Source organism: Cupriavidus sp. GW822-FHT03E04, from assembly GCF_058801495.1.
Window position 1 is genome coordinate 54,706 of the sequence record NZ_JBXANI010000031.1, and the last position, 40,671, is coordinate 95,376.

Here is a 40,671-nt window from a genome sequence, read left to right on the forward strand (position 1 = left end):
TTTGTTGGGCGGAAGCCATGGAATCCTTGCTTGATAAGGTTGTTCAGGTAGGCAAGAAGCCGTTCCGGTCAGGACTGGGACGCCTGGGCGTCGCCATCGGTAGCCTGGGGCTTGGGCGCCTTGGCGAGCGACTGCAGCAGCGCGGGGTCCTGCAGCAGTTGATTGATCAGCGATTCGGCACCCGACTTGCCATCCATGTACGTCTGCAGGTTCGCGAGTTGCGTGCGGGCTTCCAGCAATTGCCGCAGCGCATCGACCTTGCCGGCCACCGCCGCTGGCGAGAAGTCCTCGATGCTCTCGAACGTCATGTCGACCATCAGTTGGCCGCCGCCGGCCAGCGTATTGGGAACAGCGAACGCAACACGAGGCTTCATCGCCTTCATGCGCTCGTCGAAGTTGTCGATATCGATCTCGAGGAACTTGCGGTCGGCGACCGGCGGCAGCGGCTCGGCGGGCTTGCCCGACAGATCGGCCAGGACGCCCATCACGAAGGGCAACTCGATGCGCTTCTCCGAGCCATAGACCTCAACGTCGTACTCGATCTGCACACGTGGCGCGCGATTGCGCGCGATGAATTTCTGCGAACTGTTCACAACAGACATAGGTCTCCTCAACGGGTGACAAGAGGGGTTGCAAGGACGTGCCGCACGGCGTCAGGCCGCTTCGGCTTCGGGATATTCCGGCCCAACAGCGTCGTGGCCGGCACGGTACTCGGTGTGATAGGTCAGTGCGGGCGCATCTGGCGGCTCTCCCGCCAGCCGGATGTCGATCGCGGCCAGCTGGCGCTTCTCCGATATCGCCGACAGCCACAGGCGAGCCAGTTGCGGCTGGACGACCTGCTCGATAAAGCTGATCAAACGGCGAGCTCCGGTTTCGCCAACCGGGCAGCGCACCACGATGAACTCGACCACGGCGTCGCCATAGGTGAGCGCAATGCCGTGCTGGTCGTGCATGCGGGCCACGACGCGGCCCAGGTGCAGGCGCACGATGCGGCCGAGGTGTTCGGCGGCAAGCGGCAGGTAGGGCACGATCACCAGGCGGCCGAGGAACGCCGCCGGAAAGACTTTGCGCAGCGCCGGCATCAGCGCGTCGCGCAGCGCGGCGGGCTCCGGCATCAGCGCCGGGTCCTCGCAGAGATTCGCCAGGAGATCCGAGCCAGCGTTGCTGGTGAGCAGCAGGATGGTGTTCTTGAAGTCGATGTGGCGCCCTTCGCCGTCTTCCATGTAGCCCTTGTCGAACACCTGATAGAAGACTTCGTGGACGTCGGCATGCGCCTTCTCGACCTCGTCAAGCAGCACCACGCTGTAGGGCCGGCGGCGCACCGCTTCGGTCAGCACGCCCCCTTCGCCGTAGCCGACATAGCCTGGCGGTGCGCCCTTGAGGGTCGACACAGTGTGCGGCTCCTGGAATTCGGAGAGGTTGATGGTGATGAGGTTCTGCTCGCCGCCATAGAGGACATCGGCCAGCGCCAGGGCCGTCTCGGTCTTGCCGACGCCGGAGGGGCCTACCAGCAGGAACACGCCGACCGGCTTGCCGGGATCGGTCAACTGCGCACGGGCGGTCTGGACACGCTCGCCGAGCTGGGCCAGCGCGTGGTCCTGGCCGATGACGCGAGTGCCAAGGGTCTGCGGCAACCGCATGACCGTGGCCACCTCGTCCGCGACCATGCGCCCAACCGGGATGCCCGTCCAGTCGGCGACAATGGCCGCGACCACGGCTTCGTCCACTTCCGTGTACACAAGCGGCGCCTCCCCTTGCGCCGCACGCAGGTCGGCTTCGAGCTCAGCCAGAGACTGCTGAGGCTGCGCCGTGCTCGCTGGCTCGATCACCGGCTCGATCGCCGGGGGTTGGACCAGCGCCTGCCGGCGTGCGACCAGGTCGCTCGCCAGGCTTCGTTCGCGCTCCCAGCGCGCTTCGGCCTGCGCCAGGTCGGCATCGATCTGCGCGCGCCGGGCATGTACGCCGGCTATCCGCTCGGCATCTGCTTTGCCGAAGCCGGCATCCTTGGCGAGCAGCGCGCATTCGGCGTCGGCAGCGGCCAGTTGCTGGCGCAGGTGCTCGACTTCTGCCGGTGGGGCGTGCAGTGACAGCGCCACGCGGGCACAAGCCGTGTCGAGCAGGCTGATGGCCTTGTCCGGCAACTGCCGGGAGGGGATATAACGATGGGAGAGCTTGACGGCGGCACGCACCGCTTCGTCGCGGATGAACACCCGGTGGTGCGCCTCGAAGGTGGCGACCAGCCCCCGCACCATGGCGACAGCCTTGGCTTCTTCTGGCTCCATCACCTGCAGGACCTGGAACCGGCGCGTGAGCGCCGGATCCTTCTCGATGTGGCGCTTGTATTCGCTCCAGGTGGTAGCACCGATCGTGCGCAGCGCGCCTCGCGCCAGCGCCGGCTTGAGCAGATTGGCAGCGTCGCCCGTGCCGGCCTGGCCGCCGGCGCCGACCAGCGTGTGGACTTCATCCACGAACAGGATCACCGGCTTCTGGGACCTGGCGGCTTCCTCCAGCACGCCTTTCAGCCGCGCCTCGAATTCACCTTTCATGCTGGCGCCGGCCAGCAGCGCCCCGACGTCGAGACTCAGGAGCCGGATATCTTTCAAGCTCGGCGGCACCGTGCCCGCAGCGATGGCCTGGGCGAGTCCCTCGATGACGGCGGTCTTGCCAACCCCAGCCTCTCCCGTCAAGAGCGGATTGTTCTGGCGGCGGCGCAGCAGGATGTCCGTCATGGTGCGGATCTCGTGCTCGCGGCCAATCACCGGATCCAGCCGGCCGGCGCGGGCCTCCTCGGTCAGGTCGAGGCAGTACTGGCCAAGGGCAGATTTGCCGGAACCCGTGGGCGCCAAGGCGCCGCTGGCCTCGCCAGGCGTGGCCGGTGCGAGGCCACTGCCGTCGTAGGCCGCTTCCCGGCTTTCGGGCGACTGCGCGACCAACGCGGGAACGGCTTCGACCAGGTCATCGGCACGTACCTTCGCGAACTGATTCGAGATGCCCAGCACCGTACGGCGCAATTCCGGCGTCTTGAGCAGTGCGCTCAGCAGGTAGGCGCCGCGCACGTGGTCATCGGCGAAGGCCAGTGTCGCGTAGACCCACGCCCGCTCCATGGCGGACTCGATCTGGAACGAGAAGTCGCTGATCGACGTGGCGCCGGCTGGCAGCAAGCCCAGCGCGCGCGTCAGGTCGGCTTCCAGGGCGGGCAGGTCGGCGCAGGCATGGCGCAGGATCCGCTGCAGGTCGCCATCGGGGGCCTGCAGCAACTGGTGCAGCCAATGCACAAGCTCCACGTACGGGTTGCCGCGGAGTTTGCAGAAGGCGGTCGCGCTTTCGATCGCCTTGAATAGGGTGGGATTGAGTCGGCCGAACAGCGCCTGACGCGAAATGTCCATTTGATGCCTTGCTCTTTTTTTGAATGATCGACTGCGATCGACTGCGCTTGCCCGATGGAGTTCTTGCGATGGAGTTCTTGATTAACCCCTTTTTAGGATATGGCAAAAACATTAGATGCGTAAACCCCTTCCGTGATCATCGCAGTGCGGCTTCCGTGACCAGACAGGAAGCCTGATCGCCGTGGATCCTTGGTAGTCAAATAGCCCAAAGTGACCAATACGTGTGCGTCTATCACGTCCAGCATGGAGGCGCAGTAATTTACGACGCTCACGAACCGAGACATGAAAGATTCGGAAATTTCCCAATATTGATTCCGAAAAATTTCGGCGTTTTATAGGACAATAGCGGCTTTTTTATAGGACAAGTCCTAAAAACATTAGGACAACGGATCCTTAATTCAAAGCCATCGCGCAGACCGCAATTAATGACATCCGTTTGCATTTTGTCTAGCCGTGATTTTCGATTATCATCGGGTCCATTCCTGAACCTATCACTAGCGAGGCAAGGTCATGAGCGACTCGCAGCCCCTCCCGGCAGGGACCGGCGCCACCGACCCCGGATTCGACCGCGATAGCGATACGCCCTGGCCTTGGGATGCGCTCGGCGGAATGCACCCGGGCACTGCCGATCCGTTCTCGGTGCTGAGACCAGCCGCTGGCGAGCGCACAGCGCAAACTGCTGCCCCCGATCGGACTGACGTGATCGAGCAGCTCAAACGCGAGGCCGAGGCGGCGCTACGCGATCCCGACTACCTGAGCGCCCACCCGGGGGCCACCACTGGGGCGGCATCGGTTGTACCGGCGGAGACCGCTCGGAACCCGCTGCAGAGGCTCGCACGCGAGGCCGACCATACCCACAGCTTGATGGACATGCTTGCCACCGCCGGCCACATCAACGCCCTGATTGGCTCCCCGCAGACCCTGGATGACTACCCGTTCTTTGTGATCCCGCCTGCGCCGGACGTGCTCTGGCTCTTCGCAGGGGACATCGTGCCCACCAGGCGCCGTGACGTCGCCGCTCCCCTTACCCGCCGCGAACACCACCTCATCTCGATGGATAGCGCCTACCGCCCTGCACAGGCACAAACGCAAAAGCCAACGCCAACGCCGGAGCCCGATCATGGCGCTTGATACGCAAGCCCCCGAAAGCACACGCGACGCCGGGCTATCTTCAGTCCTGCGCCGAACCGGATCGGCCGCCGGCGCGCTCTGCGCAGCGGAAGGCCTGGTGCGCCTGCAGCCCGGCTCATTTGACTCCCGTTGGCAGCTATTCCAGTGGCTGTGCGTGGTTGGTGACTGGACGCGCGCGCTCCGGCAACTGCAGGTGGCCACGCAGCTCGCACCCGACTTTGCGCAAACCGCGCATGTCTACCGCGACTTGATCCGCGCGGAGGTGTTCCGGCGCGAGGTCTTCGCAGGCCGGCGCGCCCCCGGCACCCTGCTGCCGGCCCCGGCCTGGATGCCCGGGCTGCACGTCGCGCTCGTACAAACCGAAGCCGGTGACATCGCCGCCGCCGATAGCAGCCGCAACCTGGCACTGTCGGAGGTCCCGGCCTCGCCCGGCATGCACGACGGTGTGCGCTTCGCGTGGATCACCGACACCGACACGCGCCTGGGCCCGACCTGCGAAATCGTGGCGGCGGGCCGCTACGCCTGGCTGCCTTTTGCCCAGATGCACAAGCTTGAGCTGGCCGAGCCTGCCGGCTTGCTCGATCTGCTGTGGCGCCCGGCCACCGTGACGCTCTCCGACGGTGTGGTCAGCCGTGGCTTCATGCCGGTGCGCTACCCCAACTCTGAGCAGGGTAGCGACGCCATCCGGCTCGCCCGCGAAACCAACTGGGCCGAAGTGGGCGAAACCGGTGTCATCGGATTCGGCCAGAAGACCTGGATGACGGATGCGGGCGATGTGGCCATGCTCGATGTGGCGACCCTCACTCTGGTAGCCGGGCATGGCTGACCACCGCCCGCCGCGGGTACCACGCCGCCCGAATACGCAGCTGCTGCCGACGCTCTTTGACCGGCTGCGCGACGACGCGCCCCAACGGCAGACCGAAAGCGCGAACGAATACACCGTCACGCGCGCCCAGATGCGCGAGATCATCCAGCGCGATCTCACCTATCTGCTCAATACCACCAACCGCGAGGATGAGATTGACCGCGAGCGCTATCCCGCTGCCGCGGCATCGACGATCAACTACGGGGTACCACCGGTCGCCGGCAGTTACCTGTCCGAGCACAAGTGGAACGACATCGTCAACATCGTCAGGCGCGCCATCCTGGACTTCGAGCCCCGGCTCATTCCCGGCTCGCTGGACGTGAAGCCGCTTTTGAAGGAAGACGCGCCGCAGCGCTACAACACCCTGGTTTTCGAGATCAAGGGCCTGATCCATATGGACCCGTACCCGATGGCATTCACTGCCCAAAGCTCGCTCGACCTGGAAACCAGCCGGATGAGCGTCCAATCGATTCACACCACCTGACGCCATGGATCCGCAACTGCTCGACTATTACAACCGCGAGCTCGTCTACATGCGCGAGCTGGCCGGGGAATTCGCCAATCAGCACCCGAAGGTGGCGAGGCGCCTGGGCATGCATGGCACCGAGGTGGCCGACCCCTATGTGGAACGCCTGATCGAGGCGTTCTGCTTTCTGTCGGCGCGCACCCAGATCAAGCTCGATGCGGAGTTTCCGCGCTTTACGCAGCGGCTGCTGGAGGTGGTCTACCCGAACTACGTTGCGCCGACGCCGTCGATTGCTGTCGCACAGTTCCGCCCCAGCCGGATCGCGGGCAATCTTGCCCGCGGCGTGGAGGTGCCGCGCGGCGCGCAGCTCGATGCCGCGCCGGCGCCGGGCGAGAAGACGGCCTGCCAGTTCAGGACCACGCAACCGCTGACGCTGTGGCCGCTCGAAATCACCGAAGCCCGGCTCACTGGCATTCCACCGGACATTCGCGGGCTGGAGCGCTATGTGCCTGCCCACCTGACGGTACAGGGAGCGCTGCGCCTACGCCTGCGCTGCACGCGCGAGGCCAACTTCGATCAATTGCCCGGCCTGGACCAGTTGCCAGTCTATCTGTGCGGGGACGACCAGATCGCCTCGCACCTGTTCGAGCTCTTGCACAGCGCCGGCGTCGCCACGCTGATTGGACTGCCCGGCGCCATGAGCGAACGCCCCTACGCGGTGACAGAGGATGCCGTCAGCTATGTGGGTATGGGTCCGGGCGAGGGCGCGCTGCCGTTGCCGTGGAACAACTTCTTTGGGCACAACCTGTTGCATGAGTATTTCGCATGCCCGCAGCGCTTCTACTTCTTCGGCCTCAACAAGCTGGCACAAGGGTTCGGCCGGATCCGCGGCAAGGAGGCCGAGATCGTCGTGTTGCTGTCAAAGCCGCCTGGCAATCTGACCAGCCAGGTCGACCGGGATCAGTTCGCGCTCTTTTGCACACCGGTGGTCAATCTGTTCCCGAAACGCACCGATCGCATCGAGATCACACCCGGGCGCACCGACTTCCATTTGGTCGCCGACCGACAGCATCCGCTCGACTACGAAATCTACACCGTCAAGCAGCTATCCGGGCAAAAGTCCGAGCACAGCGCCAGCATCGCCTTTCAGCCGCTCTTTGCCACGCTGAACAGTGACGAGGGTAATCACGGCCGCTACTTTTCCCTGCGGCGCGAGCGCCGGATGCTCTCGGAGCAGGCTCGCAAGTACGGCACTCGCACCGCATACGTCGGTACCGAGCTGTTCGTGTCGCTGGTGGACCAGCACGAGGCCCCTTACCCGGACACCTTGCGCTACCTGTCGGTGGAGTCGCTGGCCACCAATCGCGACTTGCCTAATCTGGTACCGCGCAATGGCCTGCACGACCTGACCCCGGCGGCATCCATCCCCGTGGACGGGATCGGCCTGATCCGCGCGCCGTCGGCACCTCGGCCACCTTATGCGGACGGCGAAATGGCCTGGCGGCTGATCCGGCTATTGGGCTTCAACTACCTGTCGCTGACCGACCTGGAACATCGCTCGGGCGGCCAGGGTCTGCGTGACATGCTGCGGCTTTTCGTGGCGAGCGACGATCTGGCGCACCAGGCGCAGATCCAGAGCCTGATCGGCTCGAAGGTGGAGCCGGTCATGCGACGGCTGCCGGGCAACGGCCCGTTGATCTACGGCCGTGGTATCCAGTGCCAGCTTACCGTGGACGAAGCCGGCTTCTCCGGCATCAGCCCATACCTGTTCGGCGTGGTGCTGGAGCATTTCCTGGCGCGTCACGTGTCAGTCAACGTCTTCACGCAGACCGAACTGCACTCGATGCAACGCGGCCTGGTGCATCGTTGGCCCGTGCGCATGGGCGGCCGTAGCGCCGTGTAGCCATGTACAAAGGACACGACGACAACGCGCCGCCAGCGCTAACGGCCCCGGCGCCGCTAGGAAGCTACGCCGGCCAGGCGCCGTGGAAGCTGAGCTTTCTGGGACTCCTGCGGCATCTGTCCGCCCGGCACCCTGACTTGCCCCCGATCGGGCAGGCCAGCCGGCCGCGCGACGAGCCATTCCGGGCTGGCCAGCAGGCCGCGCTCACATTCGCGCCCCGCGAGATCGCGCAGGTGCAGCCGCTGCCTGGCCGGCTCAAGGTGCAGTTGTTTGGCCTGGGCATGCTGGGGCCGAATGGGGCACTGCCGATCCACCTGACGGAAATCGTACGGGAGCGCAGTGAAACACACCGGGACAGCACCACCGCCGATTTTCTGGATCTGTTCCACCATCGCGCTTTCACGCAGTTCTACCGTGCCTGGGCAGGCTCGCAAGCCGCAGCGGGCCTCGATCGGCGCGACGACGAGGTGTTCTCCCGCTATATCGGCTGGCTGACGGGCAACGAAGCCGAAGAGATCGCGCACAGTCCCCTGCCCCCGCACGCGCGGCTCGCCGCCGGTGCGCATCAGGTGCGCGAAGCACGCAATCCCGATGGCATTGCGGCCACGCTCTCGCACTTCTTCGGGGTATCCGTCAGACTGGAAGAATATGTGCTGCACTGGATCGCCATCGATCCGGCCGAACACAGCCGCCTGGGGCATCCGGGCGCCCCCAGCGTCATGGGGCAAGGCGCCATGCTTGGCGAGATGGTACCGGACCGGCAGCACAAGTTCCGCCTGGTGATCGGTCCGCTCGGGCTGCAGCAGTACCTGAACTTTACGCCCAACGGCCGGGACCTTCCGACGCTCATTGAATGGGTGCGCGCCTTCGTAGGCCATGAATTCGTTTGGGAAGCCGAGCTGCAGGTGATCCCTGACTCGGCGCCACCCGCCATCCTGGGCTCACAGGAACGCCTGGGCTGGTCTACGTGGCTGGGCGAACCGGATCGCAGCCGCGCCATCACCGGCATGGTGTTCGAGCCCGAACACTACGCGACACATTGACTATGAAAGCCAAAACCAAGCCCGTGCCGGCGCCAAGACCTGAATTTCCCTTCCCGGAGCTGCTGGAACCGGTCTCTCCCGACAGGCCATGCGGCGATGACCTGGAGTACGACCCTGAATTCGTCGTGCTTCTGGCCAAGGCCGCTCCGAAGGCGGACGCACAGTACGGCGACTTCGTCAGTGAGCCGGAAGCCTGCAACTGGGCCGAGCTGGAGCGCGACTGCCAGCGCCTGCTCTTGCGAACGCGCGACATCCGCATTTTGGTGCTGCAGCTGCGGTGCCGTACTCGGCTAGCCCAGACGGCCGGGCTGAGAGACGGCCTCGAGGCGCTGGCGCAACTGCTGACGAAATGGCCGGATGCGATCCATCCGCAGTTGACGGTCGATGGCGAAGCCGATCCTGCCATGCGCGCCAACGCACTGGCCGCACTGGCCGACCCGGACGGGCTGATGCGGGACGTGCGGGCGTTGACGATCACGGGCAATGCCGCACTACGGCTGCAGGTCCGGGACGTCGAGCGTTCGCTCGGTGTGCCACGGCCCGTGGACGCCCCGGCGCCGGAATCGGTGCGCCTGCAATTGCAGGATTTGCGCCAGCAGCACAGCCCCGCCCTCCTCGCATTGGACGAAGCCGCAGGATATGCCGCTGCCATCGACGACTGGGCAAAAGCCAACCTCCAGAACGACCGCCCTGACCTGAGCCCGCTGCTCAAGCTACTCGGCACGATGACGGGCAATGTCGTGGCCGCCGCCGCGCCGCGGCCCGATTTGAGCGTCGCGGCCTCGACAGGCGACGGTGCCGCAGGTGGTCTTTCCCCTATAGCGACCACCGAGCATGCCGCCGCCGCCATGCCGCGGGACCGCGATGCCGCCTTGGCCGGCGTGCGCACCGCTCGTCAATGGTTCGAACTACATGAACCCAGCAGCCCCGTGGCGCTACTGCTCAGGCAAGCCGAGCGGCTGACCGGCAAGCGCTTCGATGAAGTGTTCCAGGCAATCCCCGCCGAGCTGGTGGAGCGCTGGGCGCAGGACAATTCGTGATCTTCCAACCGTTCGGGGAGCGCATCGTTCCATGCATCTTTAAGTATGCTCGGAGACACCAGAACGTATTGTTTCGAGCGACTGCCGCGGTCGCCGGCATGGGTAGCGCCCCCAACGCTGGCACGTGTCCGCCATCGAGACAAAAAAAAGCCCCTGAATCCCAGGGGCCATTTTTCAATGTCTTGTGCAGCGGCAACCGCTCGCCAGATCAACCAGCGAAGTTCTTGCTGGCGAAGTCCCAGTTCACGACGTTCCAGAATGCCTCGACATACTTCGGGCGGGCATTGCGGTAGTCGATGTAGTAAGCGTGTTCCCACACGTCGCAGGTCAGCAGCGGCTTGGCGTCGGTGGTCAGCGGGGTAGCGGCGTTGGAGGTCGAGACCAGGTCCAGCGAGCCGTCGGCCTTCTTCACCAGCCAGGCCCAGCCCGAACCGAAGGTGCCGACCGCGGTCTTGGTGAATTCTTCCTTGAACTTGTCGAAGGAGCCGAACTTGGCGTTGATGGCATCGGCCAGCGCGCCGGTCGGTTGGCCGCCGCCGTTGGGCTTGAGCGAGTCCCAGTAGAAGGTGTGGTTCCACACCTGGGCAGCGTTGTTGAAGATGCCGCCGGAGGACTTCTTGACGATCTCTTCGAGCGTCGAGTTTTCGAACTCGGTGCCCTTGATCAGGTTGTTCAGGTTGGTGACGTAGGTCTGGTGGTGCTTGTCGTGGTGGAACTCCAGGGTCTCCTTGGAGATGTGCGGAGCGAGCGCATCATGAGCGTAAGGCAGCGGGGGGAGAGTATGTTCCATTGTTCTGTCTCTTTCTGTGGGGTTGAAGATCAGGAATTGTCGATTGTAGGGGACTTGCCATACCCGCGCAAACGCGGCAAACAAAGCCCCTTCGATCATATTAGTTTGATCGATATGCAAGCGCTGTCGGCGGTCCGCCGACGCGCGCCGGGCTTAGCGTTCCACCAGCCGGGGCTGAACGCTGGCGAGGCTGGCATCGGCCACGCCTTCGGCCAGGTGGACTTCGATCACGGTGCCCGCGCGCAGCTCCGACGGTGAGCGCAAGGCGCGTCCGCGCTGGTCCAGCAGCACGGCATAGCCGCGCTCCAGGGTGCGCTGCGGCGCCAGCACCTCGAGCGTGCCGGCGGCACGCTGCCAGCGCTGGCCGGCGCGCTCAACCTGGCGCTGCGTGGCGTCGCGCAGGCGCAGCGCGGTGCGGCGCAACTCGGCCTGGGCCTGGGCCAGGTCGGGCCGGCCAGCCGCCCAGCGCATGGCCAGCACCTGCTGGCGGTGCCGCTGGGCGGCCACGGTATCGCGCAGCGCGGAGCGCAGGTGACGCATGAGGTTGTCGACCTGCAGGCGGCGCTCCTGCAGCTGCGCTTGCGGGCTGCGCAGGCGGCGGGCCAGCCAGTCGAGGTTCTGGGCGCGCCGGTCGAGCTGGCGCTGCATGCACTGGGCCAGCGCGTCGCGCGCGCGGCTGGCTTGCATCAGCATATGGCTGCGGTCCGGGCTGACCAGCTCGGCGGCGCCGGTGGGCGTGGGCGCGCGCACGTCGGCGACGAAGTCGGCGATGGTGAAATCGGTCTCGTGGCCCACGCCGGAGACCACCGGCACGGCGCAGCGCGCAATGGCCTGCGCCACGCTCTCCTCATTGAACGACCACAGGTCCTCGATGCTGCCGCCGCCGCGGCACAGGATCAACACATCGCATTCGTTGCGCTCGCTGGCGGTGTCGATCATGGCGGCGATCTTCGCCGCAGCGCCGGCGCCCTGTACCGGCACCGGGTAAACCACGACGGGCACATGCGGGGCGCGCCGGCGCAGCGTGCTGATCACGTCGCGCAGGGCCGCCGCCTGCAGCGAGGTGATCACGCCAATGGTGCGGGCGTGGACTGGCAGCGGCCGCTTGCGCTCGGGCGCGAACAGCCCGGCCTGCGAGAGCTTTTCCTTCAGGCGCAGGAATGCCTCGTACAGATTGCCAAGGCCGGCGCGGCGCATGCCCTCCACGCCGAGCTGCAACTCGCCGCGCGCCTCGTACATGGATACGAGCGCCCGCACCTCGACCGCCTCACCCTCGCGCGGCGTGAAGTCGACATGCTGGTTGCGCCCGCGGAACATCACGCAGCGGATCTGGGCGCGCGCATCCTTGAGCGAGAAATACCAGTGGCCGCTGGCGGCGCGTGTGAAATTTGAGATTTCGCCCCGGACCCAGGTCAGCGGGAAACTACGTTCCAGTACCTGGGCGATCGCGTGGTTCAGCTCTCCGACGGGAATCGCCTCACGCGCCCCGGGAGGGGCCATAGGCTGGGTTTCACGCGAAAAGTTCAGCGGTTCTGACATGGCGCACGGCCGGGCAAGCGGCGTGGAATTGACATGTCCACAGCATAACTGGTCTGTCAAGTCTCTTGGGGTGGGGGAGGCAATAACCCCGCAAAGCCCCATGACTTGACACAAGCCTTTGATTCTTATGCGCTTTCGGCTGTCTTATTTTTTAGGCAATGTAAGCAAACCCCTTATGCGTCAAACACTTACCGACCGCACCCCCGGCTTGTTCACAAAGTTATCCACAGGAACTCTGGACAACCTTGGGTAGAACGCGCTGCCTGTGGAGAACTATTTCCTGCCCGCCGGAAACGCCCATCCGGCAGCCAAAAGAGATCGCAAGGCCTCCTTGTCGCGACATGGCATGGCCATGTCCTGAGCATGAGCACGGAGACTGGAAAACACCGTACAAATGGCTGTTGCCCATTTTTTAATCAGCACGTATGAAGCGCTTTTCAATCAATGACTTAAGTAGCTTCTCAGATAGTTTTCCACAACCCGTCCACAAGACTGTCCCGGCGGAATGTGGAAAGGGGGAGACATGGCGGGATTTTTTCATTCACGGGGCGTTGGAGGCCCCCGCGAAGCCCATCTGGCGTGCCCTGCACATTATTTAGGCACTATGTATACTCACCTTTCCAATCAATGACTTAGCATTCTTTTCAGGCGTCTGTCCACAAACGGTCCACAGCACTGTCCTGTTTTAATGTGGATAGAGCGGACTCCGGTTTTGCGCGGTTCGCGCGCGCGCGGAGGATGTCCTCGTCACCCGCCGTTTGCCCGTTTTTTAAGCGGCACACAATTTTTCCTTATCAATCAGTGACTTGACCGCCTTGTCAGCCCTCTGTCCACAATTCATCCACAGCACTGTCCCTGTTCCATGTGGACATCCCGCCAGTCGCCGCCTCCAGCGCCTTGCGCGCACGATGCGCGGCAGACACACCGCGATGCTGCGTCTTGCCCCGCCCGGTGCTGCGGGTTAGAGTGGCGCCTGATTTTTTCGAACATTTTCGAACATAGCCAGCGCGCGCACGGCCGCGGCGTCTGGCATGAGCACACAAGCCGTTGACTCGGGGTTCCACGTGTTTTCCATCATTCAAGCTGCCGGCTGGCCGATCTGGCCCTTGTTGCTCGCCTCGGTCATCGCCCTGGCGCTGATCGTCGAGCGTTTCCTCAGCCTGAAGCGCAGCAAGGTGCTGCCGCCCAAGCTGTATGACGAAGCTCTGTCGGTGGCGCACCAGCGCCGCGCCACGCCGGAGGTGGTCAACACGCTGGAGCAGAACTCCCCGCTGGGCCGCGTGCTGGCCGCTGGCCTGCGCCATGTGGTGTTGCAGCCCCAGACGTCGCGCGATGCCGCCAAGGAAGTGGTCGAGGAAGCCGGGCGCGCCGTGGCGCACGAGCTGGAGCGCTACCTGAACGCACTAGGCACGATCGCCTCGGTCGCACCGCTGATGGGCCTCCTGGGCACCGTGATCGGCATGATCGAGATCTTCGGCAGCCAGGGTGGCGCCGGCGCCAGCCCCGAGCAGCTGGCACATGGCATCTCGGTGGCGCTCTATAACACCGCCTTCGGCCTGATCATCGCGATTCCGGCACTGATCTTCTGGCGCTACTTCCGCCGGCGCGTGGACGATTACGTGGCTGAGCTGGAATTCCGCGCCACCGCCTTCCTGGATGCCATCCTGCCGCAGCGCCGCGCCTGATACGCCATGCACTTCCGATCCCGCCAGCGGCGTGAAGAACCGGAGATCAACCTCATCCCGTTGATCGACGTCCTGCTCGTGATCCTGATCTTCCTGATGATCACGACCACGTACTCGCGCTATACCGAGCTGCAGATCCAGCTGCCGACCGCCGACGCCGAAAAGGCGCAGCAGCGCCCCGGCGAGATCGTGGTATCCGTATCCGCCAAGGGTGTCTATTCGATCAACAAGCAGGTCATGGACCAGCAGGACGTGACCAGCCTGGCCCAGCGCCTGCGCGAGGTAGCCGGCCCGGCCGATGGCCAGCCGCCCGTGCTGATCGTCAATGCGGATGCGCAGGCCACGCATCAGTCCGTGATCAACGTCATGGAAGCCGCCCGCCTGGCCGGGCTGCCCCGCCTGACCTTCGCCACGCAGAGCTCGCAGGCGCGCTGAGCGGCCCGGCGCGGGGATGCAATCCCCCGCTGCGAGCCGCACCTTGCGGCGGGCGCCGCAAGGTGCCCATAATGACTGGGTAGCTCGCTTGCGCGGCCTCGCGATGACGCGATGAGGCCATCGTGCCGGCGCGCCGTGCTACCGTCCCCGGCCCCACGCCTGCTCTTTTCAACGCAGCATTACCGCCCAGCCCTGCTTACCACGCCCATGCCCGCTCCCCGCAACACACTTGCCGACTTCGTGACCGCCCAGTGGCAACGCCGCGGCTGGTTCGCCTGGCTGATGCTGCCGCTGTCGTGGGTGTTCGGCCTGGTCAGCGGCTGGCGGCGCCTGGCATACCGGCGCGGCTGGTACAGCTCGACGCGCCTGCCGATGCCGGTGGTGGTGGTCGGCAACGTGACCGTGGGCGGCACCGGCAAGACCCCCGCGGTGATCGCGCTGGCCCATGCACTGGCCGAGGCCGGCCTGCGCCCGGGCGTGGTCTCGCGCGGCTACGGCGTCAAGCTCAAGCATCCGCGCCGGGTCAAGCCCACCTCGCAGGCCAAGGACGTGGGCGACGAGCCGCTCTTGATTGCGCGCGCCACCGACGTGCCGGTCTGGGTCTTCCCCGACCGGGCGCTGTGCGCGCAGACCATGCTGGTCTCGCATCCCGGCGTCAACGTGCTGCTGCTCGACGATGGCCTGCAGCACTACAAGCTGCAACGCGACTTCGAGATCGTGATGTTCGATTCGCGCATGGGCGGCAACGGCTTGCTGCTGCCGGCCGGCCCGCTGCGCGAATCGCTCTCGCGCCGTCGCGACGCCACCCTGATCAACGACCCGGACTTCCGCCCCAGCCCGAGCCAGCCGGATGTCTATGGCATGCGCCTGGTGCTGGACGATGCCTGGCAGCTGGCCGACCCGACCATGGCCAAGCCGCTGTCGGCGTTTGCCGGGCAGCGCGTGTTGGCCGCGGCCGGCATCGGCAACCCCGAGCGCTTCTTTGCCAGCCTGCGCGCAGCCGGCCTCGCGCCGGACACCATGCCCCTGCCGGACCACTACGACTTCGCCGAAGACCCGTTCGCCGGCGATCCTGTCGCGCAGGCGGCCGATGCGATCCTGATCACCGAGAAGGATGCCGTAAAATGCGAGCGCCTCAGTGACCCGCTGGACCCGCGGATCTGGGTCGTCCCCACCACGCCCGTGATCGACGCGGGCCTGATCGAAAAAATTCGCCGCGCCGTCGCCGCGCATGCCCAGGCCGCTCCCACAGCGCCGGGCGCCGCGACCGCCGCCGGCCACACCAAGGAAACGCAAGATGGACAACCGGCTGCTTGAAATCCTGGTCTGCCCGCTGTGCAAGAGCAAGCTGGAACATGACCGCGCCGCCCAGGAACTGATCTGCCAGGTCGACAAACTGGCCTATCCGATCCGCGACGGCATTCCCATCATGCTGGCCGATGAGGCACGCCAGACCGTGCCGGGCCGGCTGGTCTCGCCGGAATAAGCGGCTCGCACCATGTCGCTGCCCGCTTTTACCGTCGTCATCCCGGCGCGCCTGGCCTCCACCCGACTGCCCAACAAGCCGCTGGCCGATATCGGCGGCAAGCCCATGATCGTGCGCGTGGCCGAGCGCGCCCATGCCTCGTCGGCGCAGCGCACGGTGGTCGCCACCGACGCGCCCGAAGTGGCGGCAGCCTGCGCGGCGCATGGCATCGAAGCCGTGATCACGCGTGCCGACCACCCCTCGGGCACCGACCGCCTGGCCGAAGTGGCAACATGGCTAGGCCTGCCGGACGACGCCATCGTGGTCAATGTGCAGGGCGATGAGCCGCTGATCGAGCCCAGCCTGATCGACGAGGTGGCGCTGCACCTGGCGCACCATGCCGATTGCGCCATCGCCACCGCCGCGCATCCGATCAGCGAGATTGCCGAGGTGTTCAACCCCAATGTGGTGAAAGTGGTGTGCGATGCCGCCGGCCGCGCGCTGTATTTCTCCCGCGCGCCGATCCCCTGGGCCCGCGACGCCTGGGCCGGCGTGCCGGCCGCGGCGGCAGCCACCGCCCAGGTGGCATTACCGGCCATGCCGGTATTGCGCCATATCGGCCTGTACGCCTACCGCGCCGGATTCCTGCGGCGCTTTCCCACGCTGGCGCTGTCGCCGGTGGAGCAGACGGAAGCCCTGGAGCAGCTGCGTGCGATGTGGCATGGCGAGCGCATCGGCGTGCTGGAAACAGCGGCTGTGCCCGCGCCGGGCGTTGACACGCAGGCCGACCTGGACCGCGTGCGTGCGCTTTGGGCGCAGGCCATGGCGCAGGAAGGCCCCTGAGCGCACTTGGCGATGGCCGCCGGCTGCGGCGGTCATCGCATGACTTACGACATAAGTCATGACAGATGTCACCGCAGCGGCAAGCCGATTTCGCGCCGCCTCATGGCATAATGCTTGACGATACAGAGCCGTCGGGCGCCCGGGCGTCCGGCCAAGGCTCGGTGGGGAGATGAAAAGTGAGCCCGATCGGTACCCGCCCGCCGCCAGCGGCAGAGGCGTCAGCATGCCGGTCGTCAACAGACCAGACTCCGACCTGAGGCGCGCCGTCCCGACGGCGTTGGTAAGCCTCGCGTCAAGTTTCGGCGTTACCCTCCTTCCATTCCCCCTGCCATACAAGATTCAAAACTCTGAGGACCCGTAATGCGTTTGATCCTGTTGGGCGCGCCTGGCGCCGGCAAAGGCACGCAAGCCCAGTTCATCTGCGAGAAGTTCGGCATCCCCCAAATCTCCACTGGCGACATGCTGCGCGCCGCGGTGAAGGCTGGCACGCCGCTAGGCGTGGCCGCCAAGAAGGTGATGGACGCAGGTGGCCTGGTGTCGGACGACATCATCATCGGCCTGGTCAAGGACCGCCTGCAGGCGGCCGATTGCAAGGACGGCTATCTGTTCGATGGCTTCCCGCGCACCATTCCGCAGGCCGAGGCCATGAAGGAAGCGGGCGTGGCGATCGACTACGTGCTGGAAATCGACGTGCCCTTCGATGCCATCATCGAGCGCATGAGCGGGCGCCGCGTGCACGTGGCATCGGGCCGCACCTACCACGTCAAGTACAACCCACCCAAGGTGGAAGGCGTGGACGACATCACCGGCGAAGCGCTGATCCAGCGCGACGACGACAAGGAAGAGACCGTCAAGAAGCGCCTCGACGTCTACTCCCAGCAAACCCGTCCGCTGGTGGATTACTACTCCAAGTGGGCCGCCAATGGCGACGCCGCCGCCAAGGTGGCACCGCCGCAGTACCGCAAGATCGCGGGCGTTGGCAGCGTGGAAGATATCACTTCGCGTGTGTTCGAAGCACTGAAGTAAGCCGCGCATTCAGCGCTGCAGGTAAAAAAGGCGACCCTCGGGTCGCCTTTTTTATTGCCGCCGCCATCCGCGGAGATAGCATCGCCGAATTGACGTTTACGTAAACGTTATGCCAACATGCCGTATCTGCAGCGCCAGAAAACCATAAGACCACACATCCAAGCGAGGAAGACAACGATGGAAATCCGCGACAACGTATTTATCGTCACCGGCGGCGCCTCCGGGCTCGGCGAGGGTAGCGCCCGCATGCTGGCCGCCGCGGGCGCCAAGGTGGTGATCGCCGATCTTAACGAAGCCGCCGGCACCGCGCTGGCCGCCGAGCTGGGCGGGAAGTTCGTGCGCTGCGACGTTAGCAGCGAGGCCGACGGGCAAGCCACCGTGGCGGCAGCCACCGCGCTGGGCCGCCTGGCCGGGCTGGTCAATTGCGCCGGCATTGCCACCGCCAACAAGACGGTGGGCAAGAACGGCCCGCACCCGCTTGACGCCTTCGACAAGACCATCCGCGTCAACCTGATCGGCACCTTCAACATGATCCGGCTGGCTGCCGCGGCCATGGTGCAGAACACGCCCGACGCGGAAGGCGAGCGTGGCGTGATCATCAATACGGCATCGGTGGCGGCCTTCGACGGCCAGATCGGGCAGGCCGCCTACGCAGCCTCCAAGGGTGGCGTGGTCGCCATGACGCTGGCCATCGCGCGCGACCTGTCGCGCGACGGCGTGCGCTGCATGACGATTGCCCCGGGGCTGTTCGAGACGCCGATGCTGCTGGGCATGCCGCAGGAAGTGCAGGACGCGCTCGGCAAAATGGTGCCGTTCCCGTCGCGCCTGGGCCGCCCGGCCGAGTATGCGAAGCTGGTGGGGTCCATCATCACCAACCCCATGCTCAACGGCGAAGTGATCCGGCTCGACGGCGCCATCCGCATGCAGCCGAAGTAACGCCGTCCCGGCCTTTGCCGGCCGCCCTTCACGCCGGCATCAGCATCACCAGCGTCAGGCCAGGCGCGGCAGCCGGCACCAGCGTGAGCTGCTCGAAATGCAACAGCCCGCGCACTGGATGCCGAAAGCCGCGGCGCCCGCCCTGCCGCTCTTCCACATCCTGCGACAGCCAGTCGACCCGGAACACCGGGCTCTGGGCAATGAGGCCCTCCACCAGCGCGCGCATCGGCGGATCGTCGGCATGGCGGATGCTGTGCGCGCGAAACTCCGACACCAGCCGCGCCGCCCGGTGCGGCCAGTCCTCCACCAATGCCTGCAAACCCGGCGATAAAAACATGCTGCGCAGCAGGTTGCGGTCTTCGCTGGCGGGATCGAGCCAGCCCACGAACAGGTCGGCGGCGGCGGCATTCCAAGCTAGCGCGCTCCATTGCCGGTCCAGCAGGTAGGCCGGGCCGTTGATGGCCTCCACGCTCGCGAGGACAGCTGCTGGCGCGTGTTCGTCCTGCGCCTGCATAGGGTCGCGCCGGCCCGCCAGCTCGAACAGGTAGGCCCGTTCCGCGCGCGACAGCCGCAGTGCGCCGGCCAGGCTGGCCAGCGCGCGGGCCGATAGCGCCACCGGCCTGCCCTGCTCCAGCCACGTCACCCAGGTGGCGCTCAGGCCGGCGAGCTGCGCCAGCTCCTCGCGGCGCAAGCCGGGCGTGCGCCGCCGCCGGCCGGGGGCCAGGCCAACTTCGGCCGGGGCAAGGCGCTCGCGGTGCGCCCGCAGGAAGCGGCCCAGCACAGCTTCGCGCGTGAGTTCGTGTTGCTTGGCGGGATCGGGGGGCGCGTATTCTGTCATGGAGGGCTGAGCGGGCAATGCAGATAGCCAGGCAAAAGCTCAAAAACTTAAAAACTAAAAAGCTGGTGCGTTTTATACCAGGATAAAACCCTGACTTGTACCGGGAAAACAGGCTGCTACAGTACGTCGAACCCGTTACGCGGGCAAGCCCCCGTCACCAATCCCCCGGTCCCCGGTCACCAGAACCCACTAGCGGCCATTGCCGCCAGGAGAGCCACATGCAACAACAAGAACTCGTTGCCGCCCAGTTCGGCGCCACCGCCAGCGCCTACCTCACCAGCGCGGTCCACGCCCAGGGCGCGGACCTGCAGCAGCTTGCACAGGAACTGGCGGCGCTGCCGGCGGCGCAGGTGCTCGACCTGGGTTGCGGCGCGGGCCACGCCAGCTTTGCCGCAGCGGGGGTTGCAGCGCAAGTGACGGCTTACGATCTGTCGGCGGAAATGCTGGCGGTTGTGGAAGGCGCAGCGCGCGACAAGGGGCTGGCGAACATCCGCACCCGCCAGGGCGCCGCGGAATCGCTGCCCTTTGACGATGCCAGCTTCGACGCGGTGATCTCGCGCATGAGCGCTCACCACTGGCGCAATGTGCCGGCGGCGCTGGCGGAGATGTACCGGGTGCTCAAGCCGGGCGGCAAGGTCGTGCTGATCGATATCGCCGGCTCGGACGACCCGCTGCCCGATACCTGGCTGCAATCGGTGGAGTTGCTGCGCGACCCGTCGCATATCCGCGACTACACCGGTACCGAGTGGAAAGCGATGCTGGAGGCTGCGGGCTTCACGGCCAGCGTCTCGCCGGCCTGGCGCATCGAGCTGGAGTTCGCCACCTGGGTGCAGCGCATGCGCACGCCGCCCGTGGCGGTAGCCGCCATCCAGCACCTGTGGCAACTGGCGCCGGCGGAAGTACGCGACCACTACCTCGTCAAGGCCGACGGCAGCTTTGCGCTGGAAGCGGTGATGGTCACGGCAACGCGCAGTTAAGCAGTTAAGCCGTTAAGGAGCTAAGCAGCTAAGCGGCTAAGCGGCTAAGCGGCTAAGCAGCCAAGCCAGGCGGGTGCCCGTCATTGCGCCATGGCCGGCTCGGCCGGCAATGGCAGGCTCTGTACCATCTGCCACACGGCGGCGGCCGAAGGCGACAAGGAGCGGTCCTCCCGGCAGACCATGACGATGCGCCGCTCCTCGCGCGGCGTGAGCGGCCGCCAGACCAGAGGAGACGCCGCCGGCAACGGCAGCGAGAACGAGGGCAGGACCGAAGCGCCGATGCCGGCCTCGACCATGCCAAACACGCTGGCCGAATGCCCCAGCTCCTGCACCACGCTCGGCGCCACGCCATGGCTGGCGAAAATGCGGTCGATCAGGGGCCGGCTGCCCGAGGCGAAATCCAGCAGCACCAGCGGCATGCCGTCCAGTGCGGACCACGGCACCGAGTCGGCATTGGCCAGCGGGTGATCACGCCGGCACACGAAGCAAAACGGATCGGTCGCCAGCGGCGCGATGGTCAAGCCTTCCGGCGCCAACGGATCAATCAATACGCCAAAGTCCACGGCCCCCGCGCGGATCTGCTCGAGGCCGTCGGCCTGCACGTTGTCGCGCACGCTGAGGCGGATATCCGGATATTGGCGCGCGCAGGTCGACACGTACAGCGGCATCAGCCGCGCGGAAATCGTGGGTGCACTGGCAATCACAACCCGGCCGCGATAACGCTCGCCAAGCTGGCGCGTTTCTTCCAGCGTATCGTCCAGCTGGCCAAGCAGGCGCTCGATGGCAGGCGCCAGGGCCTGTCCCGCGTCGGTCACCACCACCTCCCGCGTGGTGCGGTCTAGCAAGCGCACGCCAAGTGCCTCTTCCAGCTCGGCAACGCCCCGGCTGACCGCGGGCTGCGTCAGGCCAACAGCGTCCGCGGCACGGCTGAAACTGCCATGCCCGACCACGGCGAGGAAGACCCGCAACTGGCGCAACGTGTAATTCATGCGTCTATGAGATGAATGGATGCGATAAATGAATTTGCATTCTAGGCGTCACTGACGTCCAATGCTAGGCGAAACCCTAATCCAACCTTGCCGTCATGTCCGCCATCCTCTCACCCTTCAAGAAAATCTACGACCTGATCGACGGGTTCGTGCTGATCATGCTGAGCGCCATCGGCATCGCGCTGCTGGCCCCGCAAATCGGCGCCGGCGACGGCCCGCTGCACCTGGGCATGGTCACCAACCTGGGCGTGGCCCTGGTGTTCTTCCTGCACGGCGCCGCGCTGTCGCGCGACAAGCTGGTGGCCGGCGCGCGCCACTGGCGCCTGCATGCCTTCGTGCAGAGCTTCACCTACATCGTCTTCCCGGTGGTCGGGCTGGCGTTGATGTTCGGCCTGCGCAACATGCTGCCCGCCGAGCTGCTGCTGGGCGTGTTCTACCTGTGCGCGCTGCCATCCACCGTGTCGTCGTCCGTGGCGATGACCTCGATGGCGCGCGGCAACGTGCCCGGCGCGATCTTCAATGCCACCATCTCGGGCCTGATCGGCATGGCCGTCACGCCGCTGCTGATGGGCCTGGTGATCAGCGCCAGCGGCGCCTCGATGCCGCTGGGCAAGGCGCTGACCGGCGTGGCGCTGCAACTGCTGCTGCCGTTCGCGCTCGGCCAGCTGGCCCGCCCGCTGATCGGCAGCTGGCTGGCCAAGAAGAAGCAGATCACCAACAAGATCGACCGCGGCGTGATCGTGCTGATTGTGTATTCGTCGTTCTGCGACGCCACCGCCGCCGGCCTGTGGCACAAGTACAGCTGGGAAACCATTGGTGCCGTGATGGCGCTCGCCGCCGTGCTGCTGGTGGTGATCCTGGCCACCACCACCTTCACCGCGCGCCGCCTCGGCTTCTCGGTGGAAGATGAGATCACCGCGGTGTTCTGCGGCTCCAAGAAGAGCCTGGCCAACGGCATCCCGATGGCCAAGATCCTGTTTGCCGGCCATCCGGCGCTGGGCCTGCTGGTGCTGCCGCTGATGGTCTACCACCAGTTGCAGCTGATCGTGTGCTCGGTGATTGCCTCGCGCTACGCCAGCCGCGACGCGCTGCCCGACGGGGCTACCGCCCGCGCCTGAGTGTCAGAGTGTCAGCGCGCTGCATGGCAAACGGCCGGCAACGATGTTACCGGCCGTTTTGTTTTCAGGCGCCGCCTCTTACTCTTACACCGACGGATTCTTCGCCAGCGGCGGATTGCGCGCGAAGTAGTTCTTGATGCCACGCAGGATGGCGTTGGCCAGTTGCTCCTGGTGGCTCTCGTCGTTGAGCTTGCGCTCTTCCTCGGGATTGCTGATGAAAGCGGTCTCGACCAGGATCGACGGGATATCCGGTGCCTTCAGCACCGCAAAGCCCGCCTGCTCCACACTGCCCTTGTGCAGCCGGTTGACGCCGCCGATCTCCGCCAGCACCGCCTTGCCCACCTGCAAGCTGTCATTGATCTGCGCGGTCGTGGACAAGTCCAGCAGCACCCGCGCCACCTGCGCATCCTTGTTGCCCATATTGGCGCCGCCGATCAGGTCGGAGGCGTTCTCCTTGTTGGCCATCCAGCGCGCGGCGGTGCTGGACGCACCGCGCTCGGACAAGGCGAACACCGAGGCGCCCTTGGCTTCCGGCGAGAGGAAGGCATCGGCGTGGATGGACACGAACAGGTCGGCCTGCACCCGGCGCGCCTTCTGCACGCGCACGTTGAGCGGCACGAAGAAGTCCGCGTCGCGCGTCATCATGGCGCGCATATTGGGCTGGGAGTCGATCTTGGCGCGCAGCCGCTGCGCGATCTGCAGCACCACGTCCTTCTCGCGCGAGCCGGACGCGCCGGTGGCGCCGGGATCCTCGCCACCATGGCCGGGATCGATCGCGACGGTCAGCAGGCGGCGCATCTTGAAGGAACGGTCCGCCGGCGGGTTGTTGGCAGGCAGGGCCGCAGGCGGGTTGTTCTGCGCCAGCGGAGGTGCCGATGGCACGGCTGGTGAGGAAGGCGCCGGCGGCCTGGGCTTGACGGCTGCCATCGGTGGCAGGGCCGGCACCGGGTTGGCGCCCTTGTCCTCGAACTTGCGCACCAGTGCGCCAATGGCGTCTTCCTCGCCGGAGGCAGGCGCGCCGGACACGCCGTCCGCGCCGGCCGGGGGCTGCGTGGCGGCAAACCTGCGCTGCTTGTCCTCGGTGTCGCGCACCAGGGTCCACAAGGGATCCGGCGGATTGACGGGGTACAGGTCAAACACCAGGCGGTTGCGGTAACTGCCAATCGGCGCCAGCGTGAACACCTGCGGCGAGACGTTCTCCTTCAGGTCGAACACCAGCCGCACCACGCGCGGCCGGTTCTGGCCCACGCGCACGGTCTGGATGTAGGGATCGTTGGAGGTGATCTTGGCCACCAGCTCGCGCAGGGTGGGCGAGAGATCGAGGCCATCGATGTCCACCACCAGCCGGTCGGGGCCGTGGATCATCTGGTGGACGGCGGCTAGCGGCTCATCGGATTCGATGGTGACGCGGGTGTATTCCTCGGCGGGCCAGACCCGCACCGCGACGATGCCGGCGCCAAAGGCGATCTGTGGCCCGGCCAGCGTGAGCACCACGCTGCCGGCGCCGGCCTTGAGGCACTGCGCCAGCCATTTGCGGCGGGCCAGCTGGATATCGTCGGGTCGGTCGGTGGCGAGTCGCTTGATCAGCATGCGCAAAGCAGGGTAAGTCCAGTCTGAGTATAGGCACGAAGCGTAACGATACGGCGTTCGGCCGCGTCATCGGCGTCGCTGATGTCCGATTGGAGCAACAAGTGAAGGTCCGGTTCCCCAAGCAAGCGCCCGGCTTTCTCCGGCCACTCCACAAGGCTCACGGCCGGTTCGGCAAAACAATCACGAAAACCGGCATCGGCCCACTCCTCCGGATCGGCGAATCGGTACAGGTCGAAGTGGTAGGCGGTCAGCGGCGAGCCATCGGCGCGCGTGACCGAATACGGCTCGCACAGCGTGTAGGTGGGGCTGCGCACCTTGCCCGCGTGGCCTAGCGCGCGCAGGATGGCGCGCGACAGCGTGGTCTTGCCGGCGCCAAGGTCACCCGAAAGCTGCAGGTGCACGGTCTGGGGCGGCAGGTTGCGCACGGCCTCGGCCAGCGCCGCGCCCAGCCGGGCGGTGGCCGCTTCGTCAGGCAGGTCGAGTGTGCGTTCTTGGAGCAGGGGCATTGCGTACAATTCGGGAATGATCGACCGAGCAGCCCAGGCGCCAACCGCCTCGCCCCCTCCTGCCAGCAGCGCCGCCCACGGGGCAACGCCTGGCCTTGCGCCGCCCCCGGCGTCGTCCGTTGTGCATGCAGGCACGGACGCTGCCGGGCTGGAGGCGCTGGTGGGCTCGATCCGGGCCTGGGGCACGGAGCTCGGCTTCGATGCGCTCAGCATTGCCGACGTGGATCTGAGCCGGGCTGAAGCAGGATTGTTGGCGTGGCTGGCGCAGGGCTACCACGGCGACATGGATTATATGGCGAACCACGGCTTGCGGCGCGCCCGTCCCGCCGAACTCGTGCCCGGCACGGTGCGCGCCATCGTGGCACGCATGCCGTACCTGCCCGCCGCGGGCCCGCACGACTGGCGCGCCCATGAACTTGCCCGGCTCGACGACCCCGCCACTGCCATGGTCTCGCTCTACGCGCGGGGCCGCGATTATCACAAGGTGCTGCGCAACCGCCTGCAGCAGCTCGCCAGCCGCATCGAAGCCGCCATCGGCCCGTTCGGCTATCGTGTCTTCACCGACTCGGCGCCGGTGATGGAGGTGGCGCTGGCCGCGCAGGGCGGGCTGGGCTGGCGCGGCAAGCACACGCTGCTGCTCGACCGCGATGGCGGCTCGATGTTCTTCCTCGGCGAGATCCTGGTCGATGTGCCCTTCCCCGCCGACGCGCCGGAACCCGGCCACTGCGGCAATTGCCGCCGCTGCATCGATATCTGCCCGACCCAGGCCATCCTGGAACCCTACCGGATCGACGCGCGCCGCTGCATCTCCTACCTGACCATCGAGCACAAGGGCGCGATCCCGGAGGCACTGCGCGCGCCAATGGGCAACCGCGTGTACGGCTGCGACGACTGCCAGCTGGCGTGCCCGTGGAACAAGTTCGCCCACCGCGCCACTCTGCCGGACTTCGACGTGCGCAATGGCTTCGACGCGCCCGACATGGCCGAGCTGTTCGGCTGGACGGAGGCGGAATTCAACCAGCGGCTGGAAGGCAGCCCGATCCGCCGCATCGGCCATGAGCGCTGGCTGCGCAACCTGGCGGTAGGGCTGGGCAACAGCCTGCGCGCGGCCATCGCCAGCGGCGATATGGCGCTGGCCACGCGCATCCGCGCCGCGCTCGGCGCGCGCCAGGCCGAGGCCAGCCCGCTGGTGCGCGAGCATATCGACTGGGCGCTGGCCCAGGCGCCCGCTAATTGACGAGCTAACTGACGAGAGACAGCCAGAACGGCGTGGTGACGATGGCCGCCACGGTCATGACCGAGATCGTCGCCGCCACCATCGGGCCGTTGCCGCCCATGCGCACGGCCAGGATGTAGGCGCTCGACGCGGTCGGCAGCGAGGCAAACAGCACCGCGATCTGCGACTGCAGCTCGGTCAGCGGCAGCAAGCGCCCCACCGCCCAGGCAAAGCAGGGCATGGCCACCAGCTTGACACCGCTCCACCACGCCACCGGCCCGACCGCCCCCGTCACCCCGCTCATCTGCAGACCCGCGCCGACTGTCATCAGCCCCAGCGCGGTGGACGCGGAGCCCAGCCGGGCCAGCGTCATGCCCACCACCTCGGGCGGGTGCAGGCCCACCAGGTTGGTCAGCAAGCCCCCTGCGGTGGCGAGGATCAGCGGGTTGCGCGCCAGCTCGCGCCACAGCCGGGTCTCGCCGTGACGGGCCAGCGCCCATACCGCGGCCACATTGCACAGCGGCACCGTGCAGCCGACGATCACCGCCATCATGGCCAGGCCCTCGCTGCCGCCCAGGCGCGCGGCCAACGCCAGCCCGATATAGGAATTGAAGCGGAATGCGGTCTGCAGGCCGGAGGCGAAATCCAGCGGCGCCAGCCGCATCGCCCATTTGACGGCATAGCCGCCAACCATGCCGAACGCGGTGGTCAACAATGCCAGGCCGAGCATGGCCGACGTGGAGGAGAAATCGAACTTGGCGCTGTTGGTGGACTGCAACAGCAGCGCGGGGAAGAGCACGAAGTACACCAGGCGCTCCACCCCAGCCCAGAACGCGCGGTCGAAAGGGGAATAGCGCACCAGCAGCCAGCCGATCAGGATCAGGCTGAAATCCGGCACCAACAAGAGAGCAGAAGACATCGCTTGGTTTTAGTTATTGTGATGGCCGCCGCGCACGCCAAGTGCAGCCTAGGGCAGATACCAATTGGTATTGTTTCAGAAATCGTGGACTATGGCACGTTCCGTCGTACCGTCCAGCCTTTATGTTTTCCCGTCGTACCCCGTTCGCGTGCGAACCGCTCGCCCGCCGCGCAAGCCTGCTGGCGCTCACCCTCTGCGTGGGCGCCGCCCTGGCCATGCCGCCGGAGCGCGCGCGCGCCAACGAAATCGAGGGCATGCGGATCGACGACGCCACCCGGGTCGGCGGCAAGGAGCTGCAGCTCAACGGCACCGGCCTGCGCTCGATGTTCATCATCAAAGGCTATGTGGCCGCCCTTTACCTGCAGGAGAAGGCGCGCAACGCGACCGTGGTGCTGGGCGCCCACGGCCCCAAGCGCCTGCAGATCCGGCCGCTGCGCGAGGTGCCACCCGATGCCTTTATCAAGGCCCTGAACGAAGGGCTCCGCGAAAACCACAGCGAGGTCCAGTTCCAGAGGCTGTCCGAGCGCCTGTTCCAGTTGCGCCAGACCATGGAGCAGATGGGCACCGCCCGCAAGGGCGATGTGATCAATTTTGACTTTTCGCCCGATGGCGGCACCGTGGTCGCCATCAACGGCACGCCGCGCGGCAAGCCGATCCCGGGCGAAGATTTCTACCAGGCCGTGCTGCGCATCTTCCTTGGCGACCATCCGGTCGACCGGGATCTCAAGCGCGGGCTCCTGGGCGGTTAGCCCCCGGGCGGCCTCCAGGCCCGCCCGCCAGAACTCACGCCGCCGGCTTCAAAGCCCCGCCACCGCGGCAGCGTCGCCGGCGTTCTTTACCTTGGGCGGATATCCCCGCCCGGTCCTTTGACGGGAGACACGATCTCATGCAAACCAGCAAAATCGCCCTGGCCCTTGGCCTGGCAGCAGCAGCCTCCGTGGCGCAGGCGCAAAGCTTCCCGACCAAGCCGATCCGGCTGATCATCCCGTTTGCGCCCGGCGGCACGACGGACATCGTGGGCCGTGGCGCGGCCGACCAGATGAGCCGCATCCTGGGCCAGCCCGTGGTGGTGGAAAACCGCGCCGGCGGGGGCGGCTCGATCGGCGCCGACGCCATCGCCAAGGCCGCGCCCGACGGCTACACCATCGGCATCTCCACGGTCTCCACCATGGCGGTCAACCCGGCCTGCAACCCCAAGCTGTCGTACGACCCGATCAAGGACTTCAAGCCCGTCACCAACCTGGCCAACGTGGCCAACGTCATCGCGGTCAACCCGAACTTCCCGGCCAAGGACTACAAGGAGTTCCTGGCTGTGCTCAAGGCCAATCCGGGCAAGTATTCGTACGCGACCTCCGGCACCTGCGCCTTCGGCCACATGCTGGGCGAGCAGTTCAAGGTCTCGACCAAGACCTTCATGGTCCATATCCCCTACCGCGGCGCGGGCCCGGCGCTGAACGACGTGCTGGCCGGCCAGGTGCCGATCATGGTCGACAACCTGCCCTCCTCGATGCCCTACATCAAGGCCGGCAAGCTGCGCCCGATCGTGGTGGCATGGAACAAGCGCATCGACTCCCTGCCGAACGTGCCGACCTTTGGCGAGCTCGGCCTGAAAGAGCCGAACGACCCGGCCTGGTACGGCCTGGTGGCCCCGGCCGGCACGCCTGACGAAGTCATCAAGAAGCTGAACGAAGCCGCGGTCAAGGCGCTGCAGGACAAGGACTTCCAGCAGCGCTTGCGCACTGCCGGCGCGGAACCTTCGGGCAACACCCCGGCGGAGCATGCGGCGGAGATCAAGAAGGAATTCGAGAAGATGAAGACGCTGGTGAAGGTGCAGAACATCAAGCTGGAGCAGTGATGTTGGCGGCAAGCCCGCGGCACTAGCCGAAGCCGGCGAGCGGGCCAAAGCCGCGCGCCATGACGACGGCTGTCTCTCCCTCTCCCCTCAGGGGGAGAGGGCCGGGGAGAGGGGTGGCTTAGCTAGGAGCCACCTGAAGCGAAGCCCGTGGTGTTGTCCAGCACGACGGCGTAACGAGCGCCCGCCCTCTCCCCCAGCCCCTCTCCCGCACGCGGGAGAGGGGAGCACGACAGGGAACACGGCAGGAAGCACGGCAACGCCGACCCAACGCGATCAGGCCAAAGAGGCCAGAACCACCGCCTCGCGCAGTAGCACACTCACCTCGGCCACCGCCGGCGAATACGCCCCTGCACGCGTGGCCGCCACCGCCGCGGTAGCGGCAGCCCATCGCGCCTGCCGCGCCAGCGTCGCCTCGGGGTCCAGCAACAATCCCGCCATCCATCCGCCCATTGCAGCGTCGCCGCAGCCGACGGTATCCACCACCTCGACGGCGAAAACCGGCTGCTCACAAGCACCGTCCCCATGCAACAGCGTCATGCCATCCGCGCCGCGCGTCAGCAGCACGCACGCCTGCGGCGCCAGCGCCCTGAGCGCTGCGAGCGCGGCGTGTTCGTCCAGCGCGGGGTACAGGCCGCGCAGGTCTTCGTCCGATACCTTGATGTAGTCCGCCAGGCCAGCCATGTGCGCAAAGACGGCCTGATACTCCGGCGCACGCATGGGCGTGCGGAAGTTGGGATCGAAGGCGATGCGCTTGCCCGCGGCCCTGGCCTGCGTGGCTTCCGTGCACAGGCGCGCGGCGAGCGGCTGGCGCGCGAGGCTGAGCGAGCCGAAGTGCACGGTGCGCGCGGCCTGGCGCCAGCCCGGCGGCAAGCGCTCGGGGTCGAAGTAGAGATCGGCGCTGTCGTCGCCGACGAAAAAGTACTGCGGCGGGTGCTGCGCGCCGACAAACGCCAGCAACGGCGAGCGCTCCACGCGCTGCAGGAAGCGCAGGTCCAGGCCAGCCTCGGCACTGGCCTCGGCCAGTTGGTCGCCCAGCGTGTCGGCGCTGATCGCACCAGCAAAGGCGGTAGGCACGCCCAGCCGCGCGCCCACGCGGGCCACGTTCCAGCACGAGCCGCCGGGCAGGCCGAGCCAGTCCTGCCCGCCCTGGTGGACCATATCGGTCAATGCCTCGCCAAAGACGACGTAGGCTGGCCATGATGTCGTTGTCATTGCATCCTCTTTCTCGGTTTTCCGTATGCGTGCGCTGCCGCGCGTCAGCCTTGCCAGGCCGATGCCGCGGCCAATGCGCGCCGGATCAGGCCGGCGGTGGAAGCATCATGCGGGCGCGCCGGCCCGCCGTCGAGCTCGCAGGCGATCGGCGCGGCAAGTTGCTTGCCCAGCTCCACGCCCCACTGGTCGAACGAGTTGATATTCCACAGCACGCCCTGCACGAAGGTGCGGTGCTCCGAAAGCGCGATCAATGCGCCCAGATGATACGGATCGAGCCGCTGCAGCAACAGCGTATTGCTGGGGCGGTTGCCCTCGAACACCATGTGCGGCACCAGCGCTTCGTCCTGCACGCCGAGCGCCCTGACCTCTTGCGCGGTACGTCCGCGCAGCAACGCCTCGCCTTGCGCAAAGCAGTTGGCGAGCAGCTTGCCGTGGTGACCCGGCATCGGGTGCACCGGCTCCAGCGCGGCGATGAAATCCACCGGCATCCAGTGCGAGCCCTGGTGCACCATCTGGAAGTAGGCGTGCTGTCCGTTGGTGCCGGTGGTGCCCCACACCACCGGCGCGGTGCCTTGCGCGGCGGCGGCACCATTGAGCTGCACGGACTTGCCGTTGCTCTCCATCTCGAGCTGCTGCAAGAAGGCCGGCAGCAGCTCGAGCGGCTCGCAGTACGGCGCCACGCAGCGGCTGCCGGTGCCCAGGAAGCTGCGATACCACACGTCGAGCAGGCCGAGGATCATCGGCATGTTCTGCGGCGCGTCGGCCTCGGCGAAATGCCGGTCCATGGCGCGGGCGCCATCGAGCAACTGGCGAAAGCGCGCAAAGCCAACAGCCAGCGCAATCGACAACCCCACCGCGGACCATAGCGAAAAGCGCCCACCCACCCAGTCCCAGAACGGGAACATATTGGCGGGGTCGATGCCGAACGCGGCCACCGCCTGCCGGTTGGTGGAGACCGCGACGAAGTGGCTGGCCAACTGTGCGTGCGGCACGCCGTGGCGCAGGAACCAGGTGCGCGCGGTGTGCGCGTTGGCCATGGTCTCCAGCGTGGTGAAGGTCTTGGAGCAAACCACCACCAGCGTGCTGGCGGCGTCCAGCCGCGCCAGCACGGCGGCAAGATCGCTGCCATCCACGTTGGCGACAAAATGCAGGCGCGGCCCTTCGGTGTCCAGGTGCGCGAGCGCGCGGCAGACCATGCGCGGGCCGAGGTCCGAGCCGCCGATGCCGATATTGATCACGTCGGTGATCCGGCGGCCATTCCAGCCGCGCCACGTGCCGCCGCGCACCGCGTCGGCAAAGCGCTCCATCTGGGAGAGCACCGCAGCCACGTCGCCGGCCACCGCCACGCCCTGCGCGTGAAAGCCGTCCTGCGGCCACGCGCGCAGCGCCATATGCAGCGCGGCGCGGCACTCGGTGGTGTTGACCGCTTCGCCGCGGTACATGGCATCGCGCCGCGCGCTCACGCCGGCCTCGTCGGCCAGCGCGAAGAGCAGCGCCATGGTGGTGTCGGTGACGCGGTTCTTGGCGTAGTCGAGCGTCAGGCCGGCCGCCTCGGCCACGAAGCCGGCGCCACGGGCTTCGCCCTGCTGGCCGTCGAACCAGTCGCGCAGGTGGGCATGGCGGATGACCTGCGCATGCTCTTCAAGCCGTTGCCAGGTGCTTGGGAAATCGGACTTCGGGGACATCGTGGACATCGAATCAACTCCTGTACTCGCCGCCGCGCCGGCAACCGCCGGCGCGTCGCCATGCTTCAGACTGGCTTCACAACGCGTCTCACAGCTCTTCATGCCACACCGCGCCATCGCGCGAGGGCAGCGCGCTCGACGCCGCCGGCCCCCAAGTGCCGGCGGTGTAGAGCTTGGGCGCGAGATTGCTCTGCGCCCAGGCCTGCTGGATCGGCGCGACCCACCGCCAGGCCTGCGCCTGCTCGTCGCGCCGCACGAACAGCCCGAGCCGCCCGCGGATCACGTCCAGCAGCAGCCGCTCGTAAGCCCCGGTCTTGCGCTCATTGCGATTGCCCTGGCCGCGCGGCAGCATGCGTTGCAGGTCCAGCGTGGCGGGCTGCAGCGCCTGCGTGTCGCCGGGATGCTTGACCAGGAAATGCAGGCGGATGCTTTCCTCCGGCTGCAGCGTGATCACCAGCCGGTTGCCGGGCTCGTGGTCCAGCGGGCGCGGGAACAGCGAGTACGGCACGTCGCGGAACTGGATCACGATCTCGGCCACGCGCGACTGCATGCGCTTGCCGGTGCGCAGGTAGAACGGCACGCCGGCCCAGCGCCAGTTGGCAACCTCCGCCTTGATGGCGACGAAGGTCTCGGTCTGGCTATCGGGCGCGACGGCCGGCTCGTTCACATAGCCCGGCACGGCGTCGCCGGCCGCCGCGCCACGGCAGTATTGCCCGCGCACCACCTTCTCGGCGACCTCGTTCAACTCGATGGGCTTGAGCGCCTTGAGGATCTTCAGCTTCTCGTCGCGGATCGCGTCCTCCGACAGGCTGGCCGGCGGCTCCATCGCCACCATGCACAGCAGTTGCAGCAGGTGGTTCTGCACCATGTCGCGCAGCGCGCCGATGCCGTCGTAGAATGCGCCGCGCTTTTCCACGCCGATTTCCTCGGCGATGGTGATCTGCACATCGCGCACCCATTCGCGCCGCCACAGCGGTTCGAACAGTACGTTGCCAAAGCGCATCGCCATCAGGTTCTGCACCGACTCCTTGCCCAGGTAATGGTCGATGCGGTAGATCTGGTCTTCGGCAAAATGTTGCGCCACCGCGGAGTTGATGGCATCGGACGAGGCCAGATCGTGGCCCAGCGGCTTTTCCAGCACGATGCGCACGCCTGCGTGGTTAAGGCCGGTGCGCGCCAGTTGCTCGCAGATCGGCACGAACAACTGCGGGCCGGTGGCCAGGTAGAACACCACCACCGGCGCGGCGCGGGCACGGACCAGCTCGGCGAGTGCATCGAAACCCTCCGGCGCGTTGGCGTCCACCTGCAGGTAGAGGATGCGCGCGACAAAGGCCTGCCAGACTTCGGCCGCGGCGGCAGCGGGCAGCGCCGGACGCACCTTGGACTCGAGCATGGCCAGGTAGGCTTCCTGGCCGAGCGGCTGGCTGCCGAGTGCGAGGATGCGCCCGCGCGCGTGCAGCGAGCCCACGCAGTGCGCATCGAACAGCGCCGGCAGCAGCTTGCGCGTGGCCAGGTCGCCGGTGCCGCCGAACAGCACGAAGTCGAATTCGGGGACTGCGCCTACAGCATTGTTTGGCATGGTTTCACCAGTCGGTTGGTCGGTTGGTCGGTTGGTCGGTTGGTCGGTTGGTCGGTTGATCGGTTGATCGGCTATCAGGGGATTCGGTTGTAAGTTGAGCGCGGACCGCTGCCCGGCTAGCGCGGCGCGGCCCAGCCCTTGTACGCGTTCACATTGGCACGCGTGACCAGTGTGGGCGGCAGCAACACGATGCGGTTTGCGGGTGCCTGGCCATGCATCAGCCCCACGCCGATCTCCACCGCGGTGCGGGCGATGGCCCACGGGTCCTGGCTGGCCGAGGCCTGCACCAGCGTGTTGGCCTTGAGCGCGGCCTCGATATCGGGCGCGCCATCGACAGACGCGATCAGGATGCCACGGCGGTTCAGCTGACGCGCGGCCAGGTCGGCGCCGACAGCCTGCGGGTCGTTGATGGTGAAGACCGCGTCGATCTTGGGGAAGCGGGTCAGGTAAAGCTGCATGACATTGAGGCCGCCCTCGCGTGAGCCCTTGCCATCCTGGTCATCGGAGAGCACGTGGATGCCGGGGTGCTTGCCCAGCACCGTCTTGCAGCCCTTCACGCGATCCAGCACGGCAGACACCGGCGGGCCATTCTGGATGATGAGGTTACCGCGCCCGCCCAGCCGCTCGGCGAGAAAGGCGCAGGCCAACTCGCCGGCCTGCGTGTTGTCGGTCTGCACCGTGGCGTCGGCACCCGCCGCCGCCACGTCCACCGCCACCACCACGATGCCGGCCTTGCGGGCCTTCTTCACCGCGGGCTCGATGGCGCGCGCGTCGGCCGCGTTGATCAGGATCAGGTCCACCTTCGACACGATAAAGCTATCGATATGCGAGAACTGCTTGTTGAGGTCATAGTCGGCGGACAGCACCGTGACCTTGGCATCCGGGTTGATCTTCTTGGCGGCGGCTTCGGCGCCGTGCGCCAGCGCGACGAAGTACGGGTTGCCGAGCGAGCCGAGCGTGACGCCGACTTTTTTCAGCGGCCGTTGCGCGGCCGCGCTCGCCGGTGCGGCGTCCGGCGCGTTCTGTGCGGCGGCGCCGGCGCACAGCAGGCTCATTGCCGCCATCGCCAGTGCCGCCAGGTATTGCTTGGACATATCGTGTCTCCAGTAGCCGGTGGTCAGGTCACGCACGCTTCACGTGCGCGCCGAGCCCTTGCGGCGATAGCTGTCGAGCGCCACCGCACCAATGATCACCAGCCCCTTGATGATGTATTGCCAGATATCTGACACGCCCAGCAGCACCAGTCCGTTGGACAGCACCGCGATGATCAGCGCCCCGACCAGCGTGCCGACGATGGAGCCGGTGCCGCCCACGAAGCTGGTGCCGCCCAGGATGACCGCGGCGATGGCATCGAGCTCGTACGACTGGCCAAGCTGCAGCCCGTTGGCCGCGTACAGGCGCGCGGAAGACATCACGCCGCCCAGCCCCGCCAGCAGCCCGGACACCGCGTACACGAACAGCAGCACGACCCACACCTTGATGCCGGACAGGCGCGCCGCCTCGGCATTGCCGCCCACCGCGTAGATCTGCAAGCCCAGCACAGTGCGGCGCAGCGCGAACCACGACACCGCCACCACGGCAAAGGCGATGATCACCAGCCAGGGCACGCCCAGTACTTCGCCGTTGCCGATAAAGGCAAAGCCGATATCCGGGTTGTAGATCGTGCTGTCGTTGCCGACCAGCCGCGCCAGCCCGCGCACCGCCGTCAGCGTGCCCAGTGTGACGATGAACGGCGGCAGTTTCATGAAAGCGACCAACGCGCCGTTGACGATGCCGAACAGCAGGCCGCACAAGAGCGCGGCGGGCACGCTCAGCATGCCGAGCTGCGGCATCAGCGACACCAGCATCGCCACCACCGCCGAGATCGACAGGATGGAGCCCACCGACAAATCGATGCCGCCGGTCAGGATCACGAAGGTCATGCCCGCGGCCAGCACCATGTTGATGGAGGCTTGCTGCGCGATGATCGACAGGTTCTGCCAGCCGGCGAAGTTCTCGGTCAGCACCGAGAAGCCGATGCACAGCAGCACAAGCACGGGCAGCATGCCAAGCGCGCGCAGGCGCTCCTGGGTGGTGAGGCGGCCGAGAGTGGCCGCGGGCAACGAAGCGCCAGTGGAAGCGGCGGGACGTGTGATGGATTCATGCATGGTTGTCTCCTGCGCCGGCGGCTGCGCAGCGTTGCGGGCCGGCGTCGATGGTTCTGTCTCTTGCGGGCGGCGCACAGGCTGCGCCCTGCCTCAATGCAGCGTGATGCTAGTTGCATGGCCGGCGGCAGCGCGCGGCACGTCCGCCCATGCGGGCGCCGGCTGCGCGGCCGCGCCGGTGGCCAGCGCGATGATGCGTTCCTGGGTTTCGGCCGCGCTGCCGGCGGGGCGCACCTCGCCGGCCAGCGCGCCCTCGCGCATGACCAGCACGCGATCACACAGGCCCACCACTTCGGGCAGCTCGCTGGAGATCATCAGGATCGCCACGCCGCTCTGGGCCAGCGCGTTGATCAGCCGATAGATCTCCGACTTGGCGCCGATGTCCACGCCACGCGTAGGCTCATCCAGGATCAGCACGCGCGGCTGGATTTCCAGCAGCCGCGACAGCATCACCTTCTGCTGGTTGCCGCCGGACAGCGCGCCCACGTTGACCTGCGCATGCGCCACGCGGATGCCCAGCGTGTCGATGGCCTCGGCCGTGCGGCGGCGCGCGGCGCTCCGGTTCAGGCGGCCCAGGCCTAGTGCGTCGCGCGCGGCCACGATCAGGTTGATGTTCTCGTGCACGCTCTGGTCCAGGAACAGGCCCTGCAGCTTGCGATCCTCGGTCAGGTAGGCAATGCCGGCATCGATGGCCTGGCGCGGGCCGCCGGCCGGCAGCGTGACCAGCCCGCCGGGGCCGGCCGGGTTGGCCGGGTCGGCAATCCGGACCTCGCCGCGCGTGCGCATGTCGGCCCCGAACACCAGCCGCGCCAGCTCCGTGCGGCCCGCGCCGACCAGGCCCGCCAGCCCCAGTACCTCGCCGGCGCGCAGGTCGAAGCTGCAGCCCTTGACGCGCCGGCCATCGGCCACGTCGCGCACGGACAGCATCACCTCACGCTCGACCGGCTGGCCGTGCGTCTTGGTGTAGAAACCTGACAGGTCGCGCCCCACCATCATCTTGACCAGCGCCGCCTGCGACAGGTGCGCGCGGTCCAGCGTGCCAACGAAACAGCCGTCGCGCAACACGGTCACGCGATCGGCCAGCTCGTCAATCTCGGCCATGCGGTGGCTGATATAGAGAATCGCCATGCCTTCGCCGCGCAGTTGGCGGATCAGCGCGAACAGGCGATCCGTCTCGTGCGTGGACAGCGGCGTGGTGGGCTCGTCCATCACCAGGATGCGCGCCTCGAAGTGCACGGCCCGCGCGATTTCCACCAGCTGGCGCTGCGCGATCGACAGGCTTGCCACGTTCGCCGCGGGCGAGAAATCCGCGCCGAGCCTGGCCAGCGTGGGCGCGCAGGCGCGCACCATCTCGCCGCGCGCCACCAGCCCGCGCCGCTGCAGGGCACGGCCCAGATAGATGTTCTCGGCCACGCTCAGGTTGGGCGCCAGGCTGAGCTCCTGGTAGATCACCGCCACGCCAAGGTCGCGCGCGGATTGCGGCCCATCGATCTGCACCCGTTGCCCGTCGATATGGCATTCGCCGCCGGGGTCCGCGGTGTAGGCGCCGGACAGGATCTTCATCAGCGTCGACTTGCCGGCGCCGTTCTCGCCCATCAAGGCGTGGACCTCGCCGGCGTAGGCCGTGAGCTCGACATTGCGCAGCGCGCGCACGCCGGGGAAGGTCTTGCAGATATTGCGCAGCGCCAGCAGCGGCGCCTTGGTGGACGTATCGCACGTATCGCACGTATCGGACGAAGCAGCCGAAATGGGCGAAATAGGTGAAATAGACGAAGCGGACAGATCAGACGATGGCATGGTTGGCCTCCGGAATCATGGCGGATGCGCCTTTGAGCATGTCGGCCCGCGGCGAGAAATTCATGAACATCGGCAGCGACGCGGCACCGACCGCGCCGGCGTTGGCACCAAAGCAGCCACGCACCACGCGTGGCGCTCGCCGAGCCTCGGGCGCGCCGTCGTCCAGCTCGCCTTGCAGGCGCTCGATCAGCGCCTGCACCAGGCCACCGTCGATATCGGCGTCAAGGATGATCAGCGGCACGTCGAGCACCGCCAGCGCCGATTGCATGGCGGGCGCCAGCGCATCGATGCAGTCGTCCAGCCACTGCGCCACCGCCGGGTGCTGGACGCGCACCTGCGCTTCCAGATCGGCATGGCCGTCGATGGTCACGCCGTGGTGGCGCAGGTGGCGCGTCAGCGCGTTGAGCGAGGCGCGCGCCAGCAGGATGTCGCGCCGCTTGCCGGTGCGCGGCGCGGAGGCCAGGGTGCTGGGCTGCACCGGCATCATGCCGATGTCGCCGGCATTGCCCGACACGCCGCGCACGCAGTCTCCGTTGAGCGCCACGCCGCCGCCGATGGCCGGGCCGACGAAGACATAGAGGAAGCTCTGCGCGTGGTGGCTGCCGTAGAACAGCTCGGCCACGGCAGCAGCGGTGCCGTCGTTCTCGCCAAACACCGGCAGGCCGGTGGCATCCGACAGCGCTGCGGCAAAGTCCACGGCATCCCAGGCGCGGAAGGTGGCCTGCGATGCCTCGTCCTGCAAGTCCAGCTCGCGCAGCCAGGCACCGAGGTTATAGGGCTGGGCCACGCCGATGCCAAGCAGGCGCTTGCGCTCGTCCGGCGTAAGCAGCGCACGCAGTTCGGCCACATCGTCGCGCACCAATGCCAGCGCTTGCTCCGGGTGGGGCAGGACCATCTGGTGGGCGCGGCTGGCGAGGATCTCGCCGCCGAAGTCCACCATCACGCACTCGATGCTGCCACGGTCCAGCCGGACCCCGATGCCGAACGCGCCCTTGGGCTGCAGGCGGATCAGGCTGGCCGGCTGGCCACGCTGCCCATCCTGGCGGCGGCCGGCCACATGGATCAGGCCATCCTCGGTGAGCGTCTGCACGATGCTGCCCACCGCCGTGTTGGTGAGCTGCGCGATGCGGGCGAGATCCGCCTTGGACGCCTCCCCGGCATGCCGCAGCGCCAGCAGTAGCGCGCGCTCGTTGTACAGCCGCAAACTGGCGGAATTCACGCCGCGGCCGGCCTTGGCACTGTTCATGTGGTCTCCGAATGCTGTTATGAGTACCGCCTGCATCACGTTGCGCGCTGAGTGGCGACGGCGGTGTATCTAGCTGCGGCATTAATTAATTCAGATTGAATTAAATAATAAGCCAGACCAGAACTCAAGGAAGGGGAAACCCCAGTCAAGTGGTTGCATGGCCCTCTGCGGTGCGCCCCACACGCCACCGCGCATCCCGGCGCCGCCGCCATGCTCTAAAATCCAGGCTCGCGCTTCCCACCCCTGCCATGGACTCCATCTTCGACGCCATCCTCCCAGCCCCTTTCGGCAAGATCGGCGTGCGCACCGACGGCGAATTCGTCCGCGAGATCGTGTACCTGCCCGCGAGCATGCGGCTCGTCGAGCCGGCCAACGCGGTCACGCAACGCCTGGCGCGGCAACTGGAGGCCTACTACGCCGATCCGGATGCACGCTTCGATATCCCGCTGGCGCCGGTCGGCAGCGCGTTCCAGCGCCGGGTCTGGCAAGCGATCTCGAACGTGCCGCGTGGCAAGGTCACCACCTATGGCGCGGTGGCGCGGCAGATCGCCAGCGCGCCACGCGCGGTCGGGCAGGCGTGCGGGGCGAATTTCTTCCCACTGGTGATTCCCTGCCATCGCGTGGTTGGCGCCAGCGGCATCGGCGGCTTTGCCAACCATGACGGCGACGGCTTCTTCCTTGATATCAAACGCTGGCTGCTGCGCCATGAAGGGGTGATGCTGGCATGAACGACATTGCGCAGATTGACGGCGGCGACAGCGGCCATATCGACGACATGGAAGACAGCAACGCCGTCATCGACACCGAAGACACCGAGGACAGCCCCGCCCTGCTCGCCGACCTGGCCCTGGTCGACCGCTTCTGCGACGCGCTGTGGCTCGAAGACGGCCTTGCGCAGAACACCATCGACGCCTACCGGCGCGACCTGGCGCTGCTGTCGCGCTGGCTGCATGCCTCGGGCACCTGCGCGCTGCTGGCGGTGAACGACAGCGCCCTCAACGGCTACTTCGCCTCGCGCCACCTGGAAACCCGCGCCTCGTCCGCCAACCGGCGGCTGACGGTGTTCAAGCGCTTTTTCCAGTGGGCGCTGCGCGAGCACATGATCACGGCCGATCCCTGCCTGCTGCTGCGCCCGGCCAAGCAGCCGCCGCGCTTTCCCAAGACCCTGACCGAAGCCCAGGTCGAGGCGCTGCTGGAGACACCCGACACCGCCACGCCGCTTGGCCTGCGCGACCGCACCATGCTGGAGCTGATGTATGCCAGCGGCCTGCGCGTGTCCGAGCTGACACAGATGAAGACCATCGAGATCAGCCTGAACGAGGGCGTGGCGCGCGTGGTGGGCGGCAAGGGCAACAAGGAACGCCTGGTGCCGTTTGGCACCGAAGCCGGCGACTGGCTGCGCCGCTACCTGGCCGAAGGCCGGCCCGCGCTGTTGGGCGAGCGTGCCTGCGAAGCGCTGTTCGTCACCCAGCGCGGCGACGGCATGACGCGCCAGGCCTTCTGGCACCTGATCAAGCGCCACGCCCGCGAAGCCGAGATCTACGCGCCGCTGTCACCGCACACCTTGCGGCATGCCTTTGCCACCCACCTGCTCAACCACGGCGCGGACCTGCGCGTGGTGCAGTTGCTGCTGGGGCACGCCGATATCTCCACCACGCAGATCTACACGCACGTGGCGCGCGAGCGCCTGCGCGAGCTGCACCAGCACCACCATCCGCGCGGCTAGGTTGCCCGCGCGGTCATTGCGATCCGTCATCCATCATGAGCAAGACCAAACACGTTTCGGAAACCCCGGCCACCCAGTTCCTCAAGCGGCATGGCGTTGCCTTTGGCGAGCATGCCTATGACTACGTCGAGCATGGCGGCACCGGCGAGTCCGCCCGCCAGCTCGGCGTGGACGAGCACGCGGTGATCAAGACGCTGGTGATGGAAGACGAGCGTGCGCAGCCGCTGATTGTGCTGATGCATGGCGACTGTTCGGTGTCTACCAAGAACCTGGCGCGGCAAACCGGGCACAAGAGCGTGCAGCCCTGCAAGCCGGAGGTGGCGCAGCGGCATAGCGGGTATCTGGTGGGCGGGACCTCGCCGTTCGGGACGCGCAAGCGGATGCCGGTTTTTGTTGAGGCCGGTGTGCTGGCGCTGGAGCGGATCTATATCAATGGGGGCCGCAGGGGGTATCTGGTTAGTATTGATCCGCAGGTTTTGAAGACGTTGGTGGGGGCGGAGGTGGTGGAGTGTGGGTTGAGGGATTGATGAGGGTGAGGATGGGGTGGTCGCTGTTTCTTTGAGCGGCGATGGCGTTTGCACCCAAGAGCCATACGACATCGCCCTTGCTTGGTTGCTGCTTCTTTGAGCGGCGATGGTTTTTGCACCCAAGGGCCATACGACATCCCCCTGCGGGGGCTGCCGGTCACTTTTCTTTGACCGGCAAAGAAAACTAACGAAAA

Annotated in this window: 38 protein-coding genes (1 of these 38 only partly in view); 21 read left to right on the plus strand and 17 right to left on the minus strand. The window is 66.7% G+C overall.

The window, feature by feature from the left end; translation table 11 throughout:
• The 3 genes in view from tssC to tssH are tightly spaced (at most 51 nt apart) and all read right to left on the minus strand, a layout consistent with a single transcriptional unit that may run on beyond the window.
• Window positions 1–19, minus strand: the start of a protein-coding gene (tssC, locus tag AC1RQC_RS33775; protein ID WP_492373356.1) for a type VI secretion system contractile sheath large subunit. Its footprint begins 1,475 nt before the window's first position; 19 of the gene's 1,494 nt are visible here — the first part of the coding sequence; its start codon is at window positions 17–19; its stop codon lies off the left edge, out of view.
• Window positions 20–68: 49 nt separating this feature from the next.
• The gene (tssB, locus tag AC1RQC_RS33780; RefSeq protein WP_492373355.1) at window positions 69–602 is read right to left on the minus strand and encodes a type VI secretion system contractile sheath small subunit; all 534 of its coding nucleotides are present in this window, start codon (window positions 600–602) and stop codon (window positions 69–71) included.
• A gap of 51 nt (window positions 603–653) precedes the next feature.
• Complete coding sequence (gene tssH, locus AC1RQC_RS33785; RefSeq protein WP_492885867.1) at window positions 654–3,386, minus strand: type VI secretion system ATPase TssH; 2,733 nt, start codon at window positions 3,384–3,386, stop codon at window positions 654–656.
• A 510-nt stretch (window positions 3,387–3,896) separates the two neighbouring features.
• Between tssH and AC1RQC_RS33790 the strand changes: the two genes are divergently transcribed.
• Genes AC1RQC_RS33790 through AC1RQC_RS33815 form a run of 6 tightly spaced genes read left to right on the plus strand, consistent with a single transcriptional unit; the run spans window position 3,897 to window position 9,834 of the window.
• Window positions 3,897–4,517, plus strand: coding sequence for a TagK domain-containing protein (locus AC1RQC_RS33790; protein ID WP_492885869.1), 621 nt, complete (start codon window positions 3,897–3,899; stop codon window positions 4,515–4,517).
• Entirely contained in the window at window positions 4,507–5,343 is an 837-nt protein-coding gene (locus tag AC1RQC_RS33795; RefSeq protein WP_492885871.1) for a type VI secretion system accessory protein TagJ, read from the plus strand. Before AC1RQC_RS33790 ends, AC1RQC_RS33795 begins: the two co-directional genes overlap by 11 nt.
• Entirely contained in the window at window positions 5,336–5,866 is a 531-nt protein-coding gene (gene tssE / locus AC1RQC_RS33800) for a type VI secretion system baseplate subunit TssE (RefSeq protein WP_492373351.1), read from the plus strand. Before AC1RQC_RS33795 ends, tssE begins: the two co-directional genes overlap by 8 nt.
• A gap of 4 nt (window positions 5,867–5,870) precedes the next feature.
• Window positions 5,871–7,751: a type VI secretion system baseplate subunit TssF gene (gene tssF, locus AC1RQC_RS33805; protein ID WP_492885873.1), complete on the plus strand. Its 1,881-nt coding sequence runs from the start codon at window positions 5,871–5,873 to the stop codon at window positions 7,749–7,751.
• 2 nt (window positions 7,752–7,753) lie between these two features.
• Window positions 7,754–8,794 carry a type VI secretion system baseplate subunit TssG gene (tssG, locus tag AC1RQC_RS33810; RefSeq protein ID WP_492885875.1) on the plus strand — a complete coding sequence of 347 codons (1,041 nt, stop codon included), beginning with the start codon at window positions 7,754–7,756 and terminating at the stop codon, window positions 8,792–8,794.
• 2 nt (window positions 8,795–8,796) lie between these two features.
• Window positions 8,797–9,834 (plus strand): type VI secretion system protein TssA, encoded by a 1,038-nt coding sequence (locus AC1RQC_RS33815; RefSeq protein ID WP_492373348.1) that lies wholly within the window; start codon window positions 8,797–8,799, stop codon window positions 9,832–9,834.
• A gap of 208 nt (window positions 9,835–10,042) precedes the next feature.
• On the opposite strand, the gene sodB is transcribed toward AC1RQC_RS33815, so the two are convergent.
• Both sodB and xseA read right to left on the minus strand, forming a co-directional pair.
• Window positions 10,043–10,624 (minus strand): superoxide dismutase [Fe], encoded by a 582-nt coding sequence (gene sodB, locus AC1RQC_RS33820; protein ID WP_006157940.1) that lies wholly within the window; start codon window positions 10,622–10,624, stop codon window positions 10,043–10,045.
• Between the two features lie 153 nt (window positions 10,625–10,777).
• Window positions 10,778–12,163 (minus strand): exodeoxyribonuclease VII large subunit, encoded by a 1,386-nt coding sequence (xseA, locus tag AC1RQC_RS33825; protein WP_416047708.1) that lies wholly within the window; start codon window positions 12,161–12,163, stop codon window positions 10,778–10,780.
• A gap of 1,064 nt (window positions 12,164–13,227) precedes the next feature.
• On the opposite strand from xseA, the gene AC1RQC_RS33830 reads away from it, so the two are divergent.
• The 7 genes from AC1RQC_RS33830 (at window position 13,228) to AC1RQC_RS33860 (ending at window position 18,553) form a co-directional block, all read left to right on the plus strand.
• Window positions 13,228–13,848 carry a MotA/TolQ/ExbB proton channel family protein gene (locus tag AC1RQC_RS33830; protein ID WP_492813192.1) on the plus strand — a complete coding sequence of 207 codons (621 nt, stop codon included), beginning with the start codon at window positions 13,228–13,230 and terminating at the stop codon, window positions 13,846–13,848.
• Between the two features lie 6 nt (window positions 13,849–13,854).
• On the plus strand, window positions 13,855–14,283 hold the full coding sequence (locus AC1RQC_RS33835; protein WP_043344052.1) for an ExbD/TolR family protein: 429 nt from the start codon (window positions 13,855–13,857) through the stop codon (window positions 14,281–14,283).
• Window positions 14,284–14,490: 207 nt separating this feature from the next.
• Complete coding sequence (gene lpxK, locus AC1RQC_RS33840) at window positions 14,491–15,600, plus strand: tetraacyldisaccharide 4'-kinase (protein ID WP_492813158.1); 1,110 nt, start codon at window positions 14,491–14,493, stop codon at window positions 15,598–15,600.
• Window positions 15,581–15,769 (plus strand): Trm112 family protein, encoded by a 189-nt coding sequence (locus AC1RQC_RS33845; protein ID WP_043344047.1) that lies wholly within the window; start codon window positions 15,581–15,583, stop codon window positions 15,767–15,769. Before lpxK ends, AC1RQC_RS33845 begins: the two co-directional genes overlap by 20 nt.
• 12 nt (window positions 15,770–15,781) lie before the next feature.
• Window positions 15,782–16,591, plus strand: a complete 810-nt coding sequence (gene kdsB / locus AC1RQC_RS33850; RefSeq protein WP_492373334.1) for a 3-deoxy-manno-octulosonate cytidylyltransferase — start codon at window positions 15,782–15,784, stop codon at window positions 16,589–16,591.
• A gap of 360 nt (window positions 16,592–16,951) precedes the next feature.
• A complete protein-coding gene (gene adk, locus AC1RQC_RS33855; RefSeq protein WP_174426009.1) occupies window positions 16,952–17,617 on the plus strand; it encodes an adenylate kinase in 666 nt (221 codons plus the stop codon).
• 177 nt (window positions 17,618–17,794) lie between these two features.
• The gene (locus AC1RQC_RS33860) at window positions 17,795–18,553 is read left to right on the plus strand and encodes a 3-hydroxyacyl-CoA dehydrogenase (protein ID WP_492813163.1); all 759 of its coding nucleotides are present in this window, start codon (window positions 17,795–17,797) and stop codon (window positions 18,551–18,553) included.
• Window positions 18,554–18,581: 28 nt separating this feature from the next.
• On the opposite strand, the gene AC1RQC_RS33865 is transcribed toward AC1RQC_RS33860, so the two are convergent.
• On the minus strand, window positions 18,582–19,391 hold the full coding sequence (locus AC1RQC_RS33865; RefSeq protein WP_492885877.1) for a helix-turn-helix transcriptional regulator: 810 nt from the start codon (window positions 19,389–19,391) through the stop codon (window positions 18,582–18,584).
• A 218-nt stretch (window positions 19,392–19,609) separates the two neighbouring features.
• Here AC1RQC_RS33865 and AC1RQC_RS33870 point away from each other — a divergent pair, with 218 nt between their 5' ends.
• Window positions 19,610–20,368, plus strand: a complete 759-nt coding sequence (locus AC1RQC_RS33870) for a class I SAM-dependent methyltransferase (RefSeq protein WP_492373331.1) — start codon at window positions 19,610–19,612, stop codon at window positions 20,366–20,368.
• An 80-nt stretch (window positions 20,369–20,448) separates the two neighbouring features.
• Here AC1RQC_RS33870 and AC1RQC_RS33875 read toward each other — a convergent pair whose 3' ends face one another.
• A complete protein-coding gene (locus tag AC1RQC_RS33875; protein WP_492373330.1) occupies window positions 20,449–21,357 on the minus strand; it encodes a LysR family transcriptional regulator in 909 nt (302 codons plus the stop codon).
• A gap of 95 nt (window positions 21,358–21,452) precedes the next feature.
• Between AC1RQC_RS33875 and AC1RQC_RS33880 the strand changes: the two genes are divergently transcribed.
• Window positions 21,453–22,475 (plus strand): bile acid:sodium symporter family protein, encoded by a 1,023-nt coding sequence (locus AC1RQC_RS33880; RefSeq protein ID WP_043344030.1) that lies wholly within the window; start codon window positions 21,453–21,455, stop codon window positions 22,473–22,475.
• An 84-nt stretch (window positions 22,476–22,559) separates the two neighbouring features.
• Here the strand turns inward: AC1RQC_RS33880 and AC1RQC_RS33885 are convergent, their stop codons facing one another.
• Together AC1RQC_RS33885 and tsaE are read right to left on the minus strand one after the other, a co-directional pair.
• The gene (locus AC1RQC_RS33885) at window positions 22,560–24,065 is read right to left on the minus strand and encodes an N-acetylmuramoyl-L-alanine amidase (protein WP_150988779.1); all 1,506 of its coding nucleotides are present in this window, start codon (window positions 24,063–24,065) and stop codon (window positions 22,560–22,562) included.
• Window positions 24,059–24,571: a tRNA (adenosine(37)-N6)-threonylcarbamoyltransferase complex ATPase subunit type 1 TsaE gene (gene tsaE, locus AC1RQC_RS33890; RefSeq protein WP_492885879.1), complete on the minus strand. Its 513-nt coding sequence runs from the start codon at window positions 24,569–24,571 to the stop codon at window positions 24,059–24,061. The genes AC1RQC_RS33885 and tsaE overlap by 7 nt, the downstream gene beginning before the upstream one ends.
• A 16-nt stretch (window positions 24,572–24,587) precedes the next feature.
• Here tsaE and queG point away from each other — a divergent pair, with 16 nt between their 5' ends.
• Window positions 24,588–25,808 carry a tRNA epoxyqueuosine(34) reductase QueG gene (queG, locus tag AC1RQC_RS33895; RefSeq protein ID WP_492813172.1) on the plus strand — a complete coding sequence of 407 codons (1,221 nt, stop codon included), beginning with the start codon at window positions 24,588–24,590 and terminating at the stop codon, window positions 25,806–25,808.
• Window positions 25,809–25,812: 4 nt separating this feature from the next.
• On the opposite strand, the gene AC1RQC_RS33900 is transcribed toward queG, so the two are convergent.
• Window positions 25,813–26,706 carry an AEC family transporter gene (locus AC1RQC_RS33900; RefSeq protein WP_492373327.1) on the minus strand — a complete coding sequence of 298 codons (894 nt, stop codon included), beginning with the start codon at window positions 26,704–26,706 and terminating at the stop codon, window positions 25,813–25,815.
• A gap of 122 nt (window positions 26,707–26,828) precedes the next feature.
• On the opposite strand from AC1RQC_RS33900, the gene AC1RQC_RS33905 reads away from it, so the two are divergent.
• Together AC1RQC_RS33905 and AC1RQC_RS33910 are read left to right on the plus strand one after the other, a co-directional pair.
• Window positions 26,829–27,455: a chalcone isomerase family protein gene (locus AC1RQC_RS33905; RefSeq protein ID WP_492373326.1), complete on the plus strand. Its 627-nt coding sequence runs from the start codon at window positions 26,829–26,831 to the stop codon at window positions 27,453–27,455.
• Between the two features lie 137 nt (window positions 27,456–27,592).
• Window positions 27,593–28,561 (plus strand): tripartite tricarboxylate transporter substrate binding protein BugE, encoded by a 969-nt coding sequence (locus AC1RQC_RS33910; protein ID WP_253930730.1) that lies wholly within the window; start codon window positions 27,593–27,595, stop codon window positions 28,559–28,561.
• Window positions 28,562–28,834: 273 nt separating this feature from the next.
• Here the strand turns inward: AC1RQC_RS33910 and AC1RQC_RS33915 are convergent, their stop codons facing one another.
• The 7 genes from AC1RQC_RS33915 to AC1RQC_RS33945 all read right to left on the minus strand — a co-directional run bounded on the left by AC1RQC_RS33915 (window position 28,835) and on the right by AC1RQC_RS33945 (window position 38,224).
• The gene (locus AC1RQC_RS33915) at window positions 28,835–29,773 is read right to left on the minus strand and encodes a carbohydrate kinase family protein (protein WP_492830611.1); all 939 of its coding nucleotides are present in this window, start codon (window positions 29,771–29,773) and stop codon (window positions 28,835–28,837) included.
• 44 nt (window positions 29,774–29,817) lie between these two features.
• A complete protein-coding gene (gene pgi, locus AC1RQC_RS33920) occupies window positions 29,818–31,467 on the minus strand; it encodes a glucose-6-phosphate isomerase (RefSeq protein ID WP_492885881.1) in 1,650 nt (549 codons plus the stop codon).
• A gap of 79 nt (window positions 31,468–31,546) precedes the next feature.
• On the minus strand, window positions 31,547–33,037 hold the full coding sequence (zwf, locus tag AC1RQC_RS33925) for a glucose-6-phosphate dehydrogenase (RefSeq protein WP_492376665.1): 1,491 nt from the start codon (window positions 33,035–33,037) through the stop codon (window positions 31,547–31,549).
• Window positions 33,038–33,153: 116 nt separating this feature from the next.
• Window positions 33,154–34,092 (minus strand): ABC transporter substrate-binding protein, encoded by a 939-nt coding sequence (locus AC1RQC_RS33930; RefSeq protein ID WP_492813194.1) that lies wholly within the window; start codon window positions 34,090–34,092, stop codon window positions 33,154–33,156.
• 78 nt (window positions 34,093–34,170) lie between these two features.
• Window positions 34,171–35,184 (minus strand): ABC transporter permease subunit, encoded by a 1,014-nt coding sequence (locus AC1RQC_RS33935; RefSeq protein WP_492885883.1) that lies wholly within the window; start codon window positions 35,182–35,184, stop codon window positions 34,171–34,173.
• Window positions 35,185–35,274: 90 nt separating this feature from the next.
• The gene (locus tag AC1RQC_RS33940; protein WP_492885885.1) at window positions 35,275–36,978 is read right to left on the minus strand and encodes a sugar ABC transporter ATP-binding protein; all 1,704 of its coding nucleotides are present in this window, start codon (window positions 36,976–36,978) and stop codon (window positions 35,275–35,277) included.
• The gene (locus AC1RQC_RS33945) at window positions 36,965–38,224 is read right to left on the minus strand and encodes an ROK family transcriptional regulator (RefSeq protein ID WP_492376668.1); all 1,260 of its coding nucleotides are present in this window, start codon (window positions 38,222–38,224) and stop codon (window positions 36,965–36,967) included. Before AC1RQC_RS33945 ends, AC1RQC_RS33940 begins: the two co-directional genes overlap by 14 nt.
• Before the next feature lie 248 nt (window positions 38,225–38,472).
• On the opposite strand from AC1RQC_RS33945, the gene AC1RQC_RS33950 reads away from it, so the two are divergent.
• The 3 genes from AC1RQC_RS33950 to AC1RQC_RS33960 are packed head-to-tail and all read left to right on the plus strand — an operon-like array spanning window position 38,473 to window position 40,477.
• Window positions 38,473–38,952 carry a methylated-DNA--[protein]-cysteine S-methyltransferase gene (locus AC1RQC_RS33950; RefSeq protein WP_174425989.1) on the plus strand — a complete coding sequence of 160 codons (480 nt, stop codon included), beginning with the start codon at window positions 38,473–38,475 and terminating at the stop codon, window positions 38,950–38,952.
• A 47-nt stretch (window positions 38,953–38,999) separates the two neighbouring features.
• The gene (xerD, locus tag AC1RQC_RS33955) at window positions 39,000–39,950 is read left to right on the plus strand and encodes a site-specific tyrosine recombinase XerD (protein WP_492376671.1); all 951 of its coding nucleotides are present in this window, start codon (window positions 39,000–39,002) and stop codon (window positions 39,948–39,950) included.
• Window positions 39,951–39,985: 35 nt separating this feature from the next.
• Entirely contained in the window at window positions 39,986–40,477 is a 492-nt protein-coding gene (locus AC1RQC_RS33960) for an aminoacyl-tRNA deacylase (RefSeq protein ID WP_492376669.1), read from the plus strand.
• Window positions 40,478–40,671: the final 194 nt, after the last annotated feature.

Bases quoted from the DNA above. Each gene is read 5' to 3' on its own strand.
- tssB (WP_492373355.1), bottom strand. From the start codon at position 602: ATGTCTGTTGTGAACAGTTCGCAGAAATTCATCGCGCGCAATCGCGCG.
- tssH (WP_492885867.1), bottom strand. From the start codon at position 3,386: ATGGACATTTCGCGTCAGGCGCTGTTCGGCCGACTCAATCCCACCCTA.
- AC1RQC_RS33790 (WP_492885869.1), top strand. From the start codon at position 3,897: ATGAGCGACTCGCAGCCCCTCCCGGCAGGGACCGGCGCCACCGACCCC.
- AC1RQC_RS33795 (WP_492885871.1), top strand. From the start codon at position 4,507: ATGGCGCTTGATACGCAAGCCCCCGAAAGCACACGCGACGCCGGGCTA.
- tssE (WP_492373351.1), top strand. From the start codon at position 5,336: ATGGCTGACCACCGCCCGCCGCGGGTACCACGCCGCCCGAATACGCAG.
- tssF (WP_492885873.1), top strand. From the start codon at position 5,871: ATGGATCCGCAACTGCTCGACTATTACAACCGCGAGCTCGTCTACATG.
- tssG (WP_492885875.1), top strand. From the start codon at position 7,754: ATGTACAAAGGACACGACGACAACGCGCCGCCAGCGCTAACGGCCCCG.
- AC1RQC_RS33815 (WP_492373348.1), top strand. From the start codon at position 8,797: ATGAAAGCCAAAACCAAGCCCGTGCCGGCGCCAAGACCTGAATTTCCC.
- sodB (WP_006157940.1), bottom strand. From the start codon at position 10,624: ATGGAACATACTCTCCCCCCGCTGCCTTACGCTCATGATGCGCTCGCT.
- xseA (WP_416047708.1), bottom strand. From the start codon at position 12,163: ATGTCAGAACCGCTGAACTTTTCGCGTGAAACCCAGCCTATGGCCCCT.
- AC1RQC_RS33835 (WP_043344052.1), top strand. From the start codon at position 13,855: ATGCACTTCCGATCCCGCCAGCGGCGTGAAGAACCGGAGATCAACCTC.
- lpxK (WP_492813158.1), top strand. From the start codon at position 14,491: ATGCCCGCTCCCCGCAACACACTTGCCGACTTCGTGACCGCCCAGTGG.
- AC1RQC_RS33845 (WP_043344047.1), top strand. From the start codon at position 15,581: ATGGACAACCGGCTGCTTGAAATCCTGGTCTGCCCGCTGTGCAAGAGC.
- kdsB (WP_492373334.1), top strand. From the start codon at position 15,782: ATGTCGCTGCCCGCTTTTACCGTCGTCATCCCGGCGCGCCTGGCCTCC.
- adk (WP_174426009.1), top strand. From the start codon at position 16,952: ATGCGTTTGATCCTGTTGGGCGCGCCTGGCGCCGGCAAAGGCACGCAA.
- AC1RQC_RS33860 (WP_492813163.1), top strand. From the start codon at position 17,795: ATGGAAATCCGCGACAACGTATTTATCGTCACCGGCGGCGCCTCCGGG.
- AC1RQC_RS33865 (WP_492885877.1), bottom strand. From the start codon at position 19,391: ATGACAGAATACGCGCCCCCCGATCCCGCCAAGCAACACGAACTCACG.
- AC1RQC_RS33870 (WP_492373331.1), top strand. From the start codon at position 19,610: ATGCAACAACAAGAACTCGTTGCCGCCCAGTTCGGCGCCACCGCCAGC.
- AC1RQC_RS33875 (WP_492373330.1), bottom strand. From the start codon at position 21,357: ATGAATTACACGTTGCGCCAGTTGCGGGTCTTCCTCGCCGTGGTCGGG.
- AC1RQC_RS33880 (WP_043344030.1), top strand. From the start codon at position 21,453: ATGTCCGCCATCCTCTCACCCTTCAAGAAAATCTACGACCTGATCGAC.
- AC1RQC_RS33885 (WP_150988779.1), bottom strand. From the start codon at position 24,065: ATGCTGATCAAGCGACTCGCCACCGACCGACCCGACGATATCCAGCTG.
- tsaE (WP_492885879.1), bottom strand. From the start codon at position 24,571: ATGCCCCTGCTCCAAGAACGCACACTCGACCTGCCTGACGAAGCGGCC.
- queG (WP_492813172.1), top strand. From the start codon at position 24,588: ATGATCGACCGAGCAGCCCAGGCGCCAACCGCCTCGCCCCCTCCTGCC.
- AC1RQC_RS33900 (WP_492373327.1), bottom strand. From the start codon at position 26,706: ATGTCTTCTGCTCTCTTGTTGGTGCCGGATTTCAGCCTGATCCTGATC.
- AC1RQC_RS33905 (WP_492373326.1), top strand. From the start codon at position 26,829: ATGTTTTCCCGTCGTACCCCGTTCGCGTGCGAACCGCTCGCCCGCCGC.
- AC1RQC_RS33910 (WP_253930730.1), top strand. From the start codon at position 27,593: ATGCAAACCAGCAAAATCGCCCTGGCCCTTGGCCTGGCAGCAGCAGCC.
- AC1RQC_RS33915 (WP_492830611.1), bottom strand. From the start codon at position 29,773: ATGACAACGACATCATGGCCAGCCTACGTCGTCTTTGGCGAGGCATTG.
- pgi (WP_492885881.1), bottom strand. From the start codon at position 31,467: ATGTCCACGATGTCCCCGAAGTCCGATTTCCCAAGCACCTGGCAACGG.
- zwf (WP_492376665.1), bottom strand. From the start codon at position 33,037: ATGCCAAACAATGCTGTAGGCGCAGTCCCCGAATTCGACTTCGTGCTG.
- AC1RQC_RS33930 (WP_492813194.1), bottom strand. From the start codon at position 34,092: ATGAGCCTGCTGTGCGCCGGCGCCGCCGCACAGAACGCGCCGGACGCC.
- AC1RQC_RS33935 (WP_492885883.1), bottom strand. From the start codon at position 35,184: ATGCATGAATCCATCACACGTCCCGCCGCTTCCACTGGCGCTTCGTTG.
- AC1RQC_RS33940 (WP_492885885.1), bottom strand. From the start codon at position 36,978: ATGCCATCGTCTGATCTGTCCGCTTCGTCTATTTCACCTATTTCGCCC.
- AC1RQC_RS33945 (WP_492376668.1), bottom strand. From the start codon at position 38,224: ATGAACAGTGCCAAGGCCGGCCGCGGCGTGAATTCCGCCAGTTTGCGG.
- AC1RQC_RS33950 (WP_174425989.1), top strand. From the start codon at position 38,473: ATGGACTCCATCTTCGACGCCATCCTCCCAGCCCCTTTCGGCAAGATC.
- xerD (WP_492376671.1), top strand. From the start codon at position 39,000: ATGGAAGACAGCAACGCCGTCATCGACACCGAAGACACCGAGGACAGC.
- AC1RQC_RS33960 (WP_492376669.1), top strand. From the start codon at position 39,986: ATGAGCAAGACCAAACACGTTTCGGAAACCCCGGCCACCCAGTTCCTC.